General features: G+C 29.4%; 53 protein-coding genes and 1 riboswitch (1 of these 54 cut by a window edge). Of the genes, 17 read left to right on the top strand and 36 right to left on the bottom strand.

Annotated features, from left to right (window positions below):
- From purF to lysA, 5 genes are all read right to left on the bottom strand, one after another.
- A protein-coding gene (gene purF / locus CDLVIII_RS08180; protein ID WP_009168975.1) for an amidophosphoribosyltransferase crosses the window boundary here: on the bottom strand, positions 1-1,228 show its 5' portion. It extends 188 nt beyond the left edge of the window; the window shows 1,228 of its 1,416 coding nt (coding positions 1-1,228); it begins with the start codon at positions 1,226-1,228; the stop codon falls past the left edge of the window.
- A 157-nt stretch (positions 1,229-1,385) separates the two neighbouring features.
- Positions 1,386-2,093, bottom strand: a complete 708-nt coding sequence (gene purC, locus CDLVIII_RS08175; protein ID WP_009168974.1) for a phosphoribosylaminoimidazolesuccinocarboxamide synthase — start codon at positions 2,091-2,093, stop codon at positions 1,386-1,388.
- A complete protein-coding gene (gene purE / locus CDLVIII_RS08170) occupies positions 2,093-2,572 on the bottom strand; it encodes a 5-(carboxyamino)imidazole ribonucleotide mutase (RefSeq protein WP_009168973.1) in 480 nt (159 codons plus the stop codon). Before purE ends, purC begins: the two co-directional genes overlap by 1 nt.
- Before the next feature lie 357 nt (positions 2,573-2,929).
- Positions 2,930-6,676, bottom strand: coding sequence for a phosphoribosylformylglycinamidine synthase (locus tag CDLVIII_RS08165; RefSeq protein ID WP_009168972.1), 3,747 nt, complete (start codon positions 6,674-6,676; stop codon positions 2,930-2,932).
- Between the two features lie 270 nt (positions 6,677-6,946).
- Positions 6,947-8,203 carry a diaminopimelate decarboxylase gene (gene lysA / locus CDLVIII_RS08160; protein ID WP_009168971.1) on the bottom strand — a complete coding sequence of 419 codons (1,257 nt, stop codon included), beginning with the start codon at positions 8,201-8,203 and terminating at the stop codon, positions 6,947-6,949.
- Positions 8,204-8,358: 155 nt separating this feature from the next.
- Between lysA and CDLVIII_RS08155 the strand changes: the two genes are divergently transcribed.
- Positions 8,359-9,777 carry a PLP-dependent aminotransferase family protein gene (locus tag CDLVIII_RS08155; protein WP_009168970.1) on the top strand — a complete coding sequence of 473 codons (1,419 nt, stop codon included), beginning with the start codon at positions 8,359-8,361 and terminating at the stop codon, positions 9,775-9,777.
- Between the two features lie 185 nt (positions 9,778-9,962).
- Here the strand turns inward: CDLVIII_RS08155 and CDLVIII_RS08150 are convergent, their stop codons facing one another.
- The 7 genes from CDLVIII_RS08150 to CDLVIII_RS08120 all read right to left on the bottom strand — a co-directional run bounded on the left by CDLVIII_RS08150 (position 9,963) and on the right by CDLVIII_RS08120 (position 15,225).
- Positions 9,963-10,130: a zinc-ribbon domain-containing protein gene (locus tag CDLVIII_RS08150; protein WP_009168969.1), complete on the bottom strand. Its 168-nt coding sequence runs from the start codon at positions 10,128-10,130 to the stop codon at positions 9,963-9,965.
- Positions 10,131-10,398: 268 nt separating this feature from the next.
- Entirely contained in the window at positions 10,399-11,085 is a 687-nt protein-coding gene (locus CDLVIII_RS08145; protein WP_009168968.1) for an amino acid ABC transporter ATP-binding protein, read from the bottom strand.
- Between the two features lie 16 nt (positions 11,086-11,101).
- Entirely contained in the window at positions 11,102-11,743 is a 642-nt protein-coding gene (locus CDLVIII_RS08140) for an amino acid ABC transporter permease (protein WP_009168967.1), read from the bottom strand.
- Positions 11,744-11,811: 68 nt separating this feature from the next.
- Positions 11,812-12,624 (bottom strand): amino acid ABC transporter substrate-binding protein, encoded by an 813-nt coding sequence (locus tag CDLVIII_RS08135; protein WP_009168966.1) that lies wholly within the window; start codon positions 12,622-12,624, stop codon positions 11,812-11,814.
- 189 nt (positions 12,625-12,813) lie between these two features.
- A complete protein-coding gene (locus tag CDLVIII_RS08130; RefSeq protein WP_009168965.1) occupies positions 12,814-13,329 on the bottom strand; it encodes a hypothetical protein in 516 nt (171 codons plus the stop codon).
- A gap of 116 nt (positions 13,330-13,445) precedes the next feature.
- Positions 13,446-14,252, bottom strand: coding sequence for an EcsC family protein (locus CDLVIII_RS08125; RefSeq protein WP_009168964.1), 807 nt, complete (start codon positions 14,250-14,252; stop codon positions 13,446-13,448).
- Positions 14,253-14,346: 94 nt separating this feature from the next.
- Positions 14,347-15,225 (bottom strand): LysR family transcriptional regulator, encoded by an 879-nt coding sequence (locus CDLVIII_RS08120; RefSeq protein WP_009168963.1) that lies wholly within the window; start codon positions 15,223-15,225, stop codon positions 14,347-14,349.
- Positions 15,226-15,388: 163 nt separating this feature from the next.
- Here CDLVIII_RS08120 and CDLVIII_RS08115 point away from each other — a divergent pair, with 163 nt between their 5' ends.
- Positions 15,389-16,144 carry a YoaK family protein gene (locus tag CDLVIII_RS08115; protein ID WP_009168962.1) on the top strand — a complete coding sequence of 252 codons (756 nt, stop codon included), beginning with the start codon at positions 15,389-15,391 and terminating at the stop codon, positions 16,142-16,144.
- 255 nt (positions 16,145-16,399) lie between these two features.
- Here the strand turns inward: CDLVIII_RS08115 and CDLVIII_RS08110 are convergent, their stop codons facing one another.
- Both CDLVIII_RS08110 and CDLVIII_RS08105 read right to left on the bottom strand, forming a co-directional pair.
- A complete protein-coding gene (locus CDLVIII_RS08110; RefSeq protein WP_009168961.1) occupies positions 16,400-17,341 on the bottom strand; it encodes an SPFH domain-containing protein in 942 nt (313 codons plus the stop codon).
- 4 nt (positions 17,342-17,345) lie between these two features.
- Positions 17,346-17,780, bottom strand: coding sequence for an NfeD family protein (locus tag CDLVIII_RS08105; protein WP_009168960.1), 435 nt, complete (start codon positions 17,778-17,780; stop codon positions 17,346-17,348).
- Between the two features lie 316 nt (positions 17,781-18,096).
- Between CDLVIII_RS08105 and CDLVIII_RS08100 the strand changes: the two genes are divergently transcribed.
- The 3 genes from CDLVIII_RS08100 to CDLVIII_RS08090 all read left to right on the top strand — a co-directional run bounded on the left by CDLVIII_RS08100 (position 18,097) and on the right by CDLVIII_RS08090 (position 21,832).
- Positions 18,097-19,995, top strand: a complete 1,899-nt coding sequence (locus CDLVIII_RS08100; protein ID WP_009168959.1) for an NAD(+) synthase — start codon at positions 18,097-18,099, stop codon at positions 19,993-19,995.
- A 258-nt stretch (positions 19,996-20,253) separates the two neighbouring features.
- Complete coding sequence (locus CDLVIII_RS08095; protein WP_009168958.1) at positions 20,254-21,282, top strand: branched-chain amino acid aminotransferase; 1,029 nt, start codon at positions 20,254-20,256, stop codon at positions 21,280-21,282.
- Between the two features lie 139 nt (positions 21,283-21,421).
- Entirely contained in the window at positions 21,422-21,832 is a 411-nt protein-coding gene (locus CDLVIII_RS08090) for a hypothetical protein (RefSeq protein ID WP_009168957.1), read from the top strand.
- A gap of 72 nt (positions 21,833-21,904) precedes the next feature.
- Here the strand turns inward: CDLVIII_RS08090 and CDLVIII_RS08085 are convergent, their stop codons facing one another.
- Entirely contained in the window at positions 21,905-23,611 is a 1,707-nt protein-coding gene (locus CDLVIII_RS08085; RefSeq protein WP_035302146.1) for an ABC transporter ATP-binding protein, read from the bottom strand.
- 141 nt (positions 23,612-23,752) lie between these two features.
- On the opposite strand from CDLVIII_RS08085, the gene CDLVIII_RS08080 reads away from it, so the two are divergent.
- Entirely contained in the window at positions 23,753-24,007 is a 255-nt protein-coding gene (locus CDLVIII_RS08080; RefSeq protein ID WP_009168955.1) for a hypothetical protein, read from the top strand.
- A gap of 8 nt (positions 24,008-24,015) precedes the next feature.
- Here CDLVIII_RS08080 and CDLVIII_RS08075 read toward each other — a convergent pair whose 3' ends face one another.
- Genes CDLVIII_RS08075 through CDLVIII_RS08065 form a run of 3 tightly spaced genes read right to left on the bottom strand, consistent with a single transcriptional unit; the run spans position 24,016 to position 26,412 of the window.
- A complete protein-coding gene (locus tag CDLVIII_RS08075; RefSeq protein ID WP_009168954.1) occupies positions 24,016-24,684 on the bottom strand; it encodes an ABC transporter ATP-binding protein in 669 nt (222 codons plus the stop codon).
- Positions 24,681-25,436, bottom strand: coding sequence for an ABC transporter permease subunit (locus tag CDLVIII_RS08070; RefSeq protein WP_009168953.1), 756 nt, complete (start codon positions 25,434-25,436; stop codon positions 24,681-24,683). The genes CDLVIII_RS08075 and CDLVIII_RS08070 overlap by 4 nt, the downstream gene beginning before the upstream one ends.
- Positions 25,411-26,412, bottom strand: a complete 1,002-nt coding sequence (locus CDLVIII_RS08065) for a PhnD/SsuA/transferrin family substrate-binding protein (protein WP_009168952.1) — start codon at positions 26,410-26,412, stop codon at positions 25,411-25,413. The genes CDLVIII_RS08070 and CDLVIII_RS08065 overlap by 26 nt, the downstream gene beginning before the upstream one ends.
- A gap of 504 nt (positions 26,413-26,916) precedes the next feature.
- On the opposite strand from CDLVIII_RS08065, the gene CDLVIII_RS08060 reads away from it, so the two are divergent.
- Positions 26,917-27,351, top strand: a complete 435-nt coding sequence (locus CDLVIII_RS08060; protein ID WP_009168951.1) for a hypothetical protein — start codon at positions 26,917-26,919, stop codon at positions 27,349-27,351.
- A 242-nt stretch (positions 27,352-27,593) separates the two neighbouring features.
- Here the strand turns inward: CDLVIII_RS08060 and CDLVIII_RS08055 are convergent, their stop codons facing one another.
- Positions 27,594-28,013 (bottom strand): YaaR family protein, encoded by a 420-nt coding sequence (locus tag CDLVIII_RS08055; RefSeq protein WP_009168950.1) that lies wholly within the window; start codon positions 28,011-28,013, stop codon positions 27,594-27,596.
- Positions 28,014-28,289: 276 nt separating this feature from the next.
- On the opposite strand from CDLVIII_RS08055, the gene CDLVIII_RS08050 reads away from it, so the two are divergent.
- The gene (locus tag CDLVIII_RS08050; RefSeq protein WP_009168949.1) at positions 28,290-28,595 is read left to right on the top strand and encodes a hypothetical protein; all 306 of its coding nucleotides are present in this window, start codon (positions 28,290-28,292) and stop codon (positions 28,593-28,595) included.
- 202 nt (positions 28,596-28,797) lie between these two features.
- Here the strand turns inward: CDLVIII_RS08050 and asnB are convergent, their stop codons facing one another.
- Entirely contained in the window at positions 28,798-30,642 is a 1,845-nt protein-coding gene (asnB, locus tag CDLVIII_RS08045; RefSeq protein ID WP_009168948.1) for an asparagine synthase (glutamine-hydrolyzing), read from the bottom strand.
- Between the two features lie 296 nt (positions 30,643-30,938).
- Between asnB and CDLVIII_RS08040 the strand changes: the two genes are divergently transcribed.
- Positions 30,939-32,354, top strand: coding sequence for a spore germination protein (locus tag CDLVIII_RS08040; RefSeq protein ID WP_009168947.1), 1,416 nt, complete (start codon positions 30,939-30,941; stop codon positions 32,352-32,354).
- A 252-nt stretch (positions 32,355-32,606) separates the two neighbouring features.
- Here the strand turns inward: CDLVIII_RS08040 and CDLVIII_RS08035 are convergent, their stop codons facing one another.
- Together CDLVIII_RS08035 and CDLVIII_RS08030 are read right to left on the bottom strand one after the other, a co-directional pair.
- Positions 32,607-33,443 carry a S1-like domain-containing RNA-binding protein gene (locus tag CDLVIII_RS08035; RefSeq protein ID WP_009168946.1) on the bottom strand — a complete coding sequence of 279 codons (837 nt, stop codon included), beginning with the start codon at positions 33,441-33,443 and terminating at the stop codon, positions 32,607-32,609.
- A gap of 151 nt (positions 33,444-33,594) precedes the next feature.
- Positions 33,595-34,095, bottom strand: a complete 501-nt coding sequence (locus tag CDLVIII_RS08030; RefSeq protein WP_009168945.1) for a gamma carbonic anhydrase family protein — start codon at positions 34,093-34,095, stop codon at positions 33,595-33,597.
- 175 nt (positions 34,096-34,270) lie between these two features.
- Here CDLVIII_RS08030 and CDLVIII_RS08025 point away from each other — a divergent pair, with 175 nt between their 5' ends.
- A complete protein-coding gene (locus tag CDLVIII_RS08025) occupies positions 34,271-35,275 on the top strand; it encodes a hypothetical protein (RefSeq protein ID WP_009168944.1) in 1,005 nt (334 codons plus the stop codon).
- Positions 35,276-35,387: 112 nt separating this feature from the next.
- Here CDLVIII_RS08025 and CDLVIII_RS08020 read toward each other — a convergent pair whose 3' ends face one another.
- Positions 35,388-35,708: a hypothetical protein gene (locus tag CDLVIII_RS08020; protein WP_009168943.1), complete on the bottom strand. Its 321-nt coding sequence runs from the start codon at positions 35,706-35,708 to the stop codon at positions 35,388-35,390.
- Positions 35,709-35,957: 249 nt separating this feature from the next.
- Here CDLVIII_RS08020 and CDLVIII_RS08015 point away from each other — a divergent pair, with 249 nt between their 5' ends.
- The 3 genes from CDLVIII_RS08015 (at position 35,958) to CDLVIII_RS08005 (ending at position 37,674) form a co-directional block, all read left to right on the top strand.
- Positions 35,958-36,425: an Lrp/AsnC ligand binding domain-containing protein gene (locus tag CDLVIII_RS08015; protein ID WP_009168942.1), complete on the top strand. Its 468-nt coding sequence runs from the start codon at positions 35,958-35,960 to the stop codon at positions 36,423-36,425.
- Between the two features lie 80 nt (positions 36,426-36,505).
- Positions 36,506-36,703, top strand: coding sequence for a DUF378 domain-containing protein (locus CDLVIII_RS08010; RefSeq protein ID WP_009168941.1), 198 nt, complete (start codon positions 36,506-36,508; stop codon positions 36,701-36,703).
- Positions 36,704-36,897: 194 nt separating this feature from the next.
- A complete protein-coding gene (locus CDLVIII_RS08005) occupies positions 36,898-37,674 on the top strand; it encodes a putative ABC transporter permease (protein WP_009168940.1) in 777 nt (258 codons plus the stop codon).
- Positions 37,675-37,719: 45 nt separating this feature from the next.
- Here the strand turns inward: CDLVIII_RS08005 and CDLVIII_RS08000 are convergent, their stop codons facing one another.
- Positions 37,720-39,471, bottom strand: a complete 1,752-nt coding sequence (locus tag CDLVIII_RS08000) for a phosphoenolpyruvate carboxykinase (RefSeq protein WP_009168939.1) — start codon at positions 39,469-39,471, stop codon at positions 37,720-37,722.
- A 409-nt stretch (positions 39,472-39,880) separates the two neighbouring features.
- Here CDLVIII_RS08000 and CDLVIII_RS07995 point away from each other — a divergent pair, with 409 nt between their 5' ends.
- Positions 39,881-40,771, top strand: a complete 891-nt coding sequence (locus CDLVIII_RS07995; protein WP_009168938.1) for a ComEC/Rec2 family competence protein — start codon at positions 39,881-39,883, stop codon at positions 40,769-40,771.
- Between the two features lie 186 nt (positions 40,772-40,957).
- Here the strand turns inward: CDLVIII_RS07995 and CDLVIII_RS07990 are convergent, their stop codons facing one another.
- From CDLVIII_RS07990 to CDLVIII_RS07960, 7 genes are all read right to left on the bottom strand, one after another.
- A complete protein-coding gene (locus tag CDLVIII_RS07990; protein WP_009168937.1) occupies positions 40,958-41,719 on the bottom strand; it encodes a ribonuclease H-like domain-containing protein in 762 nt (253 codons plus the stop codon).
- Between the two features lie 14 nt (positions 41,720-41,733).
- Positions 41,734-42,462, bottom strand: a complete 729-nt coding sequence (locus CDLVIII_RS07985; protein WP_009168936.1) for an HAD-IB family hydrolase — start codon at positions 42,460-42,462, stop codon at positions 41,734-41,736.
- Between the two features lie 280 nt (positions 42,463-42,742).
- Positions 42,743-43,279, bottom strand: a complete 537-nt coding sequence (locus CDLVIII_RS07980; protein ID WP_009168935.1) for a nitroreductase family protein — start codon at positions 43,277-43,279, stop codon at positions 42,743-42,745.
- Between the two features lie 108 nt (positions 43,280-43,387).
- Entirely contained in the window at positions 43,388-45,079 is a 1,692-nt protein-coding gene (argS, locus tag CDLVIII_RS07975; protein ID WP_009168934.1) for an arginine--tRNA ligase, read from the bottom strand.
- A gap of 499 nt (positions 45,080-45,578) precedes the next feature.
- Complete coding sequence (locus CDLVIII_RS07970; protein ID WP_009168933.1) at positions 45,579-46,238, bottom strand: site-2 protease family protein; 660 nt, start codon at positions 46,236-46,238, stop codon at positions 45,579-45,581.
- A gap of 277 nt (positions 46,239-46,515) precedes the next feature.
- Positions 46,516-47,544 (bottom strand): hypothetical protein, encoded by a 1,029-nt coding sequence (locus CDLVIII_RS07965; RefSeq protein ID WP_009168932.1) that lies wholly within the window; start codon positions 47,542-47,544, stop codon positions 46,516-46,518.
- A 14-nt stretch (positions 47,545-47,558) separates the two neighbouring features.
- Positions 47,559-48,587: a phosphodiester glycosidase family protein gene (locus CDLVIII_RS07960; RefSeq protein WP_009168931.1), complete on the bottom strand. Its 1,029-nt coding sequence runs from the start codon at positions 48,585-48,587 to the stop codon at positions 47,559-47,561.
- 364 nt (positions 48,588-48,951) lie between these two features.
- Here CDLVIII_RS07960 and CDLVIII_RS07955 point away from each other — a divergent pair, with 364 nt between their 5' ends.
- Entirely contained in the window at positions 48,952-49,923 is a 972-nt protein-coding gene (locus CDLVIII_RS07955; RefSeq protein WP_009168930.1) for a biotin--[acetyl-CoA-carboxylase] ligase, read from the top strand.
- A gap of 135 nt (positions 49,924-50,058) precedes the next feature.
- Here the strand turns inward: CDLVIII_RS07955 and CDLVIII_RS07950 are convergent, their stop codons facing one another.
- Positions 50,059-51,015: an L-lactate dehydrogenase gene (locus CDLVIII_RS07950; RefSeq protein ID WP_009168929.1), complete on the bottom strand. Its 957-nt coding sequence runs from the start codon at positions 51,013-51,015 to the stop codon at positions 50,059-50,061.
- Between the two features lie 258 nt (positions 51,016-51,273).
- Here CDLVIII_RS07950 and CDLVIII_RS07945 point away from each other — a divergent pair, with 258 nt between their 5' ends.
- Both CDLVIII_RS07945 and CDLVIII_RS07940 read left to right on the top strand, forming a co-directional pair.
- Positions 51,274-51,885: a 3'-5' exonuclease gene (locus tag CDLVIII_RS07945; protein ID WP_009168928.1), complete on the top strand. Its 612-nt coding sequence runs from the start codon at positions 51,274-51,276 to the stop codon at positions 51,883-51,885.
- Between the two features lie 173 nt (positions 51,886-52,058).
- The gene (locus tag CDLVIII_RS07940; protein ID WP_009168927.1) at positions 52,059-52,220 is read left to right on the top strand and encodes a rubredoxin; all 162 of its coding nucleotides are present in this window, start codon (positions 52,059-52,061) and stop codon (positions 52,218-52,220) included.
- Between the two features lie 217 nt (positions 52,221-52,437).
- Here CDLVIII_RS07940 and pflA read toward each other — a convergent pair whose 3' ends face one another.
- From pflA to pyrE, 4 genes are all read right to left on the bottom strand, one after another.
- Complete coding sequence (gene pflA / locus CDLVIII_RS07935) at positions 52,438-53,145, bottom strand: pyruvate formate-lyase-activating protein (RefSeq protein WP_009168926.1); 708 nt, start codon at positions 53,143-53,145, stop codon at positions 52,438-52,440.
- Between the two features lie 322 nt (positions 53,146-53,467).
- Positions 53,468-55,696: a formate C-acetyltransferase gene (pflB, locus tag CDLVIII_RS07930; protein ID WP_009168925.1), complete on the bottom strand. Its 2,229-nt coding sequence runs from the start codon at positions 55,694-55,696 to the stop codon at positions 53,468-53,470.
- Between the two features lie 63 nt (positions 55,697-55,759).
- Positions 55,760-55,859: riboswitch (ZMP/ZTP riboswitch) on the bottom strand.
- 312 nt (positions 55,860-56,171) lie between these two features.
- Positions 56,172-56,933, bottom strand: coding sequence for a 5'/3'-nucleotidase SurE (gene surE / locus CDLVIII_RS07925; protein ID WP_009168924.1), 762 nt, complete (start codon positions 56,931-56,933; stop codon positions 56,172-56,174).
- A gap of 49 nt (positions 56,934-56,982) precedes the next feature.
- Positions 56,983-57,657 carry an orotate phosphoribosyltransferase gene (gene pyrE, locus CDLVIII_RS07920; protein ID WP_009168923.1) on the bottom strand — a complete coding sequence of 225 codons (675 nt, stop codon included), beginning with the start codon at positions 57,655-57,657 and terminating at the stop codon, positions 56,983-56,985.
- Positions 57,658-57,671 lie beyond the last annotated feature (14 nt).

The following is a 57,671-nucleotide window of genomic DNA, read 5'->3' as shown; positions in this document are numbered from 1 at the left end:
GTGTATTTATTCCAAAATAACATGGATATTTTACACTTGGAGAAGCAATTAAGAAATTAACTTCTTTTACTCCAGCACGTCGAAGTGATTCAATTAAATGCTTTGAAGTAGTTCCTCTTACTATTGAATCATCAATGAGTATAACTCTTTTGCCTTCTAAATTTGATTTTAATGGATTTAATTTTACTGCAACTGCTCTTTCTCTTATTTCTTGAGATGGTGATATAAATGTTCTTCCAACATATCTATTTTTTATAAATCCAGTGTCATAATGTATCCCTGAAGCTTTTGCATATCCTATTGCTGCTGGTATTCCAGAATCCGGAACTGCAATAACCACATCTGCCTCTAACGGATGCTCTCTAAATAATTGTTCTCCTGCCTTTACCCTTGTCGTATGAACTTCAAGCCCATCAATTCTTGAATCAGGTCTTGCAAAATATATATATTCAAAAGCACATGTCTGGCATTTAGTATTTTCAGAATATCTATATGATTGTATTTCTTGCCCATTTATTATTACTATTTCCCCTGGTTCTACATCTCTTACAAACTCAGCGCCTATTGCGTCTAAAGCACAACTTTCAGAAGTTAGTATATATCCCTCTTCAATTTTCCCAATTGAAAGCGGTCTTATTCCATGTGGATCTCTAGCCCCAATTAATTTATCTTTTGACATGATAACTAATGCAAATGACCCTCTAATAGCAGCCATCGCATCAACTACTGCCTTTTCAAGACCTTTTTTAGCACTTCTTGCTATAAGGCAGGCAATTACTTCTGAATCACTTGAAGTATGGAAAACTACTCCTGTATCTTCAAGTAATTCTCTTAGAACATCATCATTAACTAAATTTCCATTGTGAGCCATAGCTATTGAACCAATCTTAGATGTAGTTACTATTGGCTGAGCATTTTCAATACCTTGACCTCCAGCAGTTGAATATCTTACATGACCTATAGCTATATTCCCTTTTAATTTTTCTAAATCTTCCTGCTTAAATGCTTCTGTTATAAGCCCTAAACCTTTATGGATATCAATCTTTTCCCCATCTGCTACTGCTATTCCTGCACTTTCTTGACCTCTATGTTGAAGAGCATAGAGTCCATAATAAGTCATTGATGCAACATCTATGGGTTTATTAGCAAAAACACCAAAAACACCGCACTCATCCTTAAATTTATCATTACTTGGATCTATTATTAATTCAAAATCTGGATTACTCATTCATACAATCCTTTCATAACTTTTTTAATTGACAATGAAAAATTGATAATTGACAATTAAAGATGAAATCCCAAAGGGATTTCTAAAATACATATATTTTCAAAATCTATTTAGGATTTTGTTCCTTAATTGTTCATTGTTAATTATCAATTGTCAATTATTTTGAAATTCTCTTTAAGATTTCAATATAAGCATCTTTAACATTACCTAAGTCTCTTCTAAATCTATCCTTATCTAATTTTTCTCCTGTTGTAGCATCCCAGAATCTGCAAGTATCTGGTGAAATTTCATCTGCTAAAACTATTGTACCATCGCTGCATCTACCAAATTCAATTTTAAAATCAATTAAATTAATATTTTGTGCTGCGAATACTTCTTTTAATACATCATTTATTGTAGCTGTCATTTTTAAAATTACATCTATTTCTTCAAAAGTTGCTGCTCCAATTGCTACTGCATGGTAACTATTTATAAGTGGATCTCCTAATTCATCATCCTTATAAGAGAACTCAAATACTGTAGTCTTAAGTTTATATCCTTCTTCAAGACCTAATCTTTTAGCCATACTTCCTGCTGCTACATTTCTTACTATTACTTCAAGTGGTACTATTTCAACCTTTTTACATAATTGTTCTCTATCATTTAGTTTCTTAATAAAATGAGTTTTTACTCCTCTTTTCTCTAAAAGTTCAAAAAGAATTGCTGTTATCTCATTGTTCATAACACCTTTATCTTCAATTTGTCCTTTCTTTTCTCCATTAAATGCTGTTGCATCATCTTTGTAATATATAATTACTTCGTCTGCCTTATCTGTAGCGTAAATCTTCTTTGCTTTTCCTTCATACATCATTTCTAATTTTTCCATTATAGTTCTACCCCTTCCGCATTTTCCTCTATAAATTTCTTTTTCATATTTAATCTGAATTCTTTTAATTTATTTTTTAATTCATCATTATTAACTGATAACATTTGAACTGCTAACATTCCTGCATTATAACTGTTGTTTATTCCAACAGTTGCAACTGGAATTGACTTTGGCATCTGTACTATTGAATATAATGCATCTAAACCTTCAATAGCAGCTTTAACTGGTACTCCTATAACAGGAAGTATTGTTTTTGACGCAATAACTCCTGGCAAATGTGCTGCAAGCCCAGCTCCAGCAATCACTACCTTACATCCTTGTTCTTCAATTTCTTTCAATGTTTCTTCTAATTTTTCTGGTACCCTATGAGCTGAAAGTACAAAAGCTTTATATTCTATTCCAAATTCTTTTAAAGCATTTGCAGCTCCTCTCATAACTTCAGTATCAGATTTACTTCCAAAAAATATTGCAACCTGCATCTCTAATCCTCCCATTTATTCAGTTAACAGTTCACAGTTACTGTAATTGTTCATTGTTAACCACTTAAAATAATTTATTTTAAATATGCATTTTTCCAGCATGTTCTGAAGAATATATATTCTTCAGAAGTTATATTCTTATATTCTTATATTCTTATATTCTTATATTCTTATATTCTTAAGTGAGAGTCCAAATCTTGTATTTGGTTCCTCGAACTTACCCAGCGAACGCATGTGAGTCGGGTTTCCTTTTTATATTCTGGGCATTTTATCCTATTTAAAATTAGTATGCAACACTAATTTAAGTTAAGATTGAAATCTCCAAAAGAGATTTCAACAAAAACTTATCATTTGTCACTATTTAAAGTATTTTACTCCTGCTTTAAATATCTTTTGATCAAAGTCTCCAGGAATATTTCTATAAAGGTCATTTCCTATTCTTTCACTATGAGCCATCTTACCTAAAACTCTTCCATCTGGACTTGTTATACCTTCAATTCCATACATAGAACCATTAGGGTTAAACGGCATATTTAAAGATACACTTCCATCAAAATCAACATATTGTGTTGCCACCTGGCCATTAGCTATTAACTCTTTAATAAGACTTTCAGGTGCTACAAATCTTCCTTCACCATGTGAAATTGCAACTGAATGTATATCTCCTAAATTAATTTCACTAAACCAAGGTGATTTATTAGAAACTACCTTTGTCCTTATAATTGAAGACATATGTCTATCTATATTATTGTAAGTTAATGTTGCCATATCTTCTTTTATATCTACTATTTCTCCATATGGCACTAAACCTAATTTAATTAATGCTTGGAAGCCATTACAAATACCAATAGCTAATCCATCTCTATTTTTAAGTAATTCCATTACGCTATTACTTATCTTTTCATTTCTAAGTGCATTAGCTATGAATTTACCAGATCCGTCTGGCTCATCACCTGCTGAAAAACCACCTGGAATCATAAGAATCTGAGAATTAGCTATTTCTTTTGCTAATCTGTCGATTGATTCATTAAGTGCTTCTTTTGTAATATTTCTAAATACAACCTGAGTTACTTCTGCACCTTCTTTTTCAAAAGCTCTTGCGCAATCATATTCGCAGTTGTTTCCTGGAAATACCGGAATTACAACCTTTGGTTTAGATATTTTAACTTTTGGAGAAAGTGTAGATTTTTTATCATATAAAACTGTTTCTACTTTTTTATCTACATCTTTAGTCTTTATTGGAAATACTGAATTTAGTTTTTCTTCATAAACTTTTTCTAACGCTTCAACATTAAAGTTCAAGTCATATTCTTTAGAAATTATTGCTGATGCATCTATTGTCTTACCAACTACTTTATATAAGCAATCTTTTAATTCTTCTCTTACATCAATACCATTTTTAACTTCTAATATTATAGTTCCATAGTTGAAAGCAAATAATTCATCCCTTGTCAAATTCTCAATTTCTGCACCAATTCCATTTCCAAGTGCCATTTTAGTAATAGCTTCTGAAACTCCGCCATATTTAATTGCAGATGCTGAAATTACCTTTTCATCTTGAATTAAGTTATATAAGACTTCTAAATTTTTCTTAAGTTTATCGGTATTTATTGTTCCGTCGTCTAACTTTTCAGTTTGAAGTAAAACTAAGCTTGAACCTGACTCTTTAAATTCAGGCGATATTATATTTTTAGCTTTTTCAACTCCTACTGCAAATGACACTAAAGTTGGAGGTACATCTAAATCACCAAAACTTCCTGACATAGAATCCTTACCGCCAATTGCTGCAGTTTCAAATGCCATTTGAGCTTCATAAGCACCAAGTAATGCTGCAAATGGTTTGCCCCATCTAGAACTTTCATTACCTAGTTTTTCAAAATACTCTTGGAATGTAAGTCTTGCTTTTCTGTAATCTCCACCCATAGCTGCAAGCTTACATATACTCTCAACAACTGAGTAATATGCCATGTGATATGGACTCCAAGTACCAAGTTCAGGATTAAAGCCAAAAGTCATTAATGTGGCATCTTCACTTTCTCCATGGAGAACTGGTATCTTAGCTGCCATTCCTTCTGCCGGAGTCTTTGAATATTTACCACCAAATGGCATAAGTACTGTTCCATGACCTATTGTTGCATCAAATCTTTCTGACAATCCTTGCTGAGATGAAACATTTAATTTTCTTAAGTTGTTTATCCATTCTTCTTTAACATTAATATCATTAACTTCATATGGATAAGCACTTGGTGCTTTAACTGTTACTTTAGTTTTTTGAGTTGCCCCATTTGTATCTAAAAATGTTCTCTTTAAGTCAACTATTTGTTTACCTCTCCAGAACAATCTAAGTCTATCTGTATCAGTAACATGTGCTACTAAAGTGGCTTCTAAATTTTCTTCATTTGAAAGCCTGATAAATTCATCCGCATCTTCTTTAGTTACAACAACCGCCATTCTTTCTTGTGATTCTGAAACTGCAAGTTCTGTTCCATCTAAACCTTCATATTTCTTTGGAACTTTATCTAAATCTATATCTAATCCTCTGCAAAGTTCTCCAATTGCAACAGAAACTCCTCCTGCTCCAAAGTCATTACATCTCTTAATCATCTTCGCTGCTTTTGAATTTCTAAATAATCTTTGAAGTTTTCTTTCTGTCGGAGCATTTCCTTTTTGAACTTCTGCTCCACATTCATTTATTGAATCAACTGTATGTTCCTTTGATGATCCAGTAGCTCCACCAACGCCGTCTCTTCCTGTTCTTCCACCTAAAAGAATAATTACATCGCCTAAAGCTGGCTCTTCTCTCACTACATTTTCCTTAGGTGCTGCAGCAATTACTGCTCCAACTTCCATCCTCTTTGCAACATAGTTTGGATGATAGACTTCTTGAACTTGACCTGTTGCAAGACCAATTTGATTTCCATATGAGCTATATCCATGTGCTGCTCCTAGAGTTATTTTTCTTTGAGGAAGCTTTCCTTCTAATGTTTCTTCAACTGGTACTGTTGGATCTGCTGCTCCTGTAACTCTCATTGCTTGATATACATAAGTTCTTCCTGATAATGGATCTCTTATAGCTCCACCAAGACAGGTTGCTGCTCCACCAAAAGGTTCAATTTCTGTTGGATGATTATGTGTTTCATTTTTAAACATGACTAAATAATCTTCCATACCTTTATCAGTTTCAATTTTTACATTAATTGAACATGCATTTATTTCTTCAGATATGTCTAGATCTTCAAGCTTGCCGTTCTTTCTAAGTTCCTTCATAGCAATTACGGCTATATCCATAAGAGTCTTACTTTTTTCCTTATCCCCATAAACATAGTCTCTTGATTTTAGATATTTTTCATAGCTCATTTTTATTGGTGCTGTATATTTGTTATCTTCAATTTGTATATCTTCTAATATTGTTGAGAAAGTTGTATGTCTGCAGTGATCTGACCAATATGTGTCTATAACCTTAATTTCAGTTATACTTGGTTCTCTTCCTTCTCCTTTAAAATAATCTTGAATCATAAGGAGGTCGTCAAGACTCATTGCTAATCCTTGTTCACTATGAAATTCTTTCAATTGGTTCAATGTTTTATTAATGAATCCTTCTAAGATTTGGACATCTTTAGGCATGTTTGAAGGAGATGATAATTCTTTACTATTTATATCTACTTCTCTTGAATCGACTGGATTGATATAATATTTTTTAATCTTATTAATATCATTTCGTGATAGATTTCCTTTTAATACTACTATTCTAGCACATTTAATTTCCACCTTATCTTCCGCTGTTAAAAGAGATAAACATTCAGAAGCTGAATCTGCTCTTTGATCATATTGACCTGGTAAATATTCTATACCAAATGCTACTTCATCTTTGCTTATTGGTAACTCTGATTCGTAAACTACGTCTACTGTTGCTTCAGAGAAAATAGTATGCAATGCTTTTTTATAATATTCTTCAGATATATCTGAAACAATATATTTATTAACAAGCCTCACATCCTCCAACTCAGCTATCCCTAAGTTTTCCTTAAAATCATTTAATAAACTTTGGGCTTCTACATTAAATCCTTTTTTCTTTTCAACGAATACGCTTCTAATATCTAACATCTTAATTCCTCCAAAATATTGTAAGATTTAGTTAAAGCACTACATCTTTGTAATGGCGAATGCTTTTAAAAAACAACTCACTAACCTTCGTATCGATATTTTAAGATTAACATCTAACACGTATGATGTCAACGCATATTATGTTAAAATTTCATTTTATTTGCATTTTACCGAATTATCATTTGTATTATTCATTTAATAGTTCGTACTATTTTAAATTTCCTCTAAAATATCAATATATTTTGTGTGGTATAAGGATTTTATATTCCCTTAAAAATACTTTCTCATAAGATCTTCTAATGTATCTCTTTTTCTAATAATATCTGTTTTACCATTTTCTCTTATAAGAACTTCAGCTGGTCTAAGTCTATTATTATAATTAGAACTCATTACATATCCATAAGCGCCTGCATCTAATATTCCCACAATATCTCCTTCCTGGATTTGTGGCAGCATTACATTTTCAGCTAATATATCTCCATTCTCACATATATTTCCCACTACGGTTACCTCTTCTTTAGGACTTGTAACATCGTTGTTATCTCTTTTATATATTTCTATATCATGATTTGAATTATATAATACTGGTCTCATAAGGACGTTAAAGCCAATATCTGTACCTATATATTTTCTTCCATAATTTAATTTAACAGCATGTACTGTCCCTAAAAGCACGCAACATTCTGCTGGTATATACCTTCCTGGTTCTATTTTAACTTTGATTTCCTTTCCGTATTTCTTAACCCACCTTTCTATTATTAAATCAATTTCTTTTCCTAGTGTTTTTAAATCTATTGCCTGCTCACCTTCTTGTTTCCTATATGGAACGCCAAAACCTCCTCCTATGTCAACAAATTCGAGATCTTCAAAGTTTTCAGCAATAGTTAGTAGCGTTTTAACACTTTCTATATAGGCACTCCCTTCCATGAATAAAGATCCTATATGTTGATTTATTCCTATAAGCTTTAATTCATACTTATTAATCGTTTCTTTAACCTTGTCAATATATTTAGGATCCACTCCAAACTTTGCTTTCTTTCCTGCGGTAACGACTTTTTCGTTATGTCCAACTCCTATTCCTGGATTAAATCTAACAGCTACTGAGCCACCTCTATTTATCCTTCCAAAAAGTTCTAGCTGCGAAAGAGAATCTACACTAATATTAACCTTATTTTTTATAGCATATTCCAATTCCTCTGCACTTACATTATTGCTTACAAAAAAGATTTGTTCTGGTTTAAATCCTGCCTTAAGTTGAACATATATTTCTCCCATAGACATGGCATCTACGTCTAGTCCTTCTTCTCTTACTATCTTTAGTAAATGTAAATTGCTATTTGCTTTTGCTGAAAAACTTACTGAAAAATTTTTATATCTTAAAAAATTCCTCATATCCTTGCATTTTTCTCTAAGAATACTTTCATTATAAACATATAGAGGACTTCCATACTCTTGAATAAGTTCATATGGATCTCTTTTCATATAGAAATTTATCTTTTCAGTTACATTAAAATATTTATTACACATAATTTTCTCCCCCATTAATTGTATTTTATAATCATTATAGAAATATATTGTCATTGTATACAGTGACAGTTATACTTATTTTAACAATGACAGATTATTAAAATTCTAAATTTAAATTGTACCATCAATAATTCCATATGCTTGAGGTGAAACAAATGTTAGAATTGCTTCCAAATTTTAATTCCGATTCAAAAATTCCTTTATACATACAAATCTATAATTATATCAAGAATGAAATTCTATCTGGCAATATCCCGCATAATAGTAAACTTCCATCAATTCGAAGTTTTGCTAAGGATTTAATGCTTAGCAAGAATACCATTGAGGCAGCCTATGAACAGTTGCTTGCTGAAGGATATGTAAAGTCTAAAAATCGATCAGGTTTGTATGTTACGAGGATAGAGAGTGGATTTAAAAATATAAACGAGAATTTACAGTCAAGTTCTATTTCTATGGAAAAACCAACTGATTGCAATATAAAAGTCAGATATGATTTTAGCAGTGGGCAAATTGATTTAACTACTTTTCCATATTCTCAATTTAGAAAAATAGTAGGGCGTTCAATTGATGAATTTTCTAGTGAACTTTTACTTTATGGAGATCATCAGGGAGATTATGGGCTAAGACATGAAATTGCTAAATACATTCATCACTCTAGAGGCGTTGTATGCTCTCCTGAACAAATCGTAATATCTTCTGGCACCCAGCAATCTTTAACTTTATTATGTCACATGCTTTTACATAATCACAAAAATGCTGCCTTCGAAGAACCAAGTTATTTAGGTGCCAAAGCTGTGTTTAAGCATTTTAATTTTGATATTTCTCCAATAAAGTTAGACATGGATGGCATAAATATTGAAGCATTGTATAAATGCTTAGCAAAAATAGTATATGTTACTCCATCGCACCAGTACCCTTACGGGATGGTCATGTCAATATCTAAAAGATTACGTCTGCTCAAGTGGGCTGATGAAAATAATGGAATTATAATAGAAGATGATTATGATGGTGAATTTAGATTCAAAGGGAAACCAATCCCTTCACTTCAAGGACTTGATAACTCAAATAGAGTTATATATTTAGGAAGCTTTTCTAAATCATTAATGCCTTCAATGAGAATAAGCTACTTAGTGCTTCCAAAATCGTTTTTAAATATTTATGAAAAGAATTATAAGATTTATGAGCAGCCTGTATCAAGATTACTACAAAAATCTCTTGAAATTTTCATTAAAGAAGGTTACTGGGAAAAACATTTAAGAAAAGCAAAAATATTATATAAGAAAAAACAGGAATTATTATTAAATTCCTTAGCAGAATATTTTAAGGAAAATATAACGATTATAGGTGCGGATTCCGGTCTCCATATATTGTTGCAAATTCATACAAAGATGGACGAACAGGAATTGATTGAAATAGCTTTAAAGGCTGGAATTAAAGTAGATTCCACATCTGTCAATTGGATGAATCCACAAGCTAACTCTTTTCCTGTTATTTTTATTGGTTTTGCGGGAATAAAAATAGAGGATATACCCTATGCAGTAAAAATTTTAAGTAACTGCTGGTTTAAAACATAGTAACAACCAACATAACGATATTCAACTTTAGATATAAACTCATGTAATAACTAACTAAAAGGACAGGTAATTTATGATTTCGGTAAGTTGCCACTTAAGTTTAAGTTAAAAGTTGTTTATCTAACTTATTTATATTTTAGCAAAAAGAAAGAGCCATAAGATTACTCTTATGGCCCAATAGCATACTATCTGTCGAAGTTTCTATTGTTTCTTTGTTGTTTTCTAGCTTTTCTACATTCTGGACATCTAACTGGATCGTTATCAAATCCTTTTTCTTTGTAGAATTCTTGTTCTCCAACTGTGAAAATAAATTCCTTTCCACAATCTTTACATACTAAAGTTCTATCTTCCATTATAAAAATCCTCCCTTTTTCCAAAGATTATAACCTGATACTTGACCCAATCTCTGAAACAGAGGCGAATGTACAGTATTGATTAAATCTTGAATTATCTTACACTCTTAGAATAGCACACTTTATATTATAATTCAATACAAATTATAATAATTAATTTATTAAATTTAAACCTTCTCAATTAATAATCTTTTATGTCTGTAATGATATCTATATTAATTAATCAAGTCCTCTTAAATTATACGCAGTATTATAGGGTTCCACAAAATTAATTATTCTCAAATATTAATCCTTCTTGTAATTTTCCAGCCTCCATTGAAACTATTCTATCAGCCACATTTTTAGCAAATTCCATATCATGTGTTATAATCATCATGCTCATACCTTTTGTACTCAAACTCTTTATTAAATTTGCAACTTCTCCAGTAAGACCAGGGTCCAAAGCTGAAGTCGGCTCATCGAAACACATAATTTTAGGTTCTAACACTAATGCTCTTCCTATAGCTACTCTCTGCTTTTGTCCTCCTGATAATTCAAAAGGATAATTATCCTTCTTTTCTAATAGGTTTAAAAAGCCAAGGGTTTCTTCTGCCTTCTTAATTGCATCTTCTTTTGTCCACCCTAATACTCTTTGAGGGGCTTCTATTAAATTTTCTAAGACCGTCATATGAGGAAATAAATTAAAACTTTGAAATACCAATCCTATATCTTTTCTTATTTCTTTAAGCTCTTTCTTATCTACATACTTTCCATCTTTACAAAGCATCTTCCCATTTATTTCTATATCGCCTTCATCACAGTATTCCAATGCGTTCACACATCTAAGCAATGTAGTTTTTCCACCACCTGAATTACCTACAACAACTAATATTTCTCCCTCTGCTATTTCAAGATTAACTCCTTTTAAAACTTCTGTACTTCCAAATTTCTTTTTCAATTTACTAATTTTAAGCATATTTTTTTCCTCCACATTACTTATAATAGTCATATTTCGTTTCAATTTTCTTTAGCAATTGACTAAAAATAGCTATTACTATTAAATAAACAACTCCAACTATTAAAAGTGGTGCTAGTGAAACATCTCTATTAGCAGCTGTTTTACCTATCTTCAATAATTCATCCATACCTACTACATATACTAAAGATGTATCTTTAACCAAAGTTGTTATTTCATTTGCAACAGGTGGAATAACTCTTTTAAATGCTTGAGGAAGTATAATTCTGAAAAATATATCTTTTTGACTAAGCCCCAAAACTTGAGCACCTTCAACTTGTCCATTATCTATAGACACTATTCCTGCTCTAAAAATCTCCCCAAAATAGGCTGCATAATTTAAAGTAAAAGCTAAAATTGCAGCTGGAAATCTCTCAAAATCAATTCCTACTAAAGGTAGTCCAAAAAAGATCACGATGATTTGTAATAATAGAGGAGTACCTCTCATTATAAGAATATATGCCCCGCTTATCTCCTTAAGTATTATGGATTTTGATATTCTCATTAATGCTACTACTATCCCAAGTGGAATAGATAGGAGCAAAGTGCACCCAAAAATCTCCAAAGTAATAATAAGTCCCTCTAATACCTGAGGCATTATCTCTAAAATATAACTCAAAGTTATTTCCTCCTCTTAATTGTTTCCATTTAGCTAATTACATAAAAATCTTTTTAAATTTAATAATATTATTTAAGAACTATATCTTGTCCGAACCACTTTTTAGATATATCTGCTGCAGTTCCATCAGCCTTAACCTCATCAAAAGCTTTATTAAATGCATCTAAAAATTTAGTATCACCTTTTTTGATTCCAACTCCATATTCTTCATCTCCAAAATTGTCAGTTAGAATTTTATATTTTTCCTCTCCTCTTGCCTTCATATAATATCTCGCCAAAATTTCATCTACAACTATTGCATCTAATCTCTTTGCTTCCAAATCCATTAATGCAGCGTTATTATCTTCAAAAGTAATAAGCTTTCCACCATCAAGACTTTTCTCTATATCACCGTCAGCTTCTACTGCATCAACTGCTGTAGATCCAGTTTGAGCTCCTACTTTCTTTCCTGCTAAATCACTTTTTGAATTTATATTAGAATCTGCTAAAGTTACTATAACTTGAGTATTCTTTAAATATGGCTTAGAAAAATCTACTTTTTCTTTTCTTTCATCTGTAATTGAATATCCATTCCATATTAAATCAATATTCCCATTATTAAGTTCAGTTTCTTTCATACTCCAATCAATTGGTTGAAACTTTACTGTTTTGTTTAATTTCTTAGCAACTGCATTTGCTAAATCAACATCAAAGCCAACTATTTTTCCACTTTCATCTTTAAAGCCCATTGGAACAAAAGTATCATCTAATCCTATTACTAGCTCGTCCTTATCTAATGCACTTTTACCCCCTGATGATTTATTACATCCAATTAAGCCTACTCCTAATGCAGCTATAACAGCAACTATAGTTAATTTTTTTATCAACTTATTAATTTTCATAAATTTTATCCTCCCTAAATGCTTTTTCTTATTTATCACTTTATCACACTAAAGCAAAACATTCAAGTCTTTTTTAATACATAAATATATTTTGTATAAAGATATAAAATTAATATTCTGAGTGCTTGTATACTTTTCTTCCTAAATATTATTCTCTATCACTATATAAAACATATTTATATACTTTATTTATCTTGTTGAAGAAAATCTATCTAATGCTCTTTGTAAATTATCCATGTGAGTCGAAAATTCATCAATAGTATCTGTAACTTTCGTCTTATCAATAGGATCTTTAACTGCGTCCGCTCTATCCTTAGCATCATCTACATGATTTTTAACTTCATCTAATTTATCTGATATATCATCAAACTTATCTTTGATATCTTCACTTTTCCCTTCAATGTCAGCACTATTTAAAGCATCAGTCAACTCATCTGCCTCTTCATTCAGCTCTTTCATAGTCCTTGTTGTATCACTATCAACGTCATCTATTTTATCAGAAATCTCTTTAGGTCTAGATTTTAATTTCTCCATTAAATCTTTCATTTTTTTTGAATCAAATACCTCATTTACTTTATCTGCTGTTGGTTTTTCATCAGTATTTTCATTTGTCTTAAGTATATAATCATCTTTAAGATTACATCCAATTAAGGAGAATGCTAAAAATACTCCTACAACTAAAGTCATCACAGATTTCTTTTTCATTCTTTCACCTCAACTAATTTTGTACTGTATAGTATATATTAATCTTTTCTCATTAGTTTTACAATAATTTAATCATATTATTGTAATGCAATAGCTTTCTATATCTTATTAATATCTTATAATTTTGATAGTAATCTCTTTTTGTACTTTATGCTTGCTGCCTCACTTATATCTCTTATAAGTTTATAATTCGATATTCCCCCATATGCCCCTATTAACGGAACTCCTTGAATCACTTTAGCTAAAATTATATTTTCAGATAAATTTCTTGAAGCATCCTTTATCATTTCATTAATATCTATATTGGCATCAAGATTATTATCAATGCTGTAGCCAATTCTATCAGCTTCATTAAAATATGCAATTCTTTTCTCTGTCTTATCAGCACTTGCGGAAATTATATTTAAAATGAATGCCTTTTCTTCCTTTGAATTATAATCAAAGCCATAGCTTAAACATATTTCATACACAGTTTTCAATAACATTCCTATAAAAACAGGTATATCTGGAAGTCCTATTCCGAACACTCCAAGTACAGTGCCCTCTACTGTTGTGATTCCTTTATTTATAAGAATACCCTTTTTCACCTTATTATCAATTCTACTTAAATTTTTATTATTTATTTTTTTAGACAAGATATATTCATTTGTATCTGCTTCATCTTTCAATCTTTCAGAATTATAGCTTTTTTCTATTATTATAGTCCCATTTTCAAATACATAATAAAATCCTTTTTCAAAGGCTTTTTGAAATGTATCAATCATTTTCTGTGGAATCTTTTCTTCTAACTTTTCTTTTATTGGAGATATTTTATTTTTTATATATTCATTTTCTTTTTTATTTAAAAATTTCTCTTCTCTTTTTAATAATTTTTTCTTTTGATTTCTTAAAATCCGTTCTTTTTTTATATCACTATAATTCATTTACTTCCTCCACTAAATAATTTGTTTTGTGCATATTATATAGTATATTATCTTCATCCAATTTGTTTTTCAAACACTTCCTTAACAAAAACTATTAATAATTTCCATTTGTATTTTTAATATCAAGTATAAATCTTCTTAAATGTTCCATAAAAGTTATAACATAATTACTTCTTCTTAAATTTTTATTTATAAGTGCATAAATTGTACGACTACATTTCGGTTCACTAATCGGAAGCATGATCGCATTTCTTGAGCTCCTCCGTCCCCATGAATACTCAGGCCAAAATGCAATACCTAGATTTGAATCTACCAAGTTTCTTATAGATTCCTGATTATCACTTTCAAATATAATCTTAGGTTTAAATCCTATTTGACTGCAATAATCATCACAGATAATTCTGAAAGGTCTTCTACCCGAAAAACTTATAAATCCCTCTTTTTCTACCTCATTTAAAGTAATAGATTTAAATGAAGCATATTTGCTTATACTTGGAACTGCCAATAATATCTTCTCCTCAAGTAATGGAATACTATCTTTAGGAACCATATCAGATGCAGCACAGGAAATACACACATCAAACTCAGTCTCATTAGCATCCTGGGACAATCTGAAATTCACTTCCGGATATAATTTTTTAAAGGAGATTATTGATTGAGTAACAAGTAAAGATGCTGATAATATGTTTAGTTGTATGGTTCTGGATTCTTGATTATTTACTTCTTTCAAACGTTCTGGAAGTGAATCTAGAACATTTATAATTGGAATCAACTCAGCTTGCAATAATTTTCCTGATGCATTTAGGCATATACTCCTATTCCTTCTTTCAAAAAGAGTAACTCCTAATTCTTCTTCCAAATGTTTTATTGACTGAGATAAAGCTGGCTGTGCAATATGTAAAGAATGCGCCGCCTTTGTCATATGTTCATATTCAGCTACAATAAGAAAGTATTTTAATTGAAGAATATCCATAATTCCCTCCATAAAGTATATATCAAAATTTTATCAATTAATTATTAATAAGTTATTACTTATCAATTTGATAAATATTATATATTTTTATTTATTAAAGAACAACGTTATAATAGTATTATTCAAAAGAAAAATATTAAATAAAAAAGTTAGGTGGATTATATTGGCAGATACTAAAAATTATTCAGAAACACTAGGCTTTGGAATGTTGCTGGCTTCCACAGGTGGTTTTATGGACATGTATTCTTATAGTGTTCATGGACATGTTTTTGCTACAGGTCAAACAGGCAATTTTGTACTTGTCGCTTTCAATTTGGCAGATAGAAATTATATAGAAGCATTTCATGCTCTTGTACCTATTATATCTTTTTGGATAGGTATTTTTATATCATGGTATATGTTTTATTCTATTTTTAAAGAAAAATCTTTATTCTGGCAACGTGGAATCATTACAGTCTCAATGGTTGTATTATTTATTGCTGGATTAATAACATCCACATATTCAGACATATTTGCTAACACTCTTGTATCCTTTGCCGCCTCATTGCAATATTGTGCCTTTCGAAAGCTTGGCTCAGGAGATAATTATGCTAGTATATTCTGCACTGGAAATATGCGTTCATGCGCTGACAATTATTTTAAAGGTATAGTAAAAAAAGATAAGGCGTGTCTAAAAAAAGCTTTAAGGTATAGCTGCATTTTAATTTCTTTTTTCATAGGGGCAGTCATTAGTGCTTTAGAAGCAGGTGTCTTTCACGAAAAATCTATATGGACTGTTGAGATAATTCTTATCGCTGGATTCATTATCTCATTTTTGTATAATTCAAATATACAAAAAAGAATTGCTTTAGTTAGCATTATTAAAACACAATTTGATAATATAATGTACAAGTTAAAGACACAAAATGAAATAAAATGATCTGGAGTAAAAATCAAAAAGTCCGAGAAACAAAATCTTGCATTTAGTTTCTCGGACTTTCTTCTTGAATCTTCATCTTTAACTCATGATTCGTAACTGATAATTATGTGGATAAGCTAAAAATACAAGAGATAAACTAAGTTTTTATATAAATTTCAATGATAAATTGCTATTACATCTAAATATATAGCTAGAGACTTATAATTTAAATTAGCAATATGATAATAAAATTTATATAATTTGTTTTTATGATCACTATTTATTTCCTTTAAGCATTTCTCCAATAGCCGCTATACTTCCAAGAGATGACAATGTCTCATTTGGTAATATAAGCTTATTAGCTGGGTTATTAGCCATTTCTTTAAGAGCTTCAACCTGCTTTAAGGCTATAACTGTCTCATTAGTTCCAGAATCTATAATAGCTTGATTTACTTTTCTTATAGCCTCTGCTTCTGCAGCTGCTATCTCTTCTATAGCTTTTGCCTTACCTTCTGCTTCTAATAATTGTGATTCTTTTAACCCTTCGGCTCTTCTTATATTAGCTTGTTTTTCAGCTTCTGCTGATAATATTTTTGCCTGCTTTTCTCCTTCTGCCTTTTCTATTTGAGACTGCCTTAAACCTTCTGCTTGAAGAATCATAGCTCTCTTATCTCTTTCAGCTCTCATTTGTTTTTCCATTGCTTCTTGAATTTCAGCTGGTGGAACTATATTTTTAATTTCTACTGAAAGAATCTTTATTCCATATGCATCTGTAACTTCATCAATAATACTTAAAAGATCTTGATTTATTGAATCTCTTCCTGATAAAATCTCATCCAATGTCATATTACCTAATATATTTCTCATATTAGTTGTAGCTGAATAAACTATACCTGATTGGAAACTTTCTATATTATATACTGCATCTCTTGCATTTAGCACCTTATAAAATATAACATTATCTACTAATATCTTAACATTATCCTTAGTGATAACTGATTGAGGCTCTACATCTAAAATCTGCTGCTTAGTAGAAACTCTTCTTCTAACAAAATCTACAAATGGCATTATAAAATGCAATCCTGGTTCTAACACTTTATGAAATTGTCCAAATCTTTCTACTACATATAAATAACCTGTATTTACAACTTTAATTGATGATAATACCACTATAAATATTAATAATAATATAACCCCTAAAACTATAATTGTTACCATAACATTAATCCTCCTGAACCTTTTTAATTTTTAATTTAATTCCTTCAATTCCTGTAATAATAAATTTATCTCCTTGATTGATTGTATCTCCTTCATTAATTACAGTCCAATATTCTCCACTAACCTTTACTTGTGCTTTATTACTAATCTCTTGGTCACTTTTCATAACCTTACCTATATATGTTTCTTCCATACGCGGTATGCTTTTGTGCTCTGCCTTAAATTTTTTCTTAAGTATTGGATATCCTGCTAAAAATGCTATTATATTCAGTATAGCAAACACTATAACCTGAATTCCCAATGTTATTCCCAGTACTTCACATATTATAGCTGCAATAGCTCCTATTGATAATAGCATAAAGCAAAAATTACTGGTTAAAATATCTATTGCAAATGCGCAAATAATAACAATTAACCAAAAAATCACTATTCCACTCATTTTCTTCCCCCTATCTCAATAATAACGTATTAGATATTATCTAATATATATCTTCTAGTTCTAATCTAAAATTATTACATGTAATAATTTTATTATATACCTATTTTTTGAAAAACACAAGTTTTTTATTATCCTTAAATAAGTTTTTAAATACTGCTTATTTCTTTTGATTTTACTTCTATATTATTATATAATTACTATCATGTATTATCATTAAGACATACGAAAGAAAATAATAGTTCAAATCAAGTTATGTATTTTATTTCATATACCTTAATATAAGCAATTAAAGTCAATTTTTATAAGGAGTGATTAGATGGATTTTATTAAAGTTGCTGCAGCCTGCCCTAAAACCAGAGTTGGTGATGTTGACTATAATATTGAAAATATATTATCATGCATAGATGATGCAAAGAAAAGTGGAAATAAATTCATAGTATTTCCTGAACTCTGCATTACCTCTTATACTTGTGGAGATTTATTTTTACAAGAATATTTAATTACTAAAGCTTTAAATGGTATTAAAGAGATTTTAGAAAATACTAAAAACAATGATATTTTAATAGCTGTTGGTGCTCCACTACTTTATGGCAGTGCCCTATATAATTGTGCATTTCTATTGTTTAAAGGAAAAATCTTAGGAATAGTCCCAAAATCATATCTTCCAAATTACAGTGAATTCTATGAAAAGAGATGGTTTACTGAAGGACTTTCAGTAGAGGATGAAATAGTTGATCTACCTTACCAAAAGGATATTCCATTTGGTACAAATTTAATTTTCTCATCTAGCATTGCAAACTTCGGAATTGAAATTTGTGAAGATTTATGGGTAGCGATACCACCTAGTTCTTATCTTGCTCTTATGGGCGCTCATATAATCGGAAATCTTTCAGCTTCAAATGAACTTGTAAGTAAAATGGATTATAGAAAAAGCCTAATTTCAAATCAAAGTGCTAGGACAATGTGCAGTTACATATATTCTTCAGCTGGAATTCACGAATCTACTACAGATGTATTATTCAGCGGACATTTATTAATAAGCGAAAATGGTTCTTTATTAAAAGAAAATAATAGATTTCAAAGAGAAAATGAAGTAATCTCTTCTATCGTTGATGTATTTAAATTAAAAGCTGAACGAATGAAAAATCTTAGTTTTAGGGATTCATCTAGATTCATAAATAAAAAACCTAACATCATTAAATTTGAATTTGATGATACATCTATACAAACTTTTGATAGGTTCATAGATAAACATCCTTTTGTACCTTCTTATGAAAAAGAAAGAGAAATAAGATGCAAAGAAATATTCAATATCCAGGCTGCTGGATTAGCTAAAAGATTGGAACATACAAGATCACAAAAAGCAGTTATTGGAATATCTGGAGGCTTAGATTCTACACTTGCACTACTTGTAATAGTTAAAACCTTTGAACTTTTAAATTTAGATAAAAAGAATATTGTAACTATTACTATGCCTGGTTTCGGTACAACTGATAGAACTTATAATAATGCTGTTAATCTATGCAGAGAATTAGGTACAGAACTTAGAGAAATAAATATTGTTAAAGCATCTCTTCAACATTTTGAAGATATTGGTCATGATAAAAATATACACGATGTAACCTATGAAAATGTTCAAGCAAGGGAAAGAACACAAATTTTAATGGACCTTGCAAATAAAGAAGGCGGCCTTTTGATTGGAACTGGTGATTTATCAGAGCTTGCTCTTGGCTGGTGCACTTATAATGGTGATCATATGTCAATGTATTCTGTAAATCCATCTATTCCTAAAACACTAGTTAGATACCTGGTACAATATGCTGCTCAAAATGAATCTACTGATATTGTCTGCGATATACTTATGGATATTTTAGATACACCAGTTAGTCCTGAATTATTGCCTAAAGACAAAAACGGTGAGATTGCTCAAAAGACAGAAGATATTGTGGGCCCTTATGAGCTCCATGATTTCTTCCTATATCATTTCATAAAGCATGGTTCTACAAAAGAAAGAATATTTTTCTTAGCTAAAAATGCATTTAAAGATAATTATTCTGAGCAGGAAATACAAAAGTGGCTGGATAAATTTATGTTTAGATTCTTTACTCAACAATTTAAAAGAAGCGCTCTCCCTGATGGTCCAAAAGTCGGCAGCATTTCTTTAAGCCCAAGAGGTGATTGGCGAATGCCTTCTGATGCTGTTCCTTGGAAATAAATGAGCTGATAATGAATAATTAAGAATTATATTCTGAGTTATTCATTATTTTTCAAAAAAAATTATAATTTATTACTAAAATTCCACTTTTTAAACTCAATTGTGGAATTTTTTTTAAAGTAGTGCTAAAATAGATGTTATTAATAAGGCATATTTACAAAAACAATAGGTCAGTATTTTACTATATTTGATTCACTATTTTCTATACATATGCCTATACAATGGCAATAAGCCTTAAAGATGTGGAGGAATTATAAAATGGGGAAAAAATTAGATATAGATTGGAGCAAATTAGGATTTGATTATATAAAAACAGATCTTCGTTATGTTTCAGTCTGGAAAGATGGAAAATGGGATGAAGGAAAACTTACTGAAGATAATATGCTTCGTATGAGTGAAGCTTCTACCGTTCTACATTATGGTCAAAGTAGTTTTGAAGGTTTAAAAGCGTACAGAACAAAAGAAGGAAAAGTTCAATTATTCAGACCTGACAGAAATGCTGCTCGTATGAATGATAGCTGCGATAAACTTTTAATGCCACATGTACCTGAAGAAAAATTTATTGATGCTGTTATGCAGGTTGTAAAAGCTAATATAGATTATGTTCCACCATATGGTACTGGAGCAACTTTATATATTAGACCTATTATTATGGGTGTTGGTCATAATATCGGAGTTAAACCTGCACCAGAATATATATTTACAGTATTCTGTATGCCAGTTGGACCGTATTTCTCTGGCGGATTAAAGCCATGTAACTTCGTTGTTCAAGATGAATATGACAGAGCTGCACCTCATGGAACTGGTAAACAAAAAGTTGGCGGTAATTACGCTGCATCGTTACAAGCACATGCAAAAGCTGCAGCTGCTGGATATGCAGATTGTATTTATCTAGATCCTGCTACTCATACAAAAATTGATGAAGTTGGAGCTGCAAACTTTATTGGAATAACTAAAAATAATGAATTTATTACACCAAAGTCTTCTTCAATACTACCAAGTATAACTAAATATTCGCTTCTTTATATAGCTGAACATTATTTAAAAATGCCTGTATATGAAAGAGATGTTTTAGTTGATAACTTAGATGAATTTAAAGAAGCCGGTGCTTGCGGTACTGCCGCTGTAATAACACCAATTGGCGCTATTGATTATAAAGGTGAAAGACACGTATTCCATAGTGAAACTGAAGTAGGTCCTACAATTAAGAAATTATATGATATACTTTACGGAATTCAACTTGGTGATGTTGAAGCACCAGAAGGCTGGATATACGAAGTAAAATAATCATATGCTAAATATATAAAATTATTTTAATACTCAAAAATAGAGTGAAGTTTATTTAATTAATGCTTCACTCTATTTTTTAATGTACGATAATAGAATTAAATACCATATTAATTTATATACTAAAGGGGGAGTTTATATGTCAGATGATAAGCTAAGTTCTAGCAGCAATTACACCATAAGCAGTGTAACCAATGTTGATATAAATACTAAAATAGTAAAAAGACCTTATGCAGCTACCCCATTCTCTTCTAGTAAAAAACAAAATAGATCGAATTCCTTTAAAGATACATTAAACTCTGTTGTTTCTCATAACAGCTCTGATGATAATTCTGAAGATTTTTCCAAATTACTTAATAATGAGCTAAATGATTCTGTAAGATTACAAAGCCAAGAGAATTCCAGAGTTGTAAAATCAAATTTTCAGAATAACACAGATACTACAGCCAATTCACCTCAAGCTGATGACGAACATGAATTACAGCCTAAGACTATTGATAGTTCTGCCATTTATAAAAAAATTCAATTGCTTAATTCTTTGAAAAAATAATTGACTTATTAAAATAAGGTTGTCCGAAAATTATTTATATTTTGGACAACCTATTTTATATCAATATTAAATTTATACTGCTGCCAGCTTATGTAATTTGCTATACTCTCCTTGTTTCTCCATTAACTCTTCATGAGTTCCTTTTTCTACTATTCCTGTATTTCCAAGAACTATTATTTCATCGGCATTTTTAATAGTAGATAATCTATGTGCTACTACTATAGTTGTTCTTCCTGCGCATAATTTTTCTAATGATTCTTGAATTATACGTTCAGTCGCATTATCTAAAGCTGATGTTGCCTCATCTAAGATTAATATTGGAGGATTCTTTAGGAATACTCTAGCAATTGAAATACGCTGCTTTTGGCCACCTGATAATTTTACTCCTCTTTCCCCAATATATGTGTCATAACCTTCTGGTAAATCCTCTATAAACTCATGAATATTAGCCATTTTAGCTGCTCTTATCACTTCTTCTTCAGTTGCATCGGTTTTTCCAAATAATATATTATCTCTTATTGTCCCTGTAAATAAGAATACTTCTTGCTGAACTATTCCAATGCTCTCTCTAAGCGAATCTAATTTAATATCATAAATACTCTTATTATCTATTAAAATATCTCCTTTTTCCACTTCATAAAATCTTGGAATGAGATTGCAAAAGGTTGTTTTTCCTCCACCTGATGCTCCAACTAAAGCTAACATTTGACCTTTTTTTATTTTTATAGATATATCATCTAATACTTTTTTCCCTTCATAGCTGAATACCACATTTTTAAATTCAATTTCTCCATTTACATTCTTTAATTGAACTGCATCTTTTTTGTCTTTTTCTTGCTTGGCATTCATAATTTCCATATATCTTTGAAAACCTGTTATTCCGTTTTGGAACTGTTCCATAAAATCAATAAGCTTTTTTATAGGAGTAATAAATGAGTTTATAAATAACATATAAGCCATATAATCTCCAATGCTTATTAATCCGATAAATGTAAATATCCCTCCACCTATTAGTCCAATATAATTTAAAAAATCCATTCCAAATCCAGCGCCTGAAGAATATTCAGCCATTACTTTATATGACTTTTCTCTTGCTTTAATAAATTTTGAGTTACCTTTTTCAAATTTCTCCTCTTCAGCTTTGTGACTTACAAATGCCTTTGATATTTTTATTCCTGAAATACTGTTTTCTAAATTAGCATTTACTGCTCCAGTTTTTACTTTTGTATCAAAAAATGCTTTATTCATTTTATTTCTTTCATATAAAGTAAACCAAACTATCACAGGTACAAATACAAAAATTAATACTGTAAGTGATATATTTATAGTACATAATATTACAAATGATCCTATAAGCATGACAATAGAAATGAATAAATCTTCTGGACCATGATGCGCAAGCTCTGAAATATCCATTAAGTCGTTAATAATTCTCGACATTATATCCCCAGTCTTGTTATTATCAAAAAAACTATTAGGTAATCTTTGCAGATGTGTAAATATGTTTTTTCTCATATCTCCCTGCATTCTCACTCCAACAACGTGGCCCCAATACTGCATAAAGTAACCACATGCTGCTTTTATAAGAAAAATAACTATCAATGTAATACCAAAAATAATAATAATCCTAAAATCTCTACTAGGAATCGAATTATTGACAAGGTCTCTTGTCATCATGGGATAGACTAAATCACACAGTGCTGCTATAAATGCAACAATTAAATCCATTATAAATAGTTTTTTGTATGGTTTATAAAACGAAATAAATTTTCTAATCATTTCAACATTCCTTTCTTCTCTTAAAGCTGCTCCATTTTTATATCTTGTACAATAAATCATTATTATGTGAATAAAATCCTAATAGCTTGTATATAATTTAGTATAATACATAATTTTCCAAATGTTAGGTGGTGAATTAATATGGTAAGAAAGCTTTTTAATGTTATTAACTTTACTTTAGCTTTGCTACTGCCTCTATTTTCATTAAATATAATATTAAGCAAATATGATCCAGATGATTTCTTTCCTTTTATTTTTATCTGTTTGGGACTTTGTGATACATTACTCGGAATAAACTTACTAAATTCAAACAAAAAAGTCTTAAGTTTTTCCAGCTTTATACTTGCAGGCTTTTTATTTATTTTAGTTGGAAGTAAAGTTTGTATTTACAATTAGTTGAAGATCTACATTATTTCTAAGATTTTATCCTTACATTTATCTAAATTTTCATTAAATACTCCTGCTATTTCAGCAGGTTTATTTTTTAAAACAAATACATTTCCCCGGAAATATATAGCTTCATCTAAATCATGGGTTACTAATATTACCATTCTTTTCTCTTTTTCTAACAAATTTTTAAATTCATCAATTATAGTATATTTTAATTTGTAATCCAATGATTTAAATGGCTCATCCATTAAAATTACTTTCGATGGTTTTCCAAAGGCTCTTGCTATATTAACCCTTTGTCTCATTCCACCGCTTAATGCATTTGGATACTTATTCTTAATATCATAGATACCTACTAATTTTAATACCTCGTCAACTTTTTCATTTATAGTTGTTTTGTCAAAATAACCTTTTAAGGCAATTTCTAAATTTTCCTTAACTGTAATCCATTCTATCAGTCTATCTTCCTGAAATACATAGCTTATATCCTTTAATGATATTCCGCTTATTTCTCCACTTTGCACTTCTGTAAGTTTAGCTATAATATTTAATAAAGTGCTCTTTCCACAACCTGACCTTCCGATGATACAATTTATTTTATAATCCTGAAATTCTATATTAAAATTTTTAAAAATCTCTTCTTTCCCATAAGATTTGCTTAAATTTCTAATCCTTATATTCATTTATCCCACCCATATACCCTTTTTTTCAATAGCTTATTTATTACTTCTAAAACCAAAGATATAATAACTATAATAACAATCCACGCAAAAATTCCAGGTACATTAAAATTCACTTTTTCTATTTGTATCTGAGAGCCTATTCCAAATTTCGGCTGGCCATATACTTCTCCTGCAATAACTACTTTAAAGGTAAGTGCAAAGGTTGATACAAAAATGCTCATAAAATAAAATTTCATAACCGGAAAATATATTTTTCTAATTTTATCAATTAAACTGATTTCATATACTTTAGTCATATCAATTATTTTTTTATCTATCTGCATGATATTATTTCTTATTCCTTCATACAGTATTGGTAAAATAACAGCAAATCCAACTACAAATGGTGTTTTCTCTTTATCAAACCATACTAGCGAAAGAACAACCAGCACCATAGTTGGTATTGTTTTTCCAAAGGAATTTATAGGTTCCAGCAAATACTTAAAAAAGGGATACGCTACACCTAGTATCCCTAAAATCATTGAGATAATCAAAGCTACCCCATAACTTAATAAGGTTCTATAAAAACTTTCTAAAACAATTTTGCCAAAGTTTTTATTATTAAGAATTTCTACAATAGCTTTAAATACTTGTTCTAACCTTGGTATATATATATCATTATTTACTGCTACGGCAATTAACTGCCATACTCCTATGAAGAATATGCATGATAAAAAAGTATATGCTTTACTTTCCCATGAATATTTCATCATCTGGCACTTTTCCTCCTATTGTTTTTGGATCAAATGCATTTAACTTTTCAAAATATGTTTTATAATCTTTGATGCTGTCTTTAATATCAACGTATTTCAAATTTGCCCTATCAACAGCTTTTATTACTGTTGGCTTTTGAGCTGATACTCCGATTTCTTCACAATAATCTCCTAGAGCTTCCTTATTACTATTTGCCCATTTTTCTGATTCTTCAACTTGATTTAAAAGATTATTTACAAATTCTTTGTCCTCATCATATAATTCCTTTTTAACTATTATTGTTGATTGTGGATATCCATATTCAGAGTTATTTATCTTTTTCCACTCTTCATTTAAGTCCAGCATTATATTAAACTTATCATTTTTGCTTTGCACAGTAGATAATGCTGGCTCTGGTATCACTGCATATTGTGTTTTTCCAGACAAAATTATTGGAGCTAATTCATTTACTGAATTTACATAACTAAAATTAACATCTTTATCTGCATCAATTCCTTTGTCCTTAAGAACAGTTCTTGCAATTATATCAGGAGTTAATCCCTTTCCTATGTTATAAATTTCTTTCCCTTTTAAATCATTTATATTTTGATTCTCATTTGTAGTACCTATATATAACGACCCAAAACCTATTGTTCCAGCTATCTTATATTCTTGATTTTTATTATATACAGTAGCTGCCACATTAGACGGAACTATTGCTACATCTGGCTCATTCTTCATAACACTTGTAACCAAACTATCAGAATTTTGTTCTATTGTATAGTTTATATTATATCCAGCTTTAACTTCCGGTTTTTCTTTTACAAGCTTAGCTACTGCCATAGCTGTAAGTCCATCTGGCGTTACGAAATTAACATCCTTAGTTTCTACCACCTTTTTTGTTGATTCTCCTTGAGTAGAATTACTATTTCCACATCCAACAAGTGTTGCTACTGATAGTATTCCCACTAGAAATAACGATAATTTCTTTTTCATTTTTAAGAGTCCCCTTTCCAAAAAAATATTAATTAAATTAATAATAACTAACAAGTAGTTATATAAATTTCAATTATAAATTGCTATTACATTTAAATAAATAACTAAAGACTTATAATCTGAATTAGCAATATGATAATAAAATTCATATAAATTACTTTATTAAAATAAGGCACATGAAAGAAAATAATAGACCAAAGATGCGACGCATATTTTGCGTCAGGCAAGGAAGTAAATTCTGCTCATAGTGGGTCTATTAGTAAAATTTGCTGACACAGTATGACACAAAATAGGCAAGCATACTGGTCTGTTATTTTTTTGATTGTGCCTAATACTATTAATTAATATTCACTATCAATTATAATATCACAATAGAATAAAAATACCAAATTCACCTTATAGTAATATATTATTATAATGAAATTTATGACTTATTCTCTATAATTAGAATTTTACAAAATTTATGTTATAATTAAAATTATTTATGTAGGAGAATTATTTATTATGACGAAAAAAAGGTTTGTAATATTTTTAATTACTATTTTATCAATATGTATTTTAGGATATTATTTATATCCTAAGAATGAAGATATAGGTAAACTTTTATTTAGTAACTATCAGAAAGAGAATATTGAGAAAATTGAGATTAGAAGTACATCTTCTAGACAAGATAGATCAATTAAAGATAAGGACAAAATCAATGAAATTTTATATAATATTTCTAACATAAAATTAGTTCGGTATTATGGTAGTACTGTAAATAGAACAAAAGGTTCTATTCATATTTACATTTATGATGAAAGCAAGGTTACTACTGAGATTATTATACAAGGTAAAGAGTACATTAATATTATTAATAACTATGACAACTTCAATAAAGAATACAAAATTATTGATAATAGTTTAGATTTAGATTATATAAATAGGTTAATTTCGTAATAAATCTAAATCTAGACTACTTCCCATCCTTTACCTTTAACATGGCATTTTACATAAAAACTTTTCCTGATATAGAAATATCTCTTTTCTCTTAAATCCTTATACCCGCCATTTTGGAATTGACTCCTTACCAGAAACTATTTATCAAAATCTTCTATTTTAGATTTGCATTTTCTAGTGGTATGTTTGACACATCCAATAAATTACTTTATATAAAATATGTACGAACCTTTTACTTTATACTACCTATATATATCTACAATCATTCCTTGAATCTCATCTATCGTTGATGCAATATTTATATTTTCCTTTTCATCAGAAAGAAGAGTATTAGTTAATTCTTCTAACTTTTCATCAACAGTGTCAACAGTTATAAAATATTGAGTCTGCCAAAAACTTATATCTTTTTTTGTTTCATACATAAATTTTAGTATAGATTCTAAATATTCTTTTATCATTTTCTTATACATAATAACATCTACATAGGTCTTAGTTACAACGAGCTTATTTCCTCTTTTTTTGATATCACCTATCATCTTGTTAAGCTGCTCTTCTGACTGCCTATGTCTTTCTTGATTAAAACTTCTTGAGAAGTCTTTCTTTTCCGAAACAACCTTTCTTTCAGAAGTTACAGCTCCTCTTCTTACCCTACCAATCTCCATACATATTCAATCCCTTCTTAATTTGATGTATATTAACATTTATACAAGAAATGTAACGTATAGAAACATTCTAAGCAATTATCTTATACATTTATATAATTATACCAAAACACCGTTTTTTTCTCTACCCAATATTTAATCATAATATTGAACTATTTAATGTATACTTTTTTATGAATATTACCAAAGTTTTTTTATCTTTCCAAATACTGTTGAAAGAAATAACTATATATACTAAAATTTATCTTATAAATGGGATTTTAGGAGGTAATAAATATGATAGTAAAATGTATCGATAATAACCTTTGTTCAACTTTAACTCTAAACAAAGAATATGTAATTATTGAAGAAGCACCAGAATATTATGTAATTATTGATGACAAAAATGATGAGACAACTTGTAGAAAAACAAGATTTGAGGTTGTGCAAGATGGTGGTTTAACTAAAAAAGCTAAAGCTACTATTACAGAATTAACTTATCAATTAGAGAATGATTTTAAGGATATTAAACAATTTACAATACGAAAAAATTCCAAAGGTGAAATCAAAGAAATTTCTATAAAATTCAACTACAACAATTAGAAGTGTAGCTATAAATAAACAATTTTAAACTTACGCTTATGCTATGATTAAATTAAATAAATAACAAGTCCATCTACCAGCCTATTTTCCATCATGCTATGTCAGCAAAATTCCATAATAGCCCACTATGATGGCACTTTGCTTCCTTGTCTGATGAAAAATATTCATGGCAGTCTTGGACTTGTTATCTATTTTCATGTGCCTAAATTAACAAATTTACATTATACTCTTCAAGCCAAATATTTACCTGAACTAAATATGCTAGTAATTGTGGCCCTGTCATTAGTTGGCCATACCATGGAACCTTATAAGAATCCCCTCTAGTTTCAATTATTTCTCTAACTACCTTTTCATCAATAATATCATGGATTGGTGAAGATTTTTTATCTAAAATATCTGCTATCATTTTACATACTATATCTGTATAAACTGGATTATGAGTCTTCGGATATGGACTCTTTTTTCTATATACGATTTCTTCAGGAAGTATTCCTTCAAGTGCAGCTCTGAGTAAGCCTTTTTCTCTACCTTTATATAATTTTATCTCTGCTGGCAAATTAAAAGCATATTCAACTAATCTTATATCTGCAAATGGAACTCTTACCTCTAAACTATTTCTCATGCTGACTCTATCTTTTCTATTAAGAAGATTTACCATAAACCATTTTAAATTTAAATAAGATATTTCTTTCATTCTATAATCTCTTTTACTCTCATTATCAAGATGAGGCACTTTACTTAATGATTTTTCATATTGAGTTCTAACCAATTCTTCTAATTTCATTCCCTTTAAATCTTTATTTACTATAGCCTTTCTATCATTAACAAACCTTGCCCATGGGAAAGTATCTAAATAAAACATTTCATCTCTAGTAAACCATGGATATCCGCCAAAGATTTCATCAGCACACTCACCCGAAAGGCCGACTACAAAATCCTTGCGTATCTCTTTGCAAAATAGCAATAAAGAGGAATCTACATCTGCCATTCCAGGTAAGTCCCTTGATATCACTGCTTCTTTTAATGCTAGTGCCAAATCTAAATGGTTTAAAACTACTTTTCTATGATCACTCCCAATAAACTTAGCCATCATCTCTGCATAAACTTCATCTGAAGTAGGTTGAAATAATGATGACTTAAAATATTTATCATTATCTTCATAATCTATCGAGTAAGTTGCTAATTTTTTGCCTTGCCTCTTAAATTCTTTTCCTGCAATTGCTGAAATAGCAGATGAATCCAAGCCTCCAGATAAAAATGTACAAAGCGGTACATCTCCTACTAATTGTCTATTTATAGCATCTATTAATAATTCTCTTGTATGCTCTATAGCCTCTTCTGCTGTTTCTGTGCATTCCTCTGCTTTAACGCTCCAGTATTCCCATTTTTTTACACTATTATCACCTGAAATCAAAAGACAATTTGCAGGTGCCACTTCTTTAATATTCTTATATACTCCGCTTCCCGGAATAGTTGCTGGTCCAAGTCCAAATATTTCAGTTAACCCCTCTATATCAACTTCTCTTTTTATTCTTGGATCTGCTAAAATAGTCTTTATTTCCGACCCAAAAACAAGAGTATTATTATTTATAGTATAAAATAGAGGCTTAACACCCATTTGATCTCTAGCTAAAAATACTTCTTTTCTATCCTCATCAAATATACCAAAGGCAAAAATACCAATCAATTTATTAATACATTCTTTTCCCCAGCAGATGTATGATGTAAGTAACACTTCAGTATCAGAATAAGAATCAAAAGCAAATCCCTCTTTTTTTAATTCTTTTCTTAAATCCTCTGTATTATATAGCTCACCATTATAAACTAATGTATATTTCTTCCCTTGAAATGTTTTAGTCATTGGCTGTATTCCACCCTCTGGATCAACTACAATCAATCTTCTATGTCCTAATAAAACATTAGGAGAAATATAATAACCTTTAGCGTCTGGTCCTCTTTTCTCCAAGGTTTTTATCATTTTTTCCAAAATACCTTTATCTTGTACTATATTTTCTTTGAAATTTACAAGTCCAGCAATACCACACATTTATTTCACCTTCTAATTAGTATCTAGACATATTCAAATAATAACAAGCCCACGTGGATTAGTGAATTATCATATGTCCTATATTATTAAAATATGACTTAATTTATATGTTGTGCCAAACTATCTCTTATTTTAATAACTTTCATGTGCCTTATTTCCTTTTATATTAAAGAAAATAATTGTGAATACTATTCGTTTTAATATGCCATACTACCTCTATAAGGCATATTGAAATAGCTTGAATAAATATTTTTTATATAGATTATTATTTTATTAAAGAGAGAAGGTTATATAATTTGAATGTCTCATCTAATTTCAACGAAACTATTCAATTAATTCATTCACATTTAGCAATAGATAAAAGTTTTGATATTGTTGAAAGAAAATTTGTAGTAGCCGGACGAAATTCCGTTTTGTATTTTTTAAATGGATTTATAAAAGATAATATAATGGAAGATATATTAAAGTCCTTTTTCAAGATATCTCCCGAAACTATGAATTTATATAAAACATTTGATGATTTTATGAATAATGAAATTCACCATGTATCTGTCGAAAGTCAGAGTGATCTTGATAAGGTCATATTATCTCTATTAACAGGTCAAACAATACTATATGTTGATGGATATCCTGCATTTGCAATCCTAGATTTACGTACTTATCCAGGTGCAGATTCATCAAAACCAGAAAAAGAAAAAACCTTAAGAGGCGGAAGAGATGGTTTTATTGAAAAATTAGTATTTAATACTGCTTTTCTTCGAAGGAGAATACGTGATCCTAGATTAGTTTGCGAAATACATCAAATTGGTGACGTATCACAGACAGACGTCTGCCTTGCATATATAGATGGAGTGGCAGATACTAAAGCTCACGATCTAATAGTTGACAGTTTATCAAAGATAGATATAAAAGCCTTAACTCTTGGTGATCAAAGCTTAATTGATGTGATGTGCAGGAAAAACTGGCTTAATCCTTTACCAAAAGTAAGATATACTGAAAGACCTGATATAGCTGCTGCTCATATAGTTGAAGGAAAAATAGCAGTCATTGTAGATAATTCTCCAAATATCATGATTCTTCCAACTGGAGTTTTTGATTTCTTGCAGGATATAAATGATTATTATTTTCCTATATTTACAGGAAACTATTTGAGGATAGTCAGGAATTTAGTAATGCTTGCAACAATATTACTAACTCCAGTTTACTTACTTTTTGTAAATGGTAATGTCTTTGCTCCAGCTTTTTTTGATTTTTTAAAGCCGCAGGATTACTTTGCTATTCCAATACTATATCAATTTATTCTTTTAGAATTTGCTGTGGATGTATTAAAACTAGCAGGCTTAAACACGCCAAGTCCACTTGGAAGTGCAATGTCATTAATTGGAGGTTTAATCCTTGGTGAATATGCAATAAAAACAGGCTGGTTTATTCCTCAATCTATATTATATATGTCTATAGTTACTCTTGGAGACTTCACTCAGCCTAGTATAGAAATGAATTTTGCTTTAAAATTTGCAAGGATGATTCTATTAATACTTTGTGGTTTTTTTGGATTCTGGGGATTTATAGGTGGAATTATATTTATACTAATAGTCATGGCAAGTACCAAAACAATAGCAGGAGATAAATATTTCTACCCACTAATACCATTTAACTGGAAGAGCCTGAAAAACTTATTATTTAGAACAAGAATATCAAAAGATGTACAATAATATTAAAAAAATATACTTACTATATGTGAGTATATTTTTTATTAAGGATTAAAACAGTTAAGAGTTAAAGATTAAGAGTCATGAGTTGAGGATGAAATCCTTATAGGGATTTCTAAAAATTGTCATTTTTGAAAAGCTAGCAGCTTTTCTTCATTCAAGCTCTTAACTTATAATTTTTAACTCTTAACTAATTGAAAACTTTCTTAACAAAACCTGTCATCTGCAATACATAGGGTGTAAACTTCTTGTGACTTATAAAAGTCTTGTTCCTTCTTTATCTTGTGTTATTAATTTTTCTTTCATTAATCCGCCAAGCGTCATCTTAAAATAATTTTTACTTGTATTAAATTGATTCTTTATATCTTCAGGTGAAGACTTATCATTAAATGGCATAAATCCTCCATTTTCTCTTAAGAATTTAAGTATTGTTTCGCTTAACTCACTTCGCGCTTCTAATCTTTTCTTTCTAGTTGTTATTCCAATAGTTCCATCTTCATAGATTCTCTTAACTCTTGCCTTTATTTCCTGTCCTGGATATATATAATCAAAATGCTCATTAGTTAATATTAGTCCTCTATACTCACCATTTATAGCTACATTTAAAGTTCCATTTTCATTTGTTTCATATACTATTGCACTTACCTCATCTGAAATCTTATATTTTCCTTCTTCTGCAATATCTAAATATGGATGTATTCTTGTTGTTGCAGCTAATCTATCAGTTTTATCTACATACATGTAAAACAAATATTTTTTCCCGTCTTTAAGCTTAAAGTTCTGTTCTTTTAAAGGAACAAATAAATCTCTTTCAAGTCCAAAATTTACAAAAGCTCCAATATCATTTTGGCTTACAACTTCTAGGTAACCAATTTGCCCAACTGTCAATAATGGTTTTTTTAAAGTAGAAATCAACCTATCCTTTGAATCTCTATATATAAATACTTCTAATTTATCGCCTTCTTTTATTTCATGTCCTTTTGCTGCACTATTAGGAAGTAGTACTTCATCTCCAAACCTATCTTCAAGATAATATCCGAATTCTACTTTCTTACTTACTTTTAAAGTATCATATTGACCTACTGCTATCATTTCATTTCCTCCATTAATCTAAATGACTTTCGTCTGCATTATATTTGTTTTTATCTTTTAATCTAAAATTATATTTGTTTGTTATCTTTTTAACCTTAAAGAAAATATTTTATATTAATTTTCTTATTTAAGCAAATATACTTGTTTTGTTCTATTTATACTCTTTACTTGCTTTTAAATAAATTAGACATGCTTTTTTATTTTCTTCAATTTCTTCTTCCGTTAATTTTCTTACTACTTTTGCAGGATTTCCAAAAATTAACACTCCGTCTTCAAATTCTTTATTTTGAGTTACTAGGCTTCCCGCTCCTATAATTGTATTATTACCAATTTTAGCACCATTTAATATTATTGCTCCCATTCCAACCAGCACATTATTCTTAATATTACAGCCATGTATTATAGCGCCATGTCCTATAGTACATCCATCTCCAATGATTACATTATTCCCCTCATCAGCATGTATCACACAATTATCTTGAATATTTGTATTCTCACCAACTACTATAGGTGCCTCATCCCCTCTTAATACAGCTCCAAACCATATGCTTGCATTCTTTTTAATGGTTACATCTCCTATGACCACTGATGTTTCTGATATGTACAAGTTATTATCCAAATTTGGCTCTTTATTTTTATATCTCTTTATCATTGCTACCACTCCATTATATACATGAAAAAATAATGTATAATTATATTACACCGATCAATTATTTTTTATCGTACTATAAATCCTAAAGTTATTTTAACATTACATTGAGTTGTTGTCATTATTTTAACCTCTTACCTAATAATATATAATATAATAATTTTTAGAGGTTTTATTATTGGGTAAAAGAAAATCCCTTAACGATAAGCTTGACATTGATGAATTAAATTTTTACTATGGCATTCCTCATGCTCATTGTGGTTTTTCTACTGGACAAGGTACTCCTATTGAAGCTTTTGATTATGCAAGGCATAATGGACTTGATTTCTTAATCTTAACAGATCACAATAATTATCTAACTAAGAATATACGTTTAAAAGGAAATGAGTTAAGTAAATGGGATACAGCTAAATATTTAGCTGCACGTTATAATAAAAGACATGAAAATTTTTTAGCTGTAATAGGTTTTGAGAGTAAGACTAGCCCCTTTGGAGATATTAATATCGTAAACTCAAATAGATTTTTCACAGGAACTGTAAATAATCTGCAATTGTTGATTCTTTGGATGCTTAACAATCCTAATGCATTCATTTCAATTAACCATCCACATAAAACAATTGCATATTTAGAACATAATCCTATCTTAAACAAACTAATAACTTCAATAGAGGTCGGAAATGGTTCCTACCCAAACAAATACTTAAGATATGAAAAATATTATTATCATTTACTTGACAGCAATTGGAAGCTTGGTGCAATAAATGGCCAAGATAATCACAGGCTAAATTTTGGTGATGATGAAAACCTAACCTGTATAATCACAGAAGAGTTATCAACAGCTTCTCTAATTAATGCTTTTAGGAATCGTCACACGTATTCAACTGAATCGAAAACTTTAACTATGTACTTTACAATAAATAACAGCTTCATGGGTGATATAATTCCACTTGAAGATGAAACTCTTCAATTCACAATATTTGCAAGCGATACAGCTCATAAAATATTAGAAATTCATATCATCTCTGCTCAAGGAACAGTAATAAAAAAAGTATCTAATTTAAACCTAAATAAAGTAAAGTATCTATATAATCACGAGCCTCTTGGAACTGAACTTTGGTATGTAATTAAAATACTATTAGATAACAATAAAATTGCCATAAGTTCCCCTATCTTTAGAAACTAGAAGTCTTTATATCCTGTAACATAAGTTACGCCTATAATCTCTTCTACGTTCATAAAAATAACAAGTCAAAGATTTTTCATTTGACTTGTTATTTTAAATCAATATGTTTAATTTATTTGTTTTTCTTAACTCTATTAGGTTTAGCTTTTGGCTTAATTGTTATTTGTTTCCCCTTCTTCTTAGGTCCGCCAGTTTGTATTATATCCATGTACCATAAGAAAAATAAAACTGTTAAAATTGATAGTCCAGTTGAAACATATATATTGGTTGTTCCTATAAGTATTTGAATTATTAGAAATGCTGCTGCTATTGCTAAAGGAATCCACTTATTTATACGTACTTTGTTAAATATATATTTTCTGCACACTATATTAGCTCCCAATATAACAGCAAGCATTAATACAAATAAAATAACTGTAGTTAAAATATTCATCTATCCACATATCCTCCTATAAAAATGTCTATATGGTTAATAATAATTTATATGTAAACTATTATCAAGCACTCATTTTGCTCTATAATAATTATATTAGTATAGAGCCGTATTTAAATTCAATAAATTTTATTAAAATATCAATATTATATTTTTTTTTTTTACAATTTTATAGTTTTATCTTTAATTTCTCCTTCAAATTTGATAAAATAAAAAAAGTACATTATAAGAATATTATGAGGTGATATAATGAATTTAATCTCAAACAACCATTTAGATGAATTAGATTTACAGATACTAGACTTATTAATAAAAGATTGTAGAACTCCATATTTAGAAATTGCAAGAATATGCCATGTAAGTGGCGGTACTATACACGTAAGAATGAAAAAGATGGAAGACTTAGGTATAATAAAAGGTTCAAGGATAATTTTAAATCTTCCTAAGTTAGGTTATGATGTTTGTTGTTTTGTTGGAATATATGTTGATCAAACCTCTTCTTTCAATTCTGTCTTTGATCAAATGGCAACTATAAAAGAGGTCGTAGAATTACATCTAACTACTGGTGATTATTCTATGTTTGCTAAAGTAGTCTGCAGCAATATTTCAGACTTGCAAGATGTTCTGCTTAATAAGATAAATAACATTGCTGGAATACAAAGAACAGATACCTTTGTTTCTTTATCTCAACCTATAGATAGAAATATAACACTATAAAAATTTTATTGAATTTATAGAATAAAAATATCTTTTTGTATACATACTACCTATATATTATAAATAAGGAGTGTTCATATATGAAACTTTTAGATACTATTGTACTTATATTAGTAATTATAGGTGGTATAAACTGGGGTTTAGTTGGACTTTTCCAATTTAATTTAGTAGATTCAATTTTTGGAACCTTATCTCTACTATCTAGAATAATTTATTCTTTAGTTGGAATCGCCAGTATATATTCTATTTCTTTCTTTATGAAAGAAAGGGCTCATTAGTTATTAATAATGTTTAATACATTCTAAATATTATTTACATTAAAAATTCCTTTAACATACAGAGAATCTTTCATTAAGGATTTCTTAAATATGTTATAAGGAATTTTTAATTTTAAATTAATATTTTTTGTGCACAATTTGATATATAATATAATAAACTATAAATACTTATTATTTTTTACTGGGAGGTAGGCATGTATTTGAGCACGATGCATAATTTAAATTTTAATTTAAATTTTAATTTTTATAATTTAATATATTTCTTTACATTTTATTCTTTTGCTGGCTGGTGTCTCGAAGTTATATATTATTTTAAAATTGAACATAGATTTGTCAATCGTGGATTTCTATACGGTCCATTTTGCCCAATATATGGTTTTGGTGTCTTATTTCTCATAACTTTTCTTAATGGCTATAAAAATAATATATTTACATTATTTTTCCTAGCTGCCTTTTTCACATCAGTTTTAGAGTATATCACGGGATATGTGTTAGAAAAAACATTCAAAACTAAATGGTGGGATTATACTGAGGATCCACTAAATTTACATGGAAGAGTCTGTGTGCCATATTCTTTACTTTGGGGAATTGGAGAAGTCGTAATAATTAAAATAATACATCCGGTCGTTAATAGGATTGTTAATCACATTCATATAGCATTTAGCGATATACTGATTTCAATAATTTTAGTTTATTTTATTATTGATCTTTGTTTTACATTGGCTTCTTTAATAGAATTCGAAAAATTATCCTATTGTTTTCAATTTGCACCGGTTAACTTTTTATTAGACAAACCCAGCATATTATTTAGTTTCACAAAAGAAAAAGCTATAGATAAAATGAGAACCTTTGAATCTATTTTTAATAAATTTAAATTCAATATAAATAATAAGTATTTAAGAAGAAATCTTTCTTCTAAGCAATTAACTGGTATATTAAAATCTTTGAAAGATAAATTAAAAAAGGATTAAGATTTCCATTATCTTAATCCTTTTTTTCATTCAATTATATAAATTCTATTTTAGTTTCTTTATTTCATCAAATAGTTCTATTGCTGCATTTCTTGGTCCTTCTTTTTCTTGGCCCTTTACCCCTAAGCAGGTTCTTATCTGTCCAACTTTAACTTGCTCTGTTTCAAACATAATATCGAAATACTTATCAATAAGTATATTAGTCTCATCCTGCTTTTGTGCCGGTCCAAATGGATTTGCAAAAAATGATTCTACAAGTCCCTCTTCAGTAGTTGTTCCTTTTGCCATTCTTGCTCCAGCTTTAAACACCTTTATTGCTTCCTCTGGTGTCTTAAAATAATTCAGGTATTTCTCTCCTTCTCCTGCCCCCTCATAATTATTGGCATAGAAAAAGAAATCTACTGGATAACCTTTTGTTATCTCCTTATATGATGCCACTGGAACAACCAATCTTGCATTGACTTTATCAGGATTCATAAATATGCTCCTATCCATTTCTTTAAATGCATATCCCTGATCTAAATCATCTAGTCTGACAAAAGCACCAATTTCAGTTCCATATCCTTTTATAATACCATCTTCTATTTTAAAGGTACCCATATCATCAAAAATAATTGTCATATCAGAAATATAATCTTCACTTAAACTCCTAAATGCCTCCAAACTTTCTGATTTACCTGCACCGCTATCTCCCATAATAACAACATTAGCCTCGTTTCCACTCTTTAGCACAATATTAACCATAGAACCATGTATTGGAAGAAATTCTCTCTTAATCATGATTAAATTATATAAAGTTAATGTCATCTTTTTAAGGTATCCAAAATAATCAATTTTTTCTGAATGACTTACATATCCAAGCATTATATCATTTTTAACATCATCAAAAAATACTGTCTTTAATTCATCATCTTCATCTTTAGCTCCATATACATAGATAATATCTGGTTTTCTTCCTCTTGTTTCTTCACTTCTTGCCATTTCAAACAAATTACATAAAGTTATACCATGTTCCATAAAATCTCTGTGGAAATAAATAAAAGTAAGTAATCCTCCTATTTTAGCTGGATAACAGAACCAATGCTCTTTGTTTATTTGAGCATATTTCAATGGATTATACTTTATCTCAGTAAACATACCATCTCTGGTATTTTTCTTTGGATAAGTTATAAATGGTGTTTCTAAAAGAATATGATCTATAAATGGAATCTCTTCTAATGCTTCATAACCATTCGGCCTTACCCATTCCATCTCATGAATCATAATACAAGCATTTCCGCCTGCTGGTATTTGTCTATAAACCTTTGGTTGATATCCTACAACATTTTCTTCAATCTTTCTATATAATTGCAATATAAGAGTAGAAAAATTTGCATTTGCTTCTGTGAAACCTGCTGCTGCAAGACCTTGCTGCACCCTATATCTATGAACTATAGTATATCTTTCAAGTCTTCTCCAGAATAAATAGAAATCTTCTATGAATACAATGAATTTATCTGGATCCTCCAATAATTTTGAGTATGCTGCATTAACTTCCATAACTTCTTTAGTACTCATAACTGTTAAATATTTTATTACTACTGTTAAATCTTTTCTAATATCTATAAGGCTATCTGTATCTAATGAATTATTTAAGTATCTATAAGCTATAGAATTTTTCTTTTTAGCTCTTCGTAAATAAACCTCTAAAATTCGTCTAAATCCATCACTTTCTAATATAGCTTCAAAATTATTACAATACTTTGCTGTGAAGTTAATCATAACTTTATCATTGCTCATGGAAAATTCTTTTTTCATATCATTGCCCCCCATATGAATTTTTCTAAACTAAAATATTGCATATTTTTCTTTAAATATTGCACATTGAAATAATTATATCACACTTTTTGCAATATTCAACCTTACTTTTCTTCATTTTTAAAATTTATACATCAAGTAAAAATGTATTTGATATAAATTTTTATATTTATTTTCCCTGAATAATATATATATTTAAATTTTCAAAATTATATAAACACAAGTATTCAAGCAACAATAAGTGAATATTTTAGTCTATTTTTTTCGTTTTGTTCGTGTTTAATATGTATACTATTTATTGTTAAATATAAAAAATATTAAGAAATAAATTATTTTTATTTCCATATTATACCTAAAATGATACAATAATTATAAAAAATTATATACTCAAGGAGAACTTTTTAATTTTATGAATCTAAAAACTAAAATAAAGAAAAATAAATTGCTCATTTTTTTATCTATATTACTGCTTTCTAGCATTATTGCAGGTTATAATTTCCATGCAGGAAATTTCAATAAATATAACAAAATAGATTCTAAAACAATGCTGGTACATTTCATAGACGTTGGTCAAGGAGATTCTATACTTGTTCAAATAAACAATAAAAATTTGTTAATAGACTCAGGACCTAAATCCGATAAAAAGAAGTTTAATAGATATTTATCTTCCTTAAATTTAGATAAATTAGACTACGTAATAGCAACTCATCCCCATGAAGATCATATCGGCAATATGACTGATGTAATAAAAAATTATGATATATTAAAATTTTATGCACCTAAAGTTCAATCTACAACAAAAACCTTTGAAGAAATGGTAGAAGCTTTAAAAGATAAAAATTTAAAAATAAATGTAATAAAAAAGGATACCGACTCCATCGATCTGGGTCCAAATACACAAGTTACAGTATTCTCTCCTTGCAGAGATTCCTACGAAGATTTAAACAACTATTCACCAGTTATAAAGATCCAATATGGCAATACCTCTTTTCTATTTACAGGGGATGCTCAAAAAGATGTAGAAAAAGAAATTTTAGATAATAATGGTGATATTAGTGCTGATGTGCTCAAAGTTGGCCACCATGGTTCATCGACATCTACCAGTAGTGATTTTTTAAACAAAGTCAATCCATCGATTGCAGTAATTTCTGTAGGTAAAGATAATATTTATAATCATCCAAATAAAGATACTCTAAAACTTCTGAGTATACATAATATAAAAACTTATAGAACTGATACAGATGGTACCGTGTTAATTTCCTCCGATGGCTCTAAAATAACAGTAGCTAATAAAAAGTAAAAGAATTTCATTCATTGAAATAATATTAAGCAGCAATCAAATAAAGGTTGGAAATCTTCATTTAGATCTCCAACCTTGTCATATAAACATATTAATTTTTAAAGCTCACACTAAAACATTAACAACTTCTAACTTATTCATTATTTTATATTAATTTCTCATTATTTTCTACTAAACAATTAATACTTAATTCAAATCATTATCTATTTGATCTTCTTTTTCTACAGATTCCTCTGAATCATCTAATTCTTCTTCTAATTCTTCCTCTAGCTCTTCCTCAAATTCTTCAGGCTCTATATTCTCTTCAAACATATATTTTTTCCAATTAACATAAATATAATATAAGTTTATGACATCCTGCTCATTATAAAGAAGTATTTTTTCTATCTTTTCTTCTGGCATTCTTTTAAAGTAATTTTTATCTTTCATAACCTTATGAAAGGTTTTTGCTAAATTAGAACCGCTGATTACTTCTCCTTCTCTTACAATATCAAAAACTTTTTCTAATTTCTTAAGTCCTATTGATAATTTCTTATTTTTTTCATATTCTTTTTGAATATCAATCGAATCAAATTCCTCATCAAAATCATAATATATTCCATTTTCTTTGAATAAATAGTTAATGACTGTGAAATCATTATTACCTGAAAAAGTGATTATTGCCTTTTTTCCTTTTTGTTTCATTCTCATAAAATAGTCTTTGGCAAGATATAGTATATTCGTTGCCTCATCTCTATCTTCAATCATATATTGAGTAACTAGGATATTGTTTTTTTTCTTATCATATTCACACGCTCCAAATACTCCAATGCATTTGGGCTTTTTATAAACATAATGCTCAAGATCAAAGAAAATAATTTCTTCTGGATTATATTCCTTATCCTGAGACTTCATCATAAACTCGTCCATATACTCCTCTACTTTTACCTTGTTTTCACGAATAATCACAGTATCACTCTTTCCTATAAGAATTGTATATCTTCAATATCCAAGTTATATATTACATCCTTTCTTTCAACCACAACATTTACATTCTTTATAAGTTCTCTGTCTTTTAATACTTTTTGCAATAGTTCTTTGGTTGGATTCATACAATAGGGATGTTTTACACTCTTAAACATGGTATAATCTCCTGCTGTATCTCCGTATGCATAACTTTCATTTAAATCTATATCATATCTTTTAACAAAATCATTTATTGCTTTTTCTTTACTTTTACTATCCCACATGGGAATAACATCCCCTGTATATATATTATCCTTATCTATAGTATATTTTGCACCTATGTAATCTGTAAACTTATATTTTTTTGCCATTTCACCTACAAGTTCTGAAGGTGATCCTGATATTATTATTAAAGTGTGATTATTAACCTGGTGCCATTTTATTCTATCTCTCGTAAAAGTATATACTCTATCACCTTTTTGTTCTACAACTTTTTTTGCTATATACTCCATTTGATGCTTTTCTAAGCCCTTAATAGACTCAACATATATATCTATCATCTTTAATAGATAATTATCATAATCTCCCTGCCTTTTGTCCCATTTCATGAAATATGGCCTCAAATCATTATACCATCTTTCGGATCCGATAATCTCATATTTGACCATTTTTTTAAATACTTCAGTAATCAAACCTTCTCTGTACAAAGTACCATCTAAATCAAAAAAAGCACCTATATTTGACATTATCTCACATCCTTTTTTTACTTATTTCATTATACTTTATTTTTTCAATTCAGAAAAGCTTAAGTAAGGTGCAAATATTTATGCAGTATAAAATAAACAGATCGCACCTCATATATATTTTTCAGAAAGCTATAAGCTTTTCTTATTTAAATTATTAACTGTTAATCGTTAATTAGCCTAAATTAGTTTTCTCACCTGTAAAAATTATATATTTTACTGAATGCTAATAAAACACTATCAATTTTACCTTCATTGATAGTGTTTTTTAAATTCTTAGTACTTATTCTATAAAAGTTGAAATTTCATTTATATTTTTTCTTACCTTATTCCTTATATTATCATCTTTTGGGTAACCTATAGCTATTACTAATTTAATTCTTTTTAGTTTGCTGATATTTAAAAGTTTTTTTAATTCTTTTTCATTAAACCATCCTAAAATGCAGGTCCCTAATTCCTGTGCTGCTGCTGCAAGGCATATATGTTCCGTTGCTATTCCAATATCAACAGATCTATAATCCTGCTGCTTTATTAAAGCTCCTGCACGTGAAGTTAAATTTCCGCTCTCCTCTACAACTACAATAAATGCTGAACACTCACTAGTAAATTTATTCATAATCTTATCCTGAAGGCAAAGAGCTACTTTTGCAGCTAACTCTTTGTTATTTACTACTGTAAAATGCCATGGCTGGCTATTGCATGCAGATGGTGATATTCTTGCTGCTTCAATACACTTAATTAATTTTTCTTTTTCAACATATTTATCTAGATATTTTCTGCAGCTCTGCCGCTTATTAATCAACTCAAAAAATTCTTCCATAAAAACTCTCCTACTAATATTTTTACTATCTTATAGTATTTATTATACTTGGTGAAAATATAATTTTATAGCTAATTATATACACCTCAAACAAATAAAGTATAGCTTTTACATTTCTTCCACTATATCAATCCCAAGCAAATCCAAACCATTCTTTATAACTTGTAATGTTGCTTTTACTAAATTTAATCTCGCTGCTTTTAACTTTTCATCTTCTAAATTCAGTACTGAATGAGCATTATAGAATTTGTTAAAAGTCTTTGAAACTTCTACTATATATCTTGTTAATATTGATGGTTCCAATTTATCTAATGCTAAGACTATCACATCATTAAATCCTGCTATAAGCTTAACCAATTCAAATTCTTCTTTTGAACATAATTTACTGTAGCTTGGAGTTTCAGTACATTTGTTTCCTTTATTTAATATGCTATTCCCTCTAGCATATGAATATTGAACATACGGACCAGTTTCTCCATCGAAAGATAATATTTCTTTCCAATCAAAAACTATATCTTTATCCCTTGAATTTTTAAGATACATAAACTTTACTGCTCCAACACCTATTTTCTTTGCAGCCTCCTCTTTATTATTAAGATTTGGATTCTTTTCATTTATTATTTCTATTGTCTTAGTAACAGCTTCACGAAGTAAATCATCAAGCAAGATAACTGATCCATTCCTTGTTGAAAGTTTTCTATCTGCAAATTTAACCAATCCAAATCCTACATGCACACAGTCTTTAGCCCATTCATGACCTGCAAGCTCTAGCACCTTAAATACTTGTTTAAAATGTAGAGCTTGTGGATTTCCAACTACATAAATACATTTGTAAAAATCATAAGTTTTCTTTCTATATATAGCTGCTGCCAAATCTCTTGTTGCATATATTGATGCACCATCCCCTTTAAGCACTATACATGGAGGCATATTATATTCTTCTAACATAACAACTTGAGCACCATTACTTTCTACAAGAAGGCCTTTTTTCTTTAATTCCTTCACTGGAATATCCATCTTATCATTGTAAAATGCCTCACCTGCTAGAGAATCAAATTTAATTCCTAAAATATCATATATTCTTTCAAATTCTTTTAGGCTTAATTCTCTAAATTTATTCCAAAGAGTTATTGCTTTTTCATCACCATTTTCCAAAGCTTTAAAATTAGCTCTTGCCTCTTCTTCAAGAGTTGTATCTTTCTCAGCTTCTTCATGAAATTTAACGTATATTCTTAAAAGTTCATCAATTGGATTCTTATTTAGTGCCTCTTCATCTACCCATCTATCATAAGCTGATATCTGTTTTCCAAATTGTGTTCCCCAATCACCTAAATGATTTATTCCAACTACATTGTATCCTTCTTTCTTAAACATCTTATATAAAGAATTACCTATAACTGTAGTAGATAAATGTCCTACATGAAAGGGTTTAGCTATATTAGGAGAAGAATATTCAACGCATACCGTCTTTCCTTTCCCAGCATCCGAGGCTCCAAACTCATCACCTTCATTTAAGACTTTGCTAATTATATTCTCTGCAAGTATTCCCTTGTTAACAAAAAAGTTAAGATATGGTCCTAAGTTTTCAATTTTTTCAAAGCCTTCTGGCAAAATTAAATCTTTAAGTTCTTTTGCTATAACATTAGGAGCTTTCTTCATGACTTTTGATAACTGAAAACAAGGGAAAGCATAATCTCCCATTTCTGATTTTGGCGGTATTTCAATTAAATTTTTGATGTCTTCAATCTCTAATTCCACCTGAGTTTTTATTAATTCTGCAATCTTATTTTTATAATTCATAAATACCCTCCTCATTTTTTAATCTTAGATAGAATCACACTTTTCAATAAAATTACAACAAAAAATCCGTCTCTTTAAACAAAGAGACGGATTAATCCGCGGTACCACTCTAATTATATTTTATATAGATAAAATATCTCTCGTAATTTTTAACGCAATCTTCACTGCGATCGACCCTACTACTTAATATTAAAATGATTAATCTCCACTTACAAAGTGCTAAGAAAGCCATTTTCATATATTCATTTCAGGTGATTTCTCCAAGGCTCTCTTCATTTAATCTATCCATAGAGCTTACACCAAATCTCTATTCGCTGAAGCATCATAATCAAAACAGAAGGTTAATCTTCCACTATATTTCTCATGTGCTTAAAGGAATCAATCAAACTACTTTCCTCTTCATAGAATTTTTTAATATAAATTATTATACATTGTATAATTTATGTGAAATTTTGTCAATATATATTTATACTATAACTTTTTAGGTACTTACGCATCCTTAGAAGATATTAACTACCATACGCATAAGTTTTAACAATGCATTTACAATAATACTTTGAGGAATTGAAAGTATTCTCCCTCCAAAATATAAAATAAATAGCATTATAATAATTTGATATTGATAAAAACTTTGCTCATATCTATAAAAAGTTTTTGGGCTTAGATTTCTTAAAATGCTAAAACCATCTAAAGGTGGTATAGGCAATAAATTAAATAAACCTAGTCCAACATTAACAGTAATTGCAGCACCTATCATCTGCCCTAATACGTTATATAGTGCGTTTGGTATAATTCCATATCCAAGTTTCATATAAATTCCTAATACTATAGCCATTATTATAGCTATTAAGAAATTAGTAATCGGCCCAGCTAAACTTACCTTTAAATCATCACTACGATAATTCTTGTATGCTGAAGGGTTAACCTGCACTGGCTTTGCCCAGCCAAATCCAAAAATTATAATCATAATAAATCCCATTGGATCAATATGCGAGCTTGGGTTTAAAGTTAATCTTCCTTGAAATCTTGGTGTTTTATCACCTAATCTATCAGCTATAAATGCATGGGCAAATTCATGAAATGTAAAACCGATAATAATACCAGGAATTATTATAAGTTTATCAAATATTACATTGCTCATATTAAATATTGAATTCATATTTTTCTCCTTCTCTTATATCTTCCGATTATACTTACGACATTATCAAAAAAATAATAATAGATCACCCCACCTGCTTATTTTCTTTCATATGCCTAACATAAAACTCAATTGTTTATTTCAATCATCATATCACAAAAAACTAGATGTCACAACTTTGAATTCATTTCACGAATTAATTTTAACTTAAGATGACCACTATATTCCTGAAAATAACTATAAAGAGTATTCAAGTTCAATATTACATTAAACTCGAATACTCTTCACTATACAGATTCTATTTCAAATTTTTATAAACTAATTTTCCGCTATTATCTACAGTAGCTATGAAATCTTCTTTAATTTGAATAAGCTTTCCTTCATATTCAACTTCATTTCCTGTAGTTAAGTTCTTAACGCTTCCTTTAAGATTATCATTAATCAAGATTTCACTATTATTATTAAAATATACGTCAGCAGCATTTGCAACTGAATCAAGCGTAACCTTCTTCCACGTCGAAGTATCATCATCAACCTTACCATATGTTATACTTGCTATCTTATCGCCATTAAGTTCTCCCATATATACTACATCATTTCTATCAATTCCTAAAAGAGTTAATTTTTTATTGGAATTAAAATTTAACTGCTTATTAGGTGAAGTAACATAAAACGTTCCTTTTATCTTATCCGCATATATCAACCTATCTACATGTGGGATAACTTGTATATTACCTAAAATATAAGTCTTAAGACTAACTTGCTGCATATCATTATTTCTATCTATTCTATAAACAACATCCTTTGATCCGCCTTTATCTATATCTACATAATATACTCCAGTAAAAACAGATGCACTTATTTTTTTAACTTTCATATTTTCCTGATATGAACATACTTCCTTAACAAGAGTTTCTGAAGAATTAACCGCATTATATGTTATAATTTCAATCTTGGATTCCTTATCTTTTTCTATTTTCTCTGCTATTACTAATATATCCCTCTCTGGAAGCCAGTCATAATAAAGGATAGTACCTTTATCTTCTGTTGTAACCTGGTTACTCTTTCCAGTTTTAGCATCTTCAATGTATAAGGTATCGCCTTCCTTATAACTTAAATATTTTCCATTATATGATACACTAATATTTTCAGCTGTACTTGAAATAGTTCCTTTAATATCCTTTGTATTATCCTTTTTTAAATCTAACATGGTACTTTTAAATTCTGATGTATGCTTAAATACAACGTTATTTAAAAAGTATAAAACACCAACTTGTAGTATTATAGATAGCATTGCCCATGCAATTATCTTTTTAAACATCTTCATAACCTGCCCCCACCTTATTTCACAATAATTGCTGTTGCAATAGTTCTTTCACCCATGCTATTTGATGGCTTATTTACAATATCACCATCATAATACATTGTTGTTGATTTACCACCATCTAAATTAATAGCATTAACCGCACCCAGTTGATACATAATTTCTTGTACTTCTTTTACCGTAGCACCAAAACTTCCTATTTCTCTACCATCTATAACCATGAGAATTATTGCTCCATCTTTTCTTTGTCCTATTGCAGTCTTAGGAGCAATTCCAAATCCACCATCCCCATTTATTGTAAGCATTTTACCACCAATAATAAGAGCCGGTGTAAAACTTACAGCTTCTTGAACCCCTTGTTCCTTAAGCTCATTTACTGTATAATCCCCTACCATCATTTTTCCTTCTTTAGTTATACCTAGACATGTTGTTTCTTTACCTTCTAAATCATCATTTACAACTTGTCCATCTGTCATAACCACACCTGTTGGTAACCCACCATTTCCAGTCCATGATTGTGTTGAAGATTGATCTACGAATCCTCCTCCATTAATAGCTGCAATAGCACCATTCTCTTCAGCGATTTGAGATGTTGTTTCTCCTTCTACTCCTGGCTTTGAAGTAACTCCAATCTTAACTCTGGTTGGATCTTTTACAATCATATAATAACCATTATATTTTGAATTACCTTCAATTGTATGTATTTCTATTGTATCATCCTTGACCTTTGGAATTTCTATTTGAGATAGATCAGTTTTTTCTCCATTTGTTTCAACTGAATTCTGTCCCTGAATTTCTGCTATTTTTTCATCAGACATAAACCATTTAACCAAAAACTGATGACTCATTGAAGTCATTGCAGCTCCAACATATGTAGACTTTGCATTTTCAAATGGTCCATATAAAATCATAAAAGGAAATGTACACGCTGAAAAAAATAATTCAAATGCAAAAAATATAACTAATGTTTTAGTTGAAAATCTTCTTATCTTTTTCTTTCCTTTTTTCGTCTTTAATTTACTTGTTCTATTTTTTTTTGTATCCATTTTATTCCCTCTCTAAAAATGCCTTTTTATTCTTTGGAATATTATAATAAAATCAAATATATAACTAATTTATGTAATAGACTATGCTGCTTATATTTAATATAACATTAAAAGTAAATTCTCTTCATCTTTCAGGTTTTTCCACACATACATTTTAAAAGAAAAACAGGTAAAAAAATCTAAAATTCCATAGTCTCATACACTTTTTATTTGCATTTATAAAAATCACACCAGCTTTTATTATATATTATTTTGATTTATATTACAATAACTTCATTATTCCAGCATTTTGTTCTATACAAACTTAAATTTTGTCTTTTAATTCTTTCATTATGTTATAATTATTTTCAGGAGGTACTCGCGTATGGAAGATAAAATTTTAAATGAATTAAAAAATGCCACTGATTATATTTCTGGTGAATATCTTAGTTCGACTCTAAATGTTTCAAGAACCGCTATATGGAAGCACATAAAAAATTTAAAGTTAAAAGGATATATAATTGAAGGAATTTCAAATAAAGGCTACAAATTAATATCTTCTCCTGATTTGTTAGATAAAAATGAAATTTTATCATTAATAAAAACAAGTACAATAGGGCGAAATATACTTTATTTTGATGAAATAGATTCCACAAATGTTAAAGCTAAAGAACTTGCTCAAAAAAACATTGAAGATGGGAGCATAATAATTGCTGAAAAGCAGACTCTTGGGAGCGGCCGTTTTAACAGAAAATGGATTTCTCCAAATGGCGGATTATGGTTTACTCTTGTTTTAAAACCAAAACTCCCCCCTAATGAGGCTCCTAAAATAACTCAAATTGCCGCTGCTTCTATATATACAACTTTAAAGGATTTCAATATTAATGTAAATATAAAATGGCCAAATGATATCATTCTCAATGGAAAGAAACTTTGTGGAATATTAGCAGAAATGAAATGTGATATGGATACTGTTCATTATCTCGTTTTAGGAATAGGAATGAATGTAAACATAAATGAAAATGATTTTGATGAAATTACAAAACCTATTGCAACTTCTTTAAAAATTGAATTTAATAAAGACTTTAAAAGAAGCGAAATACTCGCCAGTTTTTTAAATAATTTTGAAAAACTTTACTGCAAATTTGTAAATGATCTTGATCTTAGTGAAACAATATCAATTTGTAGAAGTCATTCTAATATTTTTGGTAAAAAAGCTAAATTACTTACATATAATAATGAAGAAATTGTTACTTGTGTTTCTCTATCTGATTCAGGTGATCTTATTGTCAAAGATAGTGCTGGAAAAGAAAAAGCAGTTCTTACTGGTGAGATAAGCTTTAAAGGAATTGATTAAGATAAATGAAGAAAACCCTTTAGGCTTTTAAAAAATATATATTTCAGAAATTCAACCAAAAACTAAAAAAGTTCTGCTACCCAAATACTAGATTTAGGTAGTAGAACTTTCTATTCGAGCTTTATATTTAACTTATCACTTGTCACTCATAACCTTTTGTATATTCTCTTTTAATACTTTAGCAGATTCCTTCAATTTCTTTAATTCCACTTCATCCTTTAATATTGGATTAACAATTCGTACGGCTCCAGTGCTATTTAAAATAGTCGGTACTGCTAAATAAACATCATCTATTCCATATTCCCCTTGCATTAAACAAGATACTGTTAAAATTGTGTTTTCATCTCTTAATATAGCTTCTACAATTCTATTGACTGCTAATGCTACTGCAAAATAGGTTGCATTTTTTCTACTTATTATTTCATAAGCAGCATTTTTAACATCACTTTCAATTACTGCTTTAACATCATCATTCCATTCTAGATTGAATTTTTTAGCATATTCCTCAAAACTCTCTCCTGCTATACTTGATGTGCTCCAGCTTACAACTTCACTATCACCGTGCTCTCCTAAAACATATGCATGAATATTATTATTATTTACATTAAAATATTTTCCAATAACATATTTCAATCTAGAAGTATCAAGCACAGTACCTGATGCAATAACTCTTTCTTTAGGGAATCCTGATAACTTATAAGTTATATAAGCTAATACATCACAAGGATTTGATACCACTAATAAAATTGCATTTGGACTTGCAGCTGCTATTTGTGGAATAAATCCCTTAAATATCTTATAATTTTTTTCAATTAAATCTAATCTAGTCTCACCCTCTTTTTGAGCGGCTCCTGCTGTAATTACTACTATATCAGAATCTTTAGTTTCGTCTATATTTCCAGCATAGATATTAACTGGTTTTACAAAGGATGTACCATGGACTAAATCCATAACTTCTCCCATTGCTTTATCCATATTTATATCAAACAAACATATTTCAGTAGCTATCCCACTATTCATTAATGCATATGCAGTTGTTGCCCCTACAAATCCTGCTCCTATAACTGATATCTTACGTCTTCTTTCTATCATTTTCTCTTCCTCCTCAATTTCACGCTATAGTATATTATTTGAAATAATAAATTAATTATTTATTATTTCAAATTTCCTGTAATAGAATTTTTTTAATATATTGTCAAATAATAATCATTATTAATTATAACTCATTTGAATTTTTTCGTAAATACTATATAATTAAGTTTAACAACTTAATAACGAATATATTTATTATTGCATTTAATAAAATTACTTTTATTAAATGCCTTATTCACAAAATGGAGGTACACTTTAATGAAATTATTATTTTTTGATACTGAAACTACCAGCATAAAGCCAGGCAGTATATGTCAGCTGAGTTATATAACAGTTGATGCCAGTGCAAAACCTCAAGTAACTACTGGAAAAAATTTCTTCTTCACAGTTGAAGAAATGGATCCTTCCGCTGAAGAAATTCATGGTTTCTCATTAGAAAAACTTTATGATTTGTCTAATGGACAATATTTTGAAGATTTAGTTCCAGAATTTCTTGATGATTTTATAAATGCTGATTTTTTAATAGGACATAATGTGAATTTTGATATTAGATTTTTAAAACATGAGCTCTCATCTTTAGGGGAAGATTTCACTCCTAAAAATGTCTTCTGCACTATGGCTTATTATCGTGATATATGTAAAATTCCAAAAGCTAATGGAGAAATTAAGAACCCTAAATTATCCGAGGTAATAGATTGGCTTAATATATCAAGCACTCAAATTGCTGAAACGTCTGAAAAGCTATTTGAAGGCAGCGGAAATTATCATGATGCCAGATTTGATACAGCTGCAACTTATTTAACTGTTATAGAAGGCTTAAAGAAAGGATATTTTCCGAAAGGCTACTTTAGTAAGCTTCTTAATAAATAATAATTATCCAAATTAATATTCTTTATCATTAACACCTTAATAAAACAAACATATAATATATTATAATTTAGAACTTTGTTATTCATGGTTTTAACACTCTTAACTTTAAATCATAAAATCTTTTTGATTAAGTTTTGTTTCAATCTTGTTTAAATTATAAATGAGGTGATAAAATGAAAAAATATGTTTGTGAAGTATGTGGATATATTTATGACCCTGAACTTGGAGATCCTGATGGTGGAATTGATCCACACGTAGATTTTGAAAATTTGCCAGATTATTGGGTATGTCCTATCTGTTCTTTCAACAAAGATAATTTTTCAGTTCTTGAATAACTATGGTATTTGCATATATTATATTAAGCAATTTTAATTCTATGGTTATACTTAAAACTAAAAATTGATAATTTAACTATAGTTATAATCTATACTAGAGTCTAATAAGGCACAATCAAATAAATAACAAGTCCATTTGCCTTGGACCTGTTATTTATTTTCATGCACCTAAAAAAGACTATAAGAACTCAGATCAGCGTTCCTATAGTCTATTTTTTTATTTGAATATATCTTTTTGATATTTCTTTGTTAGTTCCTTATCCATAGCTTTTATACCTTCTAAAGGATATTTTATTCCAAGGCCTTCGTATTTATTTACTCCTAACATATGATACGGCAAAAGTTCAACTTTTTCAACATTAGGTATTGTATCTATAAATTCCTTAAGGCTTCTTAGATGCGTTTCTTCATCCGTTAATCCTGGAACTACAACATGTCTTATCCACATCTTAGTATTGTTTCTTTTCATTGCCTCTAGAAAATTTAATGATTCATCTATCTCCATAAGTGTAATGTTTTTATAACCTTCTCTTGTATAATGTTTTATATCAAACAATACTAGATCTGTATATTTTAATATTTCATCATAATTTCCAAATCCATATCCTGCTGTATCAATACATGTATGAATTCCTTTAATTTTACATAGCTTCAAAACTTCTAAAAGGAATTCAGGCTGCCTTAAAGGCTCTCCACCAGAGAATGTTACTCCTCCACCACTGCTTGCAAAATAAGTTTTAAATCTCTCAATTTTTTTAACTAATTCTTCAGGTGTATATTCTTCCCCACCACTACAAGCCCAGGTATCAGGATTATGGCAAAATTTACATCTTAATGCACAGCCTTGAAAGAATACTACAACCCTGATCCCAGGTCCATCTACAAGGCCCATTGTTTCTATTGAATGAATGTTTCCTCTTACCATTTAAATCCCACCTTTCATATATTTAATAAAACAAAAACCATACCTTATGGATAAGCTTCAATACGTGATACGTTGCGAATGACAAGTTTATGACATCCAACTTAATCATTTTACAGTTTAACCCTTTGAGGTATCCTGTGGATAATTAACAATTAGGAACTTAAGTCCTTAGCTAAATTAAAAGTTATTAGTTATACATTAAAAGATAAAATTAGGTATGAAAAGCCTGCTGGCTTTTCTAAAAAACTATAATTTCAGAAATCCCCCCCAAAGGGGGTTTCATCCTTAACTCTTAACTACTAACTCTTAACTTATAACTGAGCTAAATGCTTTCATGGAAGGTTCTGCTTATAACTTCAAGTTGTTGTTCTTTTGATAGCCTGCTGAAGTTAACTGCATATCCTGAAACTCTTATTGTAAGTGTTGGATATTTATCTGGATTTTCCATTGCATCAATAAGTGTTTGTCTGTTAAGAACATTAACATTCAAATGATGTGCTCCTTGAACAAAATATCCATCTAATATTGCAACTAAATTATTGATCTTTTGATCTTCATCTTTTCCAAGAGCATCTGGCACAATTGAGAATGTATTAGAAACTCCATCTTGGCAGATTTCATTATATGGTATCTTAGCTACTGAGTTTAGTGATGCTAACGCTCCATTTATATCTCTTCCATGCATTGGATTTGCTCCTGGTGCAAGTGGCTCACCCTTCTTTCTTCCATCTGGAGTTGTTCCTGTCTTCTTTCCATACATTACATTTGATGTAATTGTTAATGCTGATAGTGTATGTTTAGCATTTCTGTATAATGGATGCTTTTTAAGCTCGCCTGAGAATTTAGTTACTAATTCCACTCCTAAATCATCTGCTCTATCATCATCGTTTCCGTATTTAGGGAAATCGCCTTCTACTTCAAAGTCTACTGCTATTCCCTCTTCATTTCTGATTGGCTTAACCTTAGCATACTTAACTGCAGATAATGAATCTATAGCTACTGAAAGCCCAGCTATACCAAAAGCCATCAATCTTTCTACCATAGTATCATGTAAAGCCATTTGTCCTGCTTCATATGCATATTTGTCATGCATAAAGTGGATTATATTCATAGTATCCACATAAGTTTTTGCAACATACTCTAAAACCTTAAAATAATTTGCTTTAACTTTATTAAAATCAAGAATTTCATCAGTTATTCTTTCTATATCTGGTACTACCTTTATTCCTTTTAATTCATCTACTCCACCATTAATAGCATATAAAAGTGATTTAGCAACATTTGCTCTAGCTCCAAAGAACTGCATTTGCTTTCCAACCTTCATTGCTGATACACAGCAGGCTATAGCATAATCATCACCATACACTGGTCTCATAACCTCATCATTTTCATATTGAATAGAATCTGTCTTTATTGAAATTTCTGCACAATATTTCTTGAAACTTTCTGGCAATCTATCTGACCATAAAACTGTAAGGTTAGGTTCTGCTGATGTTCCAAGGTTAATTAATGTATGCAAATATCTAAACGAATTTTTAGTTACAAGAGGTTTACCATTTATGCCTACGCCACCAATTGATTCAGTTACCCATGTTGGGTCTCCTCCAAATAATTCGTTGTATTCTGGAGTTCTTAAATGTCTAACTAGTCTCAATTTAATTATTAATTGATCAACTATTTCCTGAGCTTCTTTTTCTGTTATTAATCCTGATTCTAAATCTCTTTCGATATAGATATCTAAAAATGTTGAAGTTCTTCCAAATGAAGTTGCTGCTCCATTATTTTCTTTAATTCCTGCTAAATACCCAAAATATAAATATTGAGCCGCTTCCTTAGCATTTGATGCTGGTTTAGATATATCAATTCCATATTTTGATGCCATTGATTTAATTTCACTTAAGGCTCTAATCTGCATAGATACCTCTTCTCTTTTTCTTACCAATTCATCCAGCATATCTCCATTAAGGTTATCTAAATCCTTTTTCTTTTCTTCTATTAAATAATCTATTCCATAAAGAGGTACTCTTCTGTAATCTCCTATTATTCTTCCTCTTCCATAAGCATCTGGAAGTCCTGTTAAAAGTCCTGCACTTCTTGCAGCTCTTATTTCTTTTGTATATGCATCAAAAACCCCTTCATTATGAGTCTTTCTATATCTTGAAAAATGTTTTTCAATATCTGGATCAAGCTCATATCCATATTCTTTTAATGAACTTTGAACCATTCTCATTCCACCAAATGGATTTACTATTCTCTTAAGAGGTGCATCTGTTTGAAGTCCAACTATAACTTCATTATCTTTATCTATATATCCTGCTTCATAGTTATCAATTCCTGACACTCTATCTGTAGCAACATCAATAATTCCCCTTTTAACTTCTTCAACTATTAAAGCATAAGCTTTCTCCCATACTTTACTTGTCTTTTCTGTTTTTCCTTCTAGAAAGCTAGAATCGCCTTCATACAATCTATAATTCTTTTGTATAAAATTTCTTACGTCAATTCCTTCTTGCCAAGTTCCTTCTTTAAATCCTTCCCATTGTTTAACCATTTTACATCCTCCCCATATTACTTTATATAATATTTTTCTACATGAAAAAGCCGACAATCCAGGCTTTCTCGCCCAGACGGTCGGCTTATTTTGGCATATAAAACAATATACCTCAGTCATACTTCATGTGGTAACTCCACTTCCGTCAGTCATATGACTACTATCTAATATAAGGATAATACTAACCCTTATATTTTGTCAACCGGAATAAATTACCACTCTGAATAAGCCGCCGCCTCATCAGTCAATTTTTAATTTATTAATTCATACCATTATTGTATACATTAATTTTCTCTTTGTCAATGATAATATTTATCATTTAGAAATCATTTTCACTTTTGCCGCAATTATGCTAATACTAAATAACATACATTAATTTTTATATAAACGTAAAAGTGATGATCAAAATCTAACATTTTGACCATCACTTTGTGCATTCTAGAACTATTAAATCTATTAATTTAATCATCGCAGTTTATTTTTCAAAAACGTCTTTAACCTCATCTAACAATTTAAAACTTGTAAAATCAAAATGAAGCGGCGTTAAAGTAACATATCCTTGTGATAAATAATATAAATCTGTTTCATCCTTTTCAATATCATTTCTAGTTCCTTTAATTTTATACGCTTTATCTTCAGCATTACTTTCTAAGAGGACATACTCATTTTTGTATGTTGTTTTCCCGATCTTGCAAACTTTAATTCCTTTTATATCTCCATTGCTTAAACTAGGTACATTGACATTTAAAACAATATCACTTTTAAAATATTTCTCTTTTGCTATATCTAGTACTTTCATAAGCCAAAATATAGCCTTTGAATAATCTTCTTCCCTATTCTCTTTTGATAAATCCATAGATACTGCAATTGATGGAATACTATAAATTGCTCCTTCTATAGCAGCTGAAACTGTACCTGAATATAAAATATCAATGCCTGCATTTAAGCCATAATTTACTCCTGATATTACTAAATCTATATCATCTTTTAAAAAAGCTATTCCTACTTGTGTACAATCAGCAGGTGTACCCGCTACACTATATGCTTTACAGTTTAATCCCTCAATAACTTCTTCTCTTATTTTTATAGGATGATGCAGAGATATAGAATGGCTTGAAGCACTTTTCTGTTCTCTAGGTGCAACGATTGTAATATTATGCGCCTTAGAAACTTCTTTTGCCAAAGAAATTATTCCAGGAGCATTAATTCCATCGTCATTTGTAATTAAAATATTCATAAGCCCTCCTAAAACTCTAAGTTTATGTGATAGCTAAAATGTAACACTTTTATTTTGCACCATATTGTTTATAGTATTCATCTATTCTTCCTTTAACTTCATCAGTTATAAGAATAGTTCCATTAATTTCTTTGTTATATAAATATTCTATTACTTCAGCCATTGTTACTATGGCACAAGTTTTAAATCCAAATTTTTCTCTAATTTCTACAAGTGCAGATTTTTCTCCCTGGCCTCTTTCCATCCTATCCACTGATATTATAAGTCCTTTAACATTAACATCTCCTGCACTTTTTAAGATAGGCATAGTTTCATAAATTGAAGTTCCCGCTGTTGTAACATCTTCAACTATCAACACCTTATCTCCATCATTCAATTTACTTCCTAAAAGAATTCCCTTGTCTCCGTGATCCTTTATTTCTTTTCTATTTGAACAATATCTAACATCAATATCAAACGAATCTGAAAGTGCTATAGCTGTAGTAACACTTAATGGAATTCCTTTATAAGCAGGTCCAAATAGTACATCATAATCGTCCTCAAAATTCTCTTTTATAGCCTCTGCATAAAATTCACCAAGCTTTTTTAATTGTTTTCCTGTTTGATAATTACCTGTATTAACAAAGAAAGGCGTCTTTCTTCCGCTCTTAGTAACAAAATCTCCAAATGTTAATACTCCGCATTCAATCATAAAATCAATAAATTCTCTCTTATATTCCTTCATCAAAACATCCTCCA

It is taken from the genome of Clostridium sp. DL-VIII, assembly GCF_000230835.1.
In the GTDB taxonomy this organism is placed as follows: Bacteria; Bacillota; Clostridia; order Clostridiales; family Clostridiaceae; genus Clostridium.
Note: the sequence above shows the minus strand (reverse complement) of the source record. Positions and strands in the feature narration are given on the sequence as shown.

What these genes read in the sequence shown, in the direction of transcription:
- CDLVIII_RS08125 (WP_009168964.1), bottom strand. Translation starts at nt 14,252, where the DNA reads ATGAATTATAGTGATATAAAAAAAGAACGGATTTTAAGAAATCAAAAG.
- pflA (WP_009168926.1), bottom strand. Translation starts at nt 53,145, where the DNA reads ATGGTAAGAGGAAACATTCATTCAATAGAAACAATGGGCCTTGTAGAT.
- CDLVIII_RS08150 (WP_009168969.1), bottom strand. Translation starts at nt 10,130, where the DNA reads ATGGAAGATAGAACTTTAGTATGTAAAGATTGTGGAAAGGAATTTATT.
- CDLVIII_RS07950 (WP_009168929.1), bottom strand. Translation starts at nt 51,015, where the DNA reads ATGATAGAAAGAAGACGTAAGATATCAGTTATAGGAGCAGGATTTGTA.
- CDLVIII_RS08005 (WP_009168940.1), top strand. Translation starts at nt 36,898, where the DNA reads ATGTATTTGAGCACGATGCATAATTTAAATTTTAATTTAAATTTTAAT.
- CDLVIII_RS08155 (WP_009168970.1), top strand. Translation starts at nt 8,359, where the DNA reads ATGTTAGAATTGCTTCCAAATTTTAATTCCGATTCAAAAATTCCTTTA.
- CDLVIII_RS08095 (WP_009168958.1), top strand. Translation starts at nt 20,254, where the DNA reads ATGGGGAAAAAATTAGATATAGATTGGAGCAAATTAGGATTTGATTAT.
- CDLVIII_RS07960 (WP_009168931.1), bottom strand. Translation starts at nt 48,587, where the DNA reads ATGGATACAAAAAAAAATAGAACAAGTAAATTAAAGACGAAAAAAGGA.
- argS (WP_009168934.1), bottom strand. Translation starts at nt 45,079, where the DNA reads ATGAATTATAAAAATAAGATTGCAGAATTAATAAAAACTCAGGTGGAA.
- CDLVIII_RS07945 (WP_009168928.1), top strand. Translation starts at nt 51,274, where the DNA reads ATGAAATTATTATTTTTTGATACTGAAACTACCAGCATAAAGCCAGGC.
- CDLVIII_RS08020 (WP_009168943.1), bottom strand. Translation starts at nt 35,708, where the DNA reads ATGAATATTTTAACTACAGTTATTTTATTTGTATTAATGCTTGCTGTT.
- CDLVIII_RS08000 (WP_009168939.1), bottom strand. Translation starts at nt 39,471, where the DNA reads ATGAAAAAAGAATTTTCCATGAGCAATGATAAAGTTATGATTAACTTC.
- asnB (WP_009168948.1), bottom strand. Translation starts at nt 30,642, where the DNA reads ATGTGTGGTATTGCTGGACTTGTAAATTTCAAAGAAAATATAGTACAA.
- CDLVIII_RS08145 (WP_009168968.1), bottom strand. Translation starts at nt 11,085, where the DNA reads ATGCTTAAAATTAGTAAATTGAAAAAGAAATTTGGAAGTACAGAAGTT.
- pyrE (WP_009168923.1), bottom strand. Translation starts at nt 57,657, where the DNA reads ATGAAGGAATATAAGAGAGAATTTATTGATTTTATGATTGAATGCGGA.
- CDLVIII_RS08065 (WP_009168952.1), bottom strand. Translation starts at nt 26,412, where the DNA reads ATGAAAAAGAAATTATCGTTATTTCTAGTGGGAATACTATCAGTAGCA.
- CDLVIII_RS07940 (WP_009168927.1), top strand. Translation starts at nt 52,059, where the DNA reads ATGAAAAAATATGTTTGTGAAGTATGTGGATATATTTATGACCCTGAA.
- CDLVIII_RS07985 (WP_009168936.1), bottom strand. Translation starts at nt 42,462, where the DNA reads ATGTCAAATATAGGTGCTTTTTTTGATTTAGATGGTACTTTGTACAGA.
- CDLVIII_RS08060 (WP_009168951.1), top strand. Translation starts at nt 26,917, where the DNA reads ATGACGAAAAAAAGGTTTGTAATATTTTTAATTACTATTTTATCAATA.
- CDLVIII_RS08090 (WP_009168957.1), top strand. Translation starts at nt 21,422, where the DNA reads ATGTCAGATGATAAGCTAAGTTCTAGCAGCAATTACACCATAAGCAGT.
- CDLVIII_RS08130 (WP_009168965.1), bottom strand. Translation starts at nt 13,329, where the DNA reads ATGAAAAAGAAATCTGTGATGACTTTAGTTGTAGGAGTATTTTTAGCA.
- CDLVIII_RS08070 (WP_009168953.1), bottom strand. Translation starts at nt 25,436, where the DNA reads ATGATGAAATATTCATGGGAAAGTAAAGCATATACTTTTTTATCATGC.
- CDLVIII_RS08010 (WP_009168941.1), top strand. Translation starts at nt 36,506, where the DNA reads ATGAAACTTTTAGATACTATTGTACTTATATTAGTAATTATAGGTGGT.
- CDLVIII_RS08120 (WP_009168963.1), bottom strand. Translation starts at nt 15,225, where the DNA reads ATGGATATTCTTCAATTAAAATACTTTCTTATTGTAGCTGAATATGAA.
- lysA (WP_009168971.1), bottom strand. Translation starts at nt 8,203, where the DNA reads ATGTGTAATAAATATTTTAATGTAACTGAAAAGATAAATTTCTATATG.
- CDLVIII_RS08050 (WP_009168949.1), top strand. Translation starts at nt 28,290, where the DNA reads ATGATAGTAAAATGTATCGATAATAACCTTTGTTCAACTTTAACTCTA.
- CDLVIII_RS08110 (WP_009168961.1), bottom strand. Translation starts at nt 17,341, where the DNA reads ATGGTAACAATTATAGTTTTAGGGGTTATATTATTATTAATATTTATA.
- CDLVIII_RS08035 (WP_009168946.1), bottom strand. Translation starts at nt 33,443, where the DNA reads ATGATAGCAGTAGGTCAATATGATACTTTAAAAGTAAGTAAGAAAGTA.
- pflB (WP_009168925.1), bottom strand. Translation starts at nt 55,696, where the DNA reads ATGGTTAAACAATGGGAAGGATTTAAAGAAGGAACTTGGCAAGAAGGA.
- CDLVIII_RS08085 (WP_035302146.1), bottom strand. Translation starts at nt 23,611, where the DNA reads ATGATTAGAAAATTTATTTCGTTTTATAAACCATACAAAAAACTATTT.
- CDLVIII_RS08015 (WP_009168942.1), top strand. Translation starts at nt 35,958, where the DNA reads ATGAATTTAATCTCAAACAACCATTTAGATGAATTAGATTTACAGATA.
- CDLVIII_RS07955 (WP_009168930.1), top strand. Translation starts at nt 48,952, where the DNA reads ATGGAAGATAAAATTTTAAATGAATTAAAAAATGCCACTGATTATATT.
- CDLVIII_RS07965 (WP_009168932.1), bottom strand. Translation starts at nt 47,544, where the DNA reads ATGAAGATGTTTAAAAAGATAATTGCATGGGCAATGCTATCTATAATA.
- purE (WP_009168973.1), bottom strand. Translation starts at nt 2,572, where the DNA reads ATGCAGGTTGCAATATTTTTTGGAAGTAAATCTGATACTGAAGTTATG.
- CDLVIII_RS07995 (WP_009168938.1), top strand. Translation starts at nt 39,881, where the DNA reads ATGAATCTAAAAACTAAAATAAAGAAAAATAAATTGCTCATTTTTTTA.
- CDLVIII_RS08135 (WP_009168966.1), bottom strand. Translation starts at nt 12,624, where the DNA reads ATGAAAATTAATAAGTTGATAAAAAAATTAACTATAGTTGCTGTTATA.
- CDLVIII_RS08105 (WP_009168960.1), bottom strand. Translation starts at nt 17,780, where the DNA reads ATGAGTGGAATAGTGATTTTTTGGTTAATTGTTATTATTTGCGCATTT.
- CDLVIII_RS08165 (WP_009168972.1), bottom strand. Translation starts at nt 6,676, where the DNA reads ATGTTAGATATTAGAAGCGTATTCGTTGAAAAGAAAAAAGGATTTAAT.
- surE (WP_009168924.1), bottom strand. Translation starts at nt 56,933, where the DNA reads ATGAATATTTTAATTACAAATGACGATGGAATTAATGCTCCTGGAATA.
- CDLVIII_RS07980 (WP_009168935.1), bottom strand. Translation starts at nt 43,279, where the DNA reads ATGGAAGAATTTTTTGAGTTGATTAATAAGCGGCAGAGCTGCAGAAAA.
- CDLVIII_RS08100 (WP_009168959.1), top strand. Translation starts at nt 18,097, where the DNA reads ATGGATTTTATTAAAGTTGCTGCAGCCTGCCCTAAAACCAGAGTTGGT.
- CDLVIII_RS08075 (WP_009168954.1), bottom strand. Translation starts at nt 24,684, where the DNA reads ATGAATATAAGGATTAGAAATTTAAGCAAATCTTATGGGAAAGAAGAG.
- CDLVIII_RS07970 (WP_009168933.1), bottom strand. Translation starts at nt 46,238, where the DNA reads ATGAATTCAATATTTAATATGAGCAATGTAATATTTGATAAACTTATA.
- purC (WP_009168974.1), bottom strand. Translation starts at nt 2,093, where the DNA reads ATGGAAAAATTAGAAATGATGTATGAAGGAAAAGCAAAGAAGATTTAC.
- CDLVIII_RS08030 (WP_009168945.1), bottom strand. Translation starts at nt 34,095, where the DNA reads ATGATAAAGAGATATAAAAATAAAGAGCCAAATTTGGATAATAACTTG.
- CDLVIII_RS08055 (WP_009168950.1), bottom strand. Translation starts at nt 28,013, where the DNA reads ATGGAGATTGGTAGGGTAAGAAGAGGAGCTGTAACTTCTGAAAGAAAG.
- CDLVIII_RS08080 (WP_009168955.1), top strand. Translation starts at nt 23,753, where the DNA reads ATGGTAAGAAAGCTTTTTAATGTTATTAACTTTACTTTAGCTTTGCTA.